This window comes from Dehalococcoides mccartyi (assembly GCF_001889305.1).
In the GTDB taxonomy this organism is placed as follows: domain Bacteria; phylum Chloroflexota; class Dehalococcoidia; order Dehalococcoidales; family Dehalococcoidaceae; genus Dehalococcoides; species Dehalococcoides mccartyi_A.
Genome location: NZ_CP013074.1, coordinates 565350 through 623020 on the forward strand (window position 1 = coordinate 565350; position 57671 = coordinate 623020).

Below are 57671 nucleotides of genomic sequence, written 5' to 3' on the forward strand. Positions count from 1 at the left end.
CTAACCCAGAGCCGTTTAGAGTGTGGACAAATTCAGGTTTGGCTTCAGAGGTGCGGCGGAAACGGACATTAGCCCGCCTGCCCTGAAAATCTGTGCAGTTGGAACAGGATGAAACCTCCAGCCATTCGTCAACGCCGGGTGAATACATTTCAATATCATAAGATTTAGCCGAACCAAAGCTGATATCAGCAGTGACCAGCTGTTTTAAGCGGTAGGGTATCTTAAGTGCGTCTGCTATTTCTTCAGCATCTGCCACCATCTTTTCCAGTTCATCAAAAGAGTCTTCCGGCTTGCAGTATTTGTACAACTCAACCTTGTCAAACTGGTGCAGCCGTTTTATTCCGCGTACGTCCTTTCCGGCAGACATTTTCTCACGGCGGAAGCAGGCAGTATAGGCTACGTAGTGAATAGGCAGCTGCTCAACAGAAAGTATTTCATCACGATGCAGATTAGTCAGGGGGGCTTCTGCGGTAGGTACCCACCAGTAATCTTCCTCTGCGTCATGGTACAGGTTATCAGCAAATTTGGGCAGATTGCCCGAAGCTACCAGGCACTCCCTTTTTATCATATAGGGAGGGTAGATTTCGGTATAATCGTGTTTACGGGTGTGTAGGTCCAGCATAAAGGCAATAAGAGCTCTTTGAAGGCGGGCACCCTCACCCTTCAGGATATAAAAGCGTGATCCGGAAAGCTTAATGCCGCGGTCAAAATCTATAATATCCAGTGCCTCACCCAGTTCCCAGTGCGGTTTGGGGGTAAAGCTGAAGCTCCGTTTTTCTCCGCGGTAATAGAGGACTACATTTTCGCTTTCATCTCTGCCTACGGGCACAGACGCATCGGGTATATTGGGCACTCTAAGCAAACGGTCAGTCAGTTTTTCATCTACTTCAGAAAGTTCAGCTTCAAGTTCAGTTATCTGCCCTCGTAAGACCCGTCCTTCTTCAATGGCAGTGTCATCTCGCTGTTTAGCCATCATTTTGCGTTTGGCACGAAGGTTATCCAGTTCCTGGGTAAGATGGCGGCGGCGGTTATCCAGTTCCAATATTTCATCTATAGGAGCATCGGTATTACGGTCTGCTACTGCCTTGCGTACCAGTTCGGCATTTTCCCTTATAAATTTCAAATCAAGCATGAAAGTTCTCCTTCTGCCAGAGTAATATCAATTATTCCTGTGTTTTTGTGTCTTCCCTATCCTTCAGGGCAGGAAATAAAATAACTTCGCGGATAGAGTCATGGTTGGTCAGCAGCATAACCAAACGGTCAATACCCACGCCCAGACCGCCGGTTGGCGGCATGCCATATGCCAGTGCGGCCAGAAAGTCTTCATCTATACTTTCGGACTCTTCGGTGCGCGACTGGTTGCGTTTTTCAAGCTGTTCCTTAAAACGTGCTCTTTGCTCTACCGGGTCATTCAGTTCGGAAAAGGCATTGGCAATTTCCATATTGGCACAAATAGCTTCAAACCGCTCTGTCAGACGGGGGTCTTCCGGCTTCTGTTTGGCAAGCGGAGACATGGCCACCGGGTGGTCAGTAAGGAAAGTGGGTTGAACAAGATGGGGTTCTACAAATTCACCTACCAGCTCATCCACCAGTTTGCCCCAGTCTTTGGCGGGGTCTACCTTCAGTTTGCGGCGGGTCATTTCCGCGGCCAAGGCTTCTTTGGTGGGGAAATCAAAAAAATCTATACCGGCATATTGCTTTACGGCATCACGCATGGTCAGACGGGGCCACGGGGGAGTAAAATCCAGTGTAATATCCCCGAACGGTGCAGTATATCCGCCGCTTATTTCTTTGACCACACTTGAGACCATTTCCTCAAGGAAATTCATTACATCTTTATAGTCGGCATAGGCCTGATAGCTTTCCATCATAGTAAATTCGGGGTTATGGCGGGTGGAGACACCCTCATTGCGGAATATCCGTCCTATTTCATATACCCGGTCAAAACCGCCAACAATCAACCTTTTAAGGTGCAATTCCAAAGCTATGCGCATGTAAAAATCACAGTCCAGTGCCTGATGATGGGTAATAAAGGGGCGGGCGAGTGCGCCGCCTGCTTCAGGTTGGAGAACCGGTGTTTCCACTTCAAGAAATTCTTTGGCACTCATAAAACAGCGTATGGCGCTTATAACACGGCTGCGGGTAAGGAATGTCTGACGGGCATCCGCATTGGAAATAAGGTCAAGATAACGCTGGCGGTAACGTTTTTCCACATCCTGCAGGCCATGCCATTTCTCCGGCAAAGGCAGCAGGGATTTTGAGAGCATGGTTATTCTGGTAACCGCCAGACTGGGCTCACCGGTACGGGTACGCATCAGGCTGCCCTCTGCGCCTATAAAATCACCCAAATCCAGGTCTTTAAGGAGTTCTATACTCGCTTCGTCCATATCATTCTGACGGCAGAAAATCTGTATTTTACCGCTGCCGTCACGTATATCCATAAAGGAAATCTTGCCCATGTCGCGCCGGGTCATAATCCTCCCTGCAATCCTCAGGGTTTCTTTAGGCGGGTTTTCCTGTGTTTCAAGCTCCGCTAGCAAAGCTACGGCTTGTGCGCTGGTATGGCTGGGATGGAAAGTGGAGGGGTAAGGGTTTATACCCCGGCTCTTTATCCGTTCCAGTTTTTCCGTTTTTTGAGCGTTCAGATATTCTTCCGGCATAGACTACTCTCTTGTATCTGGGATTTTCAAAGCTATTATATGCTATCACTGCGGCTAAGGCAAAGATAGCCTGTTTGATTTAATAAATTGGTTAAAATTGTTAGAAGGTATAAAAAAGATAAATGGTATAAAGATATGCCAGATAATATTTGAAATATGATATAAAAGTGCTATAATTGCTGGCGTTCCGGTAAATAGTTGTAAATAATACAAAATGGATAATAAAACGCATGGATGTATCAGAGTCTATTGTCCCTATTATTGTGGGTGTCGTACAGGTGGTTTTTATTGTTATATTGGTAACTTTAGGGATATATAGTTTGAGAAGTCACCGATCCGGAAAACAATTAGATGCTACTAGAGATATTCAAACTGAAGAATCCAGTGAAGGGACTTTCTTTAGCCGTGATTAAGGCTGTTTTCCTGGCAGATATCAGCTAGTCTCATACTATCCAGCCAGAACAGGGCTTTGGGCTCTTTTTCAAGTACAAAGCGGATATTAGCACGTATTGCCAGCTCCAGTTCTGATAGTATTTCCCTGTTGACCTTCAGGCGGCAAATACTGGCGAAATTGTTTTCCTGAATATACCGCAGCACTTTCACCGCATTTACTGAAACAGGTATACCGGTTTGGGTATTACGGCAACTCGGACAAATTATGCCGCCGCTTTCCGAACTGTAGTAATTGGTGGTTGCCAGCAGTTTTTTGTGGCAGTTAGCACATTCGCGAAGCTCCGGTTTGTAGCCGCTGTTTTCCAATAGATGCAGCTCAAAATATTTTATACACAATTCCGCTTGAGATTCATTGTCCAGTTCTTCCAGAGTGGAAAGTAAAAGCTGAAAGATGGACGGGTTGGCAGATTCTTCCGGTGAGAAATGATAAGCCAGTTCACAGGCGTAAAAAGCCATGGCAGATAGCTGAAGGCTGTTACGGATGTTCAGAAAACTCTGGATAGTCTGGCTGCCGGTTATAGTGTCTATAGCTTTGCCCCTGGCCAAAGAGACCTCCGAATAACATAAAAGCTCCAGATGACCAGAGAGTTTGCTTTTGGTTTTCCTGACGCTCTTGGCAAAGCCTTGTATCAGCCCCAGATCCGGGGTAAGCAAACTTAGAATACGGTCGGCTTCCCCGCATTTCGTTTTACGGACTACTATGGCTCTGGTTTTAAAATCATGGGGTTTGGTCATTTTAAGTCTGTCTTTTCGGTTTTTCTAAAGGGGTTACTATGCTCATTTGGTCTTTACCGAATGATATTATATGTTTAAGCTCAAAAGGTAAAGCGGTTTCGGGTCTTTTGAACTTATAAGCAGGGTTTTTAGCTGTGAGGCTGTTTTTCCTGTTTGATTGCCAGACGTTTTTGCACCTGGGGGCTTTTTAATTCGCGCAGGGCATCTGTAGCTATAAATCGGGCACTTCCGGTATTTTGGGCTAGTATTTCTTCACCCAGAGTTATGGCAGCTTGGTTTAGGCTGAGATTCCGTTTACCTATCTGACGGAGTGCCCAGTTGACCGCCTTTTTTACATAATTGCGTTCGTCAGATGCTTCTGTCAGCAGGCGGGGGAAGAAAGAGATAAATTTTTCGTCCAGGGCTTTTTTATCATGGACTGCCAAAGTGGTCAGTAAAACAAAGCCTGCCCGTTTGATATATTCCTCTGGGCGGTAAGTCCATTTGAGTGCCTGTTCAAAGGCAAACGAGGTTTTTGACCATAGATTGTTGCAGCACAGGTCACAGATATCCCATGAATCTATATCCTTTACCCAACTTTCCATCTCTGTTTGGCTTACCTTGCGGCTTTCGGCAATCAGGCTGGCCATTATGCGGGCCTCGTGTATACCTGAATCCCAGAGTAAGAGGGCAAGAGTGTGATTATGTCCGGCTTCTTTGGCCAGATGGCGGATATCTTTTACGCTTACTCCCAGGGTATTGGTATTGGATATGCCGAAACGGCTCATACCTGCGGCATTATCGGTATTTGCCAGAGCTTTCAGGCTGTTTATTAGCCCGGTGTATTTGTTCAGGGTTTCTATATCCGCCAATTTAAAGCCACTTCTTCCTTTTGAAAAATGAGACCAGCAGTAGAGCTACGGCTAGCATTAGTAGAAGTATGCCGGGATATCCCCAGCTTAGGCGGAGCTCCGGAATATCAAAATTCATGCCATATATGCCCACGATAAAGGTCAGGGGTATAAAGATGGAAGCGAATATAGTTAGAACCTTCATTACCTCATTCATGCGGTTGGAAAGGCTGGAAAGATAAATGTCTATCATGTTGGAGAGCATATCCCGGTAGGTTTCTCCGGTATCTATCAGCTGGATAAGGTGGTCATAAATATCACGGAAATATATATGGCTGCTTTTATCTATCAGAGGGTTTTCAGTGCGTTCAATAGAGGCAATGGTCTCCCTGACCGGCCAGATAGATTTGCGGATAAAGAGCATCTCTTTTTTAGCTTCTGAAATCTGTTTGAGAGTTTGGGAAGACGGGGAGGATAAAAGCTGCTCTTCTATTTCATCTAGATAGTCTCCGAAGCCCTCTATCAAGCCGAAATATCCGTCTACAACCATATCCAGTATGGAGTAGAGCAGATAGTCTGCCCCAAGTTTGCGAAGACGCCCATTGTCAGATTTCAAATGTTCTTGAATGGGTTTAAAAATATCGCTCTGGTTTTCCTGAAAACTTATCAGGAAGTTTTTACCCAATACCAGACTGATGTGCTCGGAGCGGGTTTTATTAAGCCCGGAGTCCCAGTGTAATGCTTTAATCACCGCAAAAAGGTAAGTGCCGTAATCTTCCAGTTTGGGGCGTTGCTCAGTGTTGACCACATCTTCAAGGGTAAGGGGATGGAGACTGAAGCACTTGCCCAATTCCTCCACCATATCTGTATCCTGAAGTCCGGTTACCTTTACCCAGATAATACCGCTGGACTGTTTAATCTGGGTGCTGCAATCAGCCAGAGTTTTTAGCGGCAGCGGCTGATAGGAATCAGGGGTATAGGCATGCAGACTGAGGCTGGCTTTTTCAGTCTTACCTTCACCTATAAATACTACCGAGCCGGGCAGCATACCTGCTTTTTGGGAGTACTTTTTTGATTGTCTGGTCATAGCCGCCTCCTTTCGGACTCAAGTCAGGAAAGGAAAACTAGAAATTTTGGCGTCCCTCCATGGCCCGGCTTAAGGTTACATCATCAGCATATTCCAGTTCTGTTCCAAAGGGTAATCCCCGTGCCAGTCTGGTCACTTTTATACCCAGCGGGGTTATCAGCCGCGAAAGGTACATGGCGGTGGCCTCACCCTCGGTAGTGGGGTTGGTTGCCAGAATAATCTCGTCTACTTGGCCGTTATCCAGCCGGCTCATAAGCTCGCTTATGCGTATATTCTGGGAGGTTATTCCCTCGGTGGGGGAAATAGCTCCATGCAGTACATGGTAATAGCCTCGGTAGACGCCCACGTGTTCCAGTGCCAAAATATCCTGCGGCTGTTCCACCACGCAAATCTTGTTTGTTTCGCGTTTGGTATTCTGGCAGATTGGGCAAAGCTCACTGTCAGCCACGTTAAAGCAGATACGGCACTGGCTTATCTGGTTCTTGATACTGCGGATAGTATCAGAAAGTGCCAGAACTTGTTCTTCAGGCGCCCGCATCAGGTAAAAAGCCAGCCGCTGGGCGCTTTTCGGGCCTATGCCCGGGAGTTTGCCCAGCGAATCTATCAGCTTGTTTACTGCACCGGCTGTAGACGGTAAAGAAATATCCTTCAAAAAAAGTCTCCTGCCGAAATATTACATCAGGCCCGGAATTTTAACATCCCCCATCAGTCCTTGCATCTGCTTTGAGCCTTCTTTTTTGGTCTCTTCGTAGGCATCATTGAAAGCTTTGATCAGGGCATTTTCTAAATCTTTGGGTTTGGACGTGTTGATTATTTCAGGTGAAATACTGAGTGACAGTACTTTCTGCTGGCCGTTCATCTTTATCTTGATAGCACCCTTGGCGCTTTCAGTCTCCACCACTACTTTAGCTAGTTCTTTCTGAGCTTTATCCAGCTTAGACTTTAGCTCCATGGCTTGCTTAATCATGTTCATGTTCACGCTTTATTTTTCCTCCACTGATATAATCTGGGCACCCAGTTTTTGGGCTTCTTTTACCAAATGGTTGGTTTCGGCTTCGGATATGCATACCAGAGTGCATGTCTTGCCGACGAAGTTTGAAATAATTTCGGCTGTAACCTTGCGGTTTTCCAGTTCTTCAATTTTGTCTTTGTGGTATTTGTATTTAAAAGACAGGGTGACCACATTTTTTTCTATAGAGACCGGGCGGACACCGGCGCTGCGGAGTATGGCTACCGCCGCTGAACGTTTGAGATTGTCCGGTGCCTGGTCAAGTATGTTTTTCCAGCTGACCTTTAGCTGTTCAATCACATCTCCGGCTCCGATAAGCACTTTTTCTTCTTCTTTGGGCTGGGCAGAAGCGGTGTACTTGGGTTTCTCGTCAATAGGTATGGCCGCTCTGGTAAGTTTGGGGGCAGATTCTTTGGCATGCGGCTTGGAAGCAGCGGCCGGTTCTGAAGCATTCTTGGTTTTATCCTGGGTTTCTGTTTGGGCTTCTTTCTGCGGCGGCTCATTAGATACCGCTGGTTTTTCAGCTTTAGAGGCTGGTAATTCGGCCTGGGGGAGTATAGTAGCAGGTGCAGTATCCGGATTAAGCGAAGCATCTACCAGTGCCAGCTCAAAACTCAGGCTGGAGGCCGTATCTGAGCTGAAATCAAGCTGGCTGAAGGCTTTTATAGCTTTGGTAATACCCTCCAGGTTGGTTATGGCTGACACTTTTTGCAGGGCTTTTTTCTCATCTGTGGTAAGTTCCAAACTGCTTTCCGCTCCGCTGTTTACCAGCATAACCTGTCGCAGGTAATCCAGCAGTTCACGGCGGAACTGTTTTAAATCAAGCCCGTCAGCTACTACGGCATTAAGGGTTTTTAGTCCGTTTTTAATGTCTTTTTTGAGGATATTTTCAGCCAAAGTCTTTATGCGTTCATCTCCGCTGATACCCAGAGCCGCCTGTACCTGGGACAGGCTTATTTCCGCACCGTAAGTGGTGGCTATCTGCTGGAGCAGGTTTTCACCGTCACGGAAACTGCCGCCTGCCGAACGGGTTATCAGTTTTAAGGCTTCCGGTTCTATATTTATATCCTCTGCCTTGCTTATTTTTTCCAGTTTGCGGGTCATATCCGAAAGGGATACCCGGTGGAAATCAAACCGCTGGCAACGGGACATAATAGTCGGTAAAACCTTGTGGATTTCTGTAGTGGCCAGTATAAATATAACCCTTGGCGGGGGTTCTTCAAGCGTTTTCAGGAGTGCGTTTGAGGCACTGTTGGAAAGCATATGGACTTCATCTATGATATAAACCTTGTAGTTCGCCAGTGCCGGGGCGTACTGAACTTTTTCTTTGAGTTCGCGGATATCGTCTACCCCGGTGTTGGAGGCAGCATCTATTTCTATTACGTCCATAGAGCTGCCCTCGGTTATGGATAAACACATGGGGCAGGTATTGCAGGGTTCGCCCTTTCCCTGGTTGGTGGTGCAGTTTACCGCTTTGGCCAAAATGCGTCCGGTACTGGTTTTGCCGGTGCCTCTGGGACCGCAAAAAAGGTATGCCTGAGCAATACGCCCGCTTGAAAGGGCATTTTTCAGGGTGTGGGCAACGTGTTCCTGGCCGACAAGGTCAGCCAGAGTCTGGGGGCGCCATTTGCGGTAAAATACCTGACAGGTCATATCTGCCATATTATACCCTAAAAATGTTATTCTCCAAAGCAATTTCAGGCAGATATTTAGCTATGAGTTATTAAAAAACCCTGCCGGTTTGTCCTGCAGGGTTTGATATATTCAAAAGGCCTAAGTCTCAGCAGGTTTGTTGGCATAAACGGGTTACTCGTTTTTGCTATCAGGAACGGGTTGGGAAATAATGATGGCTGATAATACGCTTGCCTGCACTTGCTATGGGCTTACCCTGTGGTAGTATTAGCGGGTATTCAGGTTTAGCAGGGCGGGTAGGGTGCAGACGACGGTAATTTTCTGCCTGCACCCTGGATTCTTTATTCAATTCGCAGTTATACAAGGAATATATTTCAAACATTTATTTGTGCGGGTATGCAGTGTCAGCTGTATTTATTCGGTAAATACCTTTACCTTGCTGCCTTCACTGTCCACGTCTACCTCCATCTCAGTCATAGCTTCAATAAGCGGCTCGATATCCTCTTCACGCAGGTTCTTGAAATCAAAGTTGACACCCTTTTCCTTAAGGTTGCTGTCTATTTCATTGGTAGCATCTGCCGGAAGTATGGATGCCAGCTTGATTCCGGCTCTTAGCAGAGCCATTGGAACGCGCACATTGACCTTGGCATTACTGTCTTCGTCAGTGCCGTTTATTATTACCCGCAGGTATTTGGGTACTCCTTTGGCAGTTATGGCGGCAGCCGGGGCGGGTTTTGCGTCTTCATTACCCAGCGCTTCAAGCAGTTTATTGGCCTGGTCTACGGTTATTTTGCCTTCGGAAAGCATTTGCAGTATTTTTTTAGCATTTTCAGACATTTTTAATATTCCCCCTTATATAAACTGTACTTTTATACGTGTTTTATTGTCGCGGATATCTGCATTCATACCCCTGAGGGCACACCACAAGCGGTATGAATATGGACCGACAAGTAAAAGGAAGCGGCCTTTGCCGCTTGACCATGTCAGCAAAATGGCTAGCAGCATAAACGGTGCAAATACGATCATCAGTGCCAGTACAATGGGGTAGACCAGAAATAGCGGCAGTATAAGCGGGAAACTTCTGCTATGTTTGCCGAATGGTATTCCTACCCAAAACAGCATAGGTGGCCAGTACATTATCTTTGCAACCTCCTTAGAGCTTCTTCTACCGAAATCCCGCCCTTTTCCAGTTCTGTCAGTATGTTATCATCTTCATTGGTCTTGGGCGGGGTTGGGAAGTTTTCAACAAAGCTGAAATTTGCCCCTATCCGCTGCAGGCGATTTTTAACGGTGGGGTAGCTGATACCGAAAAACTTTTCCATGTCTTTTATTGAGCCGTGGCATTTTACAAATGCCATTACAAATACCTGGTCTTCAGCGGAGAGTCTGGCCAAAGCAGGTAAATCAAAGCTCCCCTCAATGGCAATGCCTGAAGATACCAGTTTGACCCGCTCAACCGTTACGGTTGCTCCCTGGGTGAGCTTGGTCAGTTCCTGCCAGTCTTTTGCCATATTGTGTACCTCCGGGTAGTTATTTAACTTATGTCAGTATTATATGGCGAAAAATTAAAAAAGTCAATATATAAATTAAAAAAATTAATAATGCATGGGGTAAATATTTAAAAACTTATTTGGTTGCCAAGAGGTATTCTGCGGACAATAAAAAACGGCTTCGGAAATTCCGAAGCCGTTAAAGTGCCATGTGGTTTAGAGGTTATTCAAGCAGGGAAGGAATATCTCTGCTGAGTTCATCGATGTCACGCCGCCTGTCCGCCAGGTCAGCCTGACGCTGCTTGATTACCGGCATCATGCTGGTGGAACGGTTGTAGTAGTAACGTACCCTCTCAAGGTCAGATAACTCGGAGAAAATAACGGTTACAGTCATGGTGTCTTTTTCGCGGGGGTAGTCACCGTTGCGGATAATGGCGTTAGGAGCCATCTCACGCAGCCAGTCACCCTGTTCTTTTATGATATCCATATTTATTTCTTTTGCAGGGGCGGAAATAAGGAACAGCGCCCGTCCGGCATCACGGGGGTCAATTTTCAGGGAAAGCTCGCTTACGGCTTCATCCATAGCCCGGATGCCCTTGTAGTTGGAAACGCTCTTCATCCGGAAATGGTCAGTTTTATCAAAGGGCAGGGTCAGAGTGCGGACGCGGGCCTTGCCGTGTCCGATAACGGTCCAGCCTGAAATGGTCTGGATGATATCACCGGCGTCCATGGTCTTGGCTCCAATGTACTTGGAATTCTTTTCTTCACCGGCACACAGCAAATCCCAAAAGGGCTCAACAATCAGGGAGTTTATCTTGGAAAGGTTGTAGCGGAGTGAAAAATCCTTGCGGACATAACGCTGGTTTTCCACCAGTATAACCGCATCTGCAACAGAGCTGATGGATTTTAAGCAGACAGCGGTATTGTAGACGGTGCGCTCTTCGGTTTTCTCCTCATGCTCAAAGGGCAGGGCTATTAGGGCATAAACCGGTTTGTCCATGTAGCGCTCTTTGATATGCTGGGCGATAATGGAAACCGAACCCGAACCGGTACCGCCGGCCGCACCGGCAATAACCAGAAAACCGTCTGCATCATAAAAACGCTTGGTGGTGCGCAGGGCATCTATAACCTTGTCGGCATCTGCTCTGGCAATTTCAGCACCCAGTTCATTTATTTTACCTACCCCATGGCCGCCGGTTTTACGCCCGCCGATAAGTATGCGGTGTTGGTGGTCAGGTTTGATGGTAACCAGACCTGAAAGGTCAGCTTGGTCTGTGTTCACGGCAAATACTCCCGGGCAGATGCTTACGTTACGCTGGGAGCGGGCCCTTTTATCCATACGGGCAAACTCATCCGCTATGCGGCTGCCGCATTGCCCAAGACCTATTACAATTAATTTCATTTTGTCCTCCGTTAATCGGGCTAAATTCTAAACTAATAGCTTTAGCATGTCAACAACTTACGTTTAAATCTATCCCAGTTATTAGTTTAAAAATCTATTTGGAAATATAAGCTATCAAATCTCCCAGGCGGGTGGAGTAACCCCATTCATTATCATACCATGAAAGTACTTTTACCATATTGCCGTCCAGCACCATAGTACTGGGGGCATCTATGATGGAACTGGCAGGGTTGCTCTTGAAATCACTGCTGACCAGTTCTTCTTCGCAGTATTCTAGTATGCCGGCCAGCTTGCCCTGGGCGGCTTCCTTGAAAGCGGCGTTTACTTCCTCTACGGTTACATTTCTGCCCAGTTCACCTACAAAATCCACCAGTGAAACGCTGGCAGAGGGTATGCGGAATGAAATACCGTCCAGTTTGCCTTTAAGTTCGGGCAGCACCAAAGCTACCGCTTTAGCGGCACCGGTAGTGGTGGGGATAACATTGACCGCGGCGGCTCTGGCCCGGCGGATATCCTTGTGGAACATATCCTGTATCTTCTGGTCATTGGTATAGGCATGGCAGGTAGTCATGAAGCCTTTTTTAACCCCGAATTTATCATGGAGTACCTTTATAAGGGGGGCGACACAGTTGGTGGTGCAGGAGGCATTGGAGATAACACGGTGAGTATTGCAGTTATATTTTTCTTCGTTTACACCCATAACCACGGTGATATCTTCACCCTTGGCCGGGGCGGAAATGACCACAGTCTTAACACTGCCGCGAAGGTGGGCGGAGGCTTTAGCGGCATCGGTAAACAAACCGGTAGATTCAATCACCAAATCTACTCCGGCGGTCTCCCAGGGGATTTGCATGGGGTCACGTTCGCTGAAAACCTTGATGGGTTTGCCGTCTACTATTATAGAGCAGTCATCAGATTCAACTGTGCCGGGATATTTGCCGTAGGTTGAGTCCCATTTTAAAAGGTGGGCATTGGATTTATTGTCTGCCAGGTCATTTACCGCAACTACTTCAAGTTCGCCGCGGTGGTACTGGTTTATAGTCCTTAGGGTAATACGCCCGATTCGTCCGAACCCGTTAATGCCGATTCTGGTTACCATAATAATCCCCCTTCAAGTAAATTATAGATTTATCTGTTTTTTGGCCTTAAGCATATCCAAAAAGGCCTCAAGCCGGGTTTTCTGATGCTGGTTTAAATGAAAATCTGCGTTGCCTTCCAGGGTGAGTATGGGAAGCGGCAGCTTTTGCCTCAATATAATATCACCGATAGCCCGATGACAGAAAGCTTGGGTGTAATGGATTATGCCGTCTATGCGGCGCTCAGTGAGCTGGATCTGAATATCCCTTAAGCGGTATTCCATGGGGTAGGGGTAGGTATAAGCGGTGTAAGACTGGGAGATATCAGCACCGCCTTCGGGCAGGCTGAACTGCCTCTGAATTTCATTAAACACCACTCTGGCTCCGTTTTGCTCAAGGTAAGGGTAAAGCTCCTGCCCGAATACCGAAGGAACGCCCAGATATGCCAGCCTTAGTTCTGTTGAGGGGTAAGGGGTGCGGCTTTTCGCTGTATTCAGAAGTTTCTGAAGGTCAGCTTGGTACTTTACATAATCACTATTAAAATCTGAACTGGATACCAGCCAGTAGTGGTCTTCAAAACCGGATACTTTGTTTTCGGCATAACACAGGTAGTCCAGTCTGTGTGCCAGCTCTCTGGCGGGACTAAGTGTTTTCCGCCATTCTTCCGCCGCCTCAAGAGTAGTACCCAGCCTAATGGCCAGCTTTGACAGAGATGCTTTTACCTCCGCGGGGTTGGGTTCGGTGGGGAAGTCAAAGGGAATAGTGCGGATACCTTTTAGGTTCAAAACTTCCCTTAGCATCTGGGTGTTTGAGCAGTCACCGCTGGTTACACAGATAACCTCGCTTATGCCTTTATCCAGGCAGACACCATAAATGCCTTTTATCCAGGCACAGCAGTTCAAGGGAAAGCCGTCTTTTTCAGCCAAGCGGATAAGCCTGTCAGGATTTGTATCTGAAACGAAAATATTATTCAGGTCCAGCGGGCTGTAACCGGCTGAAAGCAGTATTTCTATGGGTACGGTGGTGGTAATGCCGATGTATTTGGGGTGCCCGTTATTTTTCAAAACAGCTCACATTTTATGAAAAATTTTTTATCCCATATGGCATCTGGCATATCTTTAAAGCTTTACCCTGCGGATGCAGTGTGGGAGGGTTTTCACCGGTTGCCGGCTGCATCCAGAGGGTTTCTATATCCTTTTATAATTATTTTAGGTTGAAAAAGGCCTCTTTGCCGGGGTATTTGGCCTTTCCGCCCAGTTCCTCTTCAATGCGGAGCAGGCGGTTATATTTGGCAGTGCGTTCTGCGCGGCAGGGAGCGCCGGTTTTTATCTGGCCGGCATTCATGGCCACAGCCAAATCTGCAATAGTAGTGTCTTCGGTTTCTCCGCTGCGGTGGCTGACCACTGCCGTCCAGGCGGAATTATTTGCCATTTTGATAGCGGCAATAGTTTCAGACAAAGTGCCTATCTGGTTAAGTTTAATAAGTATGGAGTTGGAGGCATTTTCTTTTATACCCCTTTCCAGCCGCTTTATATTGGTGACATAAAAATCATCACCCACCAGCTGAACCTTGCTGTCGATTTTTTTAGTAAGCATTTTCCAGCCGTCCCAGTCATCTTCAAAAAGGCCGTCTTCAATACTGATTATGGGGTATTTTTCCACCCAGCCGCACCAGTAATCCACCATTTCGGCACTGCTGAGGGTTTTATTTTCAGTTGCCAGGGTGTATTTGCCTTCCTGATAAAGTTCGCTTGAGGCCGGGTCAAGGGCTATGAATATATCTTCACCGGGGCGGTAGCCGGCTTTTTCAATGGCTTTCAGTATTACTTCCACCGCATCTTTATTGGTGGGTAGGGAAGGGGCAAAACCGCCTTCATCACCTACAGTAGTATTCTGGTTCATACCTTTCAGCACTTTTTTCAGGCTGTGGTAAACCTCGGTACCCATCCGGAGTGCCTCGGCAAAGCTTTTAGCACCTGTGGGCATCACCATAAACTCCTGAAAGTCAGTGGAGTTTGAGGCGTGTTTGCCGCCGTTTAATATATTGAACATGGGTACGGGCAGGATGTATTCGTCACAGTTGTTCAGGTAACGGTAAAGAGGCATATGGCAGGATGCGGCTGCGGCATGGGCAACTGCCAGCGAAGTGGCCAGCATAGCGTTAGCCCCCAGCTTGGCTTTATTGGGAGTGCCGTCCAGTTCTAGCAAAAGATTATCCAGCCCCTGCTGGTCTGATACTTTGAAACCGGATATGGCCTTAGCAATAGTGGTGTTTACATTAGTGACTGCCTTTTGTACGCCAAGCCCGTTATAGCGGGATTTGTCTCCGTCACGCAGTTCCACGGCTTCATGGCTGCCGGTAGAAGCACCCGAAGGTACAGCCGCCCGGCCGAAAGAGCCGTCAGATAAAACTACATCCGCTTCAACGGTGGGGTTGCCACGGGAATCCAGTATCTCTCTGGCCTTGATAGACTTGACTACTGCAGACACAATTACCTCACACTCGTATTAGTTTATTAAATCCAGAGCCATTGTAACCGCTTCCAGGGCATTTCCGGCTTCGATTACAGCGCCGTCAGCCTTGCCGTTCTGGCTCATTGACCAGCTGTTTAAAGTGATTACCGGCAGTCCGCTTTGGAGGGCATAGGCTATTTCAGACAATGTTCCGTAAGCACCGCCCACCGCAATAACTGCCTGGGCAGATTTGACCACCATGACATTCCGGGCAAAGCCTATACTGCTTATTATAGGTATTTGGACATACGGGTTAGCCTCTTCGCGGCTGTTTCCCGGCAGTATGCCTATGGTCAGCCCACCGTTTAAGGACGCGCCCCGGCAGGCGGCTTCCATTACCCCGCCCATGCCCCCGCAGACAAGTGTAACCTGTCTAAGCGCAAGTTCTTTGCCCACTTCCTCTGCCAAACGGGTTTCCTCAGGAGTGGCTTTGGAGGCACCTATAACCGCAATGAAAATACGTTTATTATCCATGAAAAGCAAGGGAATTATAACACCCCCGTGCTATTTGAGGCAAAGATTTAAGAGTTGAAACGGTTGGAGGCGGTATCCAGCCCATAGGTCAGCAGGCAGGTGAGTGCTTCGGAAGCACGGGTAATAGCCTTGTCCATAATCTCCCGTTCTTCCTCGCCGAAGTTGCCCAGTACATGGTCTACCACCTCAGTTCCGTTATTCCGGCTATCCGGCTTGCCGATACCTATTTTCAGGCGGATAAATTCCTTGGTGCCGATGTCTGTAATAATAGATGAAATGCCGTTATGCCCTCCGGCACTTCCCCCCAGCCGCAGGCGTATTTTGCCCGCAGGTAAATCCAAATCATCCTGCACTACAATAATATCAGCGGCTTTAAGGTTGTAGCGGCGAAGCAGCTGGCTGGCGGCCTTGCCGGAGAGGTTCATATAAGTCTGGGGTTTGGCCAGCACTATTTCCTCATCATTTATGCGTCCTGAACCGGTGCGGGAAAGGCAGCATTTTTTGTCAAAGCTGATATGGTTGTCTTTGGCAAAACGGCTCAGGCACTGGAAACCCACGTTATGGCGGTTGCCCGAATATTCTTTGCCGGGGTTTCCCAGCCCGATAATAAGTTTCATCAAGATTGCTCCAGCATATTTATAAATTCCTGTTCGGACAGCTCTTTTACCCCCATACTGCGGGCTTTGGCCAGCTTGGAGCCGGCATCAGCACCTACCACCAGATAGCGGGTTGCGTTGGTGACATTGTCCTTGGCCGTGCCGCCAAGTGAGCGGATTTTTTGCTGTGCTTCTTCGCGGCTTAAACTTTCCAGTTTGCCGGTAACTACAAACTCCACTCCGGAAAGCGGCAGAGGTTTATGTGAGGGCTTTTGGTCTGAAGCAAGCTTTACTCCGGCTGTTTCCAAACGGCGGATGACCGCTATGTTTTTTTCTTCGCTGAAATAGGCTTTTATGCTGCTGGCTATCTTGGCACCTATATCCGGTATGGTTTGCAGTTCATCAAGCCCTGCCCCAGCCAGTGCCCATATATCCCCGTAGCGGCTGGATAGCAAAGCGGCTGTCTCATTCCCCACGTGGCGGATACCCAGCCCGAATATTACCCTGTCCAGCGGGCGGGTTTTGCTGTCTGCAATAGCTTTTATTATATTATCCGCACTTTTTTCACCCATGCGCGGCAGTTTCAGTAAATCAGCCGCAGTCAGGTAGTAAAGGTCAGATACGTTTTTGACCAATCCCTGTTGTGCCAGTATCACGCTCAGGCTTTCGCCGATGCCGCGGATATCCATAGCCCCTCTGGAGACAAAGTGTTCCAGCTGGCGTTCAAACTGGGCGGGGCAGGAAACGTTGGCACAGTAGTGCATAGCCTCGCCTGCGGGGCGGTATATTTCCCCTCCGCACACTGGGCAGGCCGGGCGGCTAAGTTTGGGGTTAAACAGGGTTTCCTCCATGCTGAAGGGTTTTGATTCGGGGCTGCGTTTAGCCAGCACCGGGGCAACTACCTCAGGTATTACTTCGCCTGCCCGCTGGATTACTACCGTATCCCCTTCACGGATATCCTTGCGGAGGATATCATCTTCGTTATGCAAACTGGCCTGTTTTACCACTACCCCGCCTACATTTACCGGTTCAAGGATGGCATACGGGTTTAAAGTGCCGGTACGGCCTACCGATATGCCTATTTTTTTAAGGAGGGTAGTGACCTGTTCGGCCGGAAATTTATAGGCGATAGCCCAGCGGGGTTCACGTCCCGCATCCCCCAGTTTTTGCTGCAGGGATACGGAATCTACCTTGAATACTACCCCGTCTGCTTCGTAGGGCAGGGAATCCCGGTTTTCCGCCATCTCACGGTAGTATTCTTTGGCTTCTTCCAGGGTGTTTACCAGACGGTTACGCGGGTTTATCCTGAAACCCAGGCGGCTGAAGTACTCCAGTATCTGCCAGTGGCTGTCAGGCAGCAGGCTGTCTTCCGCATACCCCAGAGCATAAATAAATATATCCAGCGGTCTTTCGGCCGTTACTGACGGGTCAAGCTGGCGGAGTGAACCGGCGGCGGCATTGCGGGGGTTGGCAAAAAGGGATAGTCCTTTATCAGCCCTTTCACGGTTGAGTTTGGCGAAGCCTTCTTTTGGAAGATACACTTCCCCCCTTATTTCAAAAACAGGGGGGGCGTCCTCCTCGGTATTTAAGGGTATAGAATGGATAGTTCTCAGGTTTCGGGTAATATTTTCGCCCTGAAAGCCGTCACCCCGGGTAGCACCGGTGGTAAACTTGCTGTTTCGGTAGGTAAGTGCAACTGCCAGCCCGTCCATTTTGGGTTCGCAGTCTATCTGAAAAGCGGCATTTCCCAGCAGTTTTTTTACCCTCAGATACCATGCTTCCAGTTCCTCATCTGAAAAGGCATTTGCCAGGGAAAGCAGCGGATAGGGGTGATTGACGATGCCGAAGGCCTTTAGCGGCTCGGCACCCACTCTTTGGGTGGGTGAGTCCGCCGTAACAAGCTCAGGGTGGGCTTCTTCCAGTTCTTTCAGACGGCGGAGCAAGACGTCATATTCGGAATCAGAGATTTCAGGGTTATCCTGAACGTAATACAATTGGTTATGGCGGTTTATTTCACGCCTCAGGTTTTCTATTTCAGTTCGGGGGGAAAACATATCTTCCATACAGATTATTAGTATATCACAGCCCCTGTTTAGAGCAAGTACAAAAGTATAGCCGCTTACGTTTGACAGGGGCTTGCGTCAGACGCCGTTCTAAGTTAAACTAAAACCAGAATTTTGTGAGAGGAAGCTAGAAAAATGGCTGAAGTTCGGGCTTTTCATGGATTACGTTACAACCCTATGTTTGTGGACGATATGGCAGATGTTATCTGTCCGCCTTATGACATTATCAGCCCTGAACAGGAAAAAGCCCTTAAAGAACGCAGCCCATACAACTATATACGTTTGGAATATAGCCAGCCTACCCCTCAAGATAATGTTGTAGACAACCGCTATACCCGTGCCGCCGCCATACTGGAAAAATGGATAGGTGAACGGGTAATAACTGCTGAAAAGAAGGCAGCTATATATATACATGACCATTACTTCAGTGTGTTCGGCAAACAGTATAAAAGACGGGGAATTATTGCCAGAGTGCGGCTTGAGGAATGGGACAGGATGGTTATCCGCCCCCACGAGGGCACACTTTCCGAACCTAAAAGGGATAGGATTAACCTCATTTCAGCCGTCCGCGCCAATACCAGCCCGGTGTACGGGCTGTATCAGGATATTGAAAAAGATATAAACCGGGTATTGGAAATCCAAACAGGCGGCAAGCCGGCTGTCAGCATGAATATTGAAGGCGAACGCCACGAACTTTGGGTAGTCACCGATGATTCTGCTATAGCCAAGGTGACAGCTTTGTTTGACAAGAAACCCATCTATATAGCTGACGGGCATCACCGCTATGAAAGTGCCTTGACTTATAGGCGTGAACGTCTGGCCGGCAACCCTCAGCTGCCCTCTGATGACCCGGTTAATTTTGTAATGATGACCTTGGTAGATTTTGCCGATCCCGGTCTGGTAGTTTTGCCGGCACACCGCCTGCTGGGTGGTATGGATGCAAATACCTTGTCAAACCTTAAGACTAAACTGGCTTCCTTCTTTGATGTAACTACTATACCTGCCAAACTGCCTGGTGCTTGGGATACTCTGGATAAGGCTCTTAGAGAAGAGGGTAAAATCCGCTTGGCTATGTATGGTTTGGGCGGCACAGAGAATTTTACCTTGCTGACCCTGCGTGAGGTTGAGACCGCCAGTAATCTTATGCCGTATTTCCATTCTGATATATATAAGAAACTGGATGTTAGTGTACTTGACCATATTATCCTTGAGGAGCTGATGGGGCTGAAGACGGTGGAGGACCCACGCATATCTTTCAATTTTGACCGTAATGATGTGGTTTCAAGGGTGAAATCTGGTGAATTCCAGATGGCTTTTATTCTGAATCCTATGAAGGCGGAAATTATCAAGGCTATTTCAGATGTATCTGACCGCATGCCCCGCAAATCCACTTACTTCTTCCCCAAGCTGCCTTCGGGCTTGGTAGTTTACCGTTTTGACTCTGAGGCAAGTACTAAAAAGTAAACCACATAGGTTTATAAAACAAAGAAGGGGAGGTGAAAACCTCCCCTTTATGATTTTACCTAAATATTTTAATCAGGGCTTATAATCTTTGGCCATCTGGATAAAGTACCGGTGAAAGCGGTTATCCGCAGAGAGTTCGGGGTGGAACGATGTTGCCAGAAGGTTATTCTCCCTTACTGCCACTATAATCCCGTCAGGTAGCTTGGCCAGTATGTCAACACCTTTGCCGGTTTTTTCCACTAGAGGGGCGCGGATAAATACTGCAGGGAAATCCCCGCCTTCCAGCCCTTTTATCTTCAGCATTGCCTCAAAGCTGTCCACCTGCCTGCCGAAGGCATTCCGACGGACAGTTATATCCATAAGTTCAAGCGTTTTTACCCCGGAGATATCTCCGCTTAGCTCTTTGGCAAGGCAAATCATACCGGCACAGGTACCCCAAACGGGCATGCCGTTACGGGCTAAATCTTTTACAGGCTTGGCCAGGCCGAATGTGTAAAGGAGCTTGGTTATGGTGGTGCTTTCACCGCCGGGAATAATAAGCCCAGAAAGTTCAGACAGTTCTTCAGCCTTGCGTACTTCCACCGCTTCCGCTCCCAGCGTGCGCAGCATATGTATATGTTCCCGGAATGCCCCTTGCAGGGCCAGTACACCGATTTTCATTTATTCCTCAAATAGGCAAGGCTACCAGCAATTTAAGCGGTAGCCTTGCCATATATTACCACAAACTCTAAAAGACTAGATTTTTACAACTTGGACAGTTTGAACGTCCTGCAGAGACAGCAGCTGCTGGCGCTGTTTTTCCGGCAGGGGTTCATCCAGAGCCAGTATCATCAGGGCCTGCCCTCTGGCTTTCTGGCGGCTGAGGTGCATATAGCTTATGTTGATATCTGCATCCCCGGTAATCTTGCCGGCCGCACCTATCAGTCCGGGGCGGTCTATATGGTCTGCAAACAGGAAATAACCGCCGGTAGGTACAATATCTATCCAGTAATCATTCAATTTCACAATGTGTACATCACCGCGTACCAGACTGCCGGCAACCGTATTGGATTTACCGTTATCGGTATCTATGGTGACTGTAATCAGGCTGGAAAAATTCTGGCAGGCTGCTTCTTTTTGTTCGGTTACACCCAGCCCGCGCTGCGCGGCTACGATATCAGCATTGACCACGTTTACCCGTTCTTCGCTGATATGTTCAAGTATACCGCCCAGCACCAGGGCCTTCAGGGCGGTGGTGTCATAAGCGGCCAGTTCGCCGCAGTATTTAATGGTCACATTTTTCATGTGCCCGTCAGTCAGCTGGCTTACCAGGCTGCCCACTGTGCGGGCAACCGGCATGAAAGGACCAACTACCGGCAGGCTTTCGGCCGAGATATAGGGTGCATTTACGGCGTAGCGGGCAGGGCGGCCTTCAAATACATCTATTACCTGTTTGACTACGTCAGAGGTAGCCAGCTCCTGAGCTTCGGCAGTGGAAGCACCCAGGTGGGGGGTAACAATAATATTGTCACACTCAAAAAGGCAGCTTTCGGTGCAGGGTTCTTTGGAGAAAACGTCAATAGCGGCACCGCCGATACGTTTTTCCTTGATGGCTGCTGCCAGTGCTTCTTCGTCTATGATGCCGCCGCGGGAGGTATTGATAAGGCGGACGGTGGGTTTCATCATCTCCAGTTCCTTGGGGCCGATAAGTCCCTTGGTCTGGCCGGTCATGGGAACATGCAGGGTGATAAAGTCAGCCTGTTTCAGCAGGTCTTCAAAGGGTACCAGTTCTACCTGCAGTTTTTTGGCACGTTCCATAGATATAAAGGGGTCATAACCTATAACCCGCATTTCCAAAGCTAAAGCCCTTTTGGCTATCTCAGAGCCGATATTGCCCAAACCTACAATGCCCAGTGTTTTGCCCTTAAGTTCAGAGCCCACAAATTCATTGCGTTTCCACTGGCCGGATTTCAGGCTGGCGTTGGCTCTGGGAATATGGCGAGCCATAGACAGCATAAGGGCCAGGGTATGTTCGGTAGCGGAGATAGTGTTGCCGGTGGGGGCATTTACCACGATAATACCGTTACCGGTGGCAGCTTTTAAGTCAATATTATCTACGCCCACTCCGGCCCGGCCGATAACCTGCAATTTTTTACCGGCATTGATAATATCAGCGGTGACCTGGGTCTGGCTGCGTACCAGCAGAGCGTCATATTCACCGATAATATTTACCAATTCCTCCGGTTTAAGGCCGGTCTTTACATCTACCTGTGCAATCTCCTTAAGGGGTGATAATCCGGTTGCGGAGAGTGCATCGCTTACCAGTACTTTTTTCATTTTAACTCCTGAAACCTGCCTTGGGCAGGGCTGATTTAAGATTATCCAGTGTAACTTTGATATCGTTTTCGGTTACCCAACCCAGATGACCTATACGGAAAATCTTGCCTTCCAGAGGGCCTTGTCCGCCGGCCAGCACGGTGTTGTATTCTTCGCGCATTACCTTTAAGAGCTTCTTGGGGTCAAGCCCCTCGGTAGCCAAAACCGCAGTAACGGTGTTGGATGCATATTTTTCTTCGGCAAGCAGGGTCAAACCCAGCTCTTTGACACCCTTGCGGGTAAAGTCAGCAATTTTCTGGTGGCGTTTGAAGATATTCTGCATACCTTCTTTTTCCATCATAATCAAAGCTTTGTGCAAAGCTACAATAACTGAAACGCAGGGTGTCCAAGGTGTCTGCCCTTTCTCAATACTGGCTTTGTGTTTAGCCAAGTCCCAGTAGAAACGGGGCATCTTGGATTCGGCATTGGCTTTCCATGCATCAGGGCTGACAGAAATAAAAGCCAGACCGGGGGGAACCATCCAGCCTTTTTGTGAGCCGGATACAACTACGTCACAACCCCATTCGTCAACCGGCAGGTCAATGGAACTGAGGCTGGAAATGGCATCTACCAGCAGCAGTTTGCCGGCGCCTTTTACTACAGCCGCCAAAGACTTAAGGTCATTGGTGATGCCGGTGGAGGTTTCATTGTGGGTGACCAGCACCGCTTTTATTTCGGGGTGTTCCATCAGAGCCTTTTTGACCAGAGCGGGATCAGCCGCTTTGCCGTGCTCAAAATTAAGGGCAATTATCTTAGCCCCGAAAATGGAGGCAATCTTGGCAAAGCGTTCGCCGAATACACCTATGGAAACGCTTAGTACGGTTTCACCGGGAGATAAAAAGTTGACAGCCGCGGCCTCAAGGCCGCCAGTACCTGAGCCAGTGAGCACCAAGACATCATTCTTTGTCTGGAAGAAATACTTCAGTTTTTCAGCTACCTCTTTCATGATAGCTGCCATTTCGGGTCCGCGGTGGTTTATCATCTGCTGGCCCATGGCGGTTAAGACTTCTTCAGGACAGGGGGTAGGTCCGGGGATTCTCAGGTTTTGCATACTGGCTCCTTTTCAAATATTACCTTTAGTATATAAAAAATATTGCTTTTAGCAAAATTCTAAACAGCTTTGGAGTAGCGTCTCTTGCCGGCTTTTATTATATCACCGCATTTTACAGTTGTACCGGGGTCTGATATTTTAGCGGAATTTATTTCCACCCCGCCCTGTTCCAGCAGGCGGCGGGCTTCGCTTTTGCTCTTGGCAAGGTCCGCCTTGATAATAAAATCTATCACGCAGATGCCCTCACCGTTTTCCAGGCGGCATTCCGGCATATCTTCCGGTATTTCACCCCGCTGCACCACCCGGGTAAACTGGGCATCCGCCTCTTCGGCGGCAGCTGTGCTGTAAAGCTGAGTTATCAGCTCGCGGGCCAGGCGTTTTTTAAGTACCATGGGGTTTATCAGACCGTTTGCCATCTGGTTTTTAAAATCAGCTATTTCGGTTGCGGGTATGTCGGTCACCAGTTCAAAATACTGGAGTATCAGCTCATCCGGGATAGACATACACTTGCCGAATATTTCAGTGGGCTCTTCGGCTACACCGATATAGTTGCCCAGACTCTTGCTCATTTTGTGGACGCCGTCAGTGCCTACCAGTATAGGTACCATTAGCACCTGCTGGGGTTTCTGCCCCAGCATTTCCTGCAGTTCACGCCCTACCAGCAAATTAAACTTCTGGTCTGTCCCCCCGAACTCCACGTCAGATTTCACCATGACAGAGTCATAGGCCTGAAGCATGGGGTAGAGCAGTTCGGTTACGCTGATGGGTTTGCCGACGGCATATCTTTTGGCAAAATCGTCTCTGGCCAGCATCTGGGCTACGGTAAATTTGGAAGAAAGGCGGACTACGTCTTCCAGTTTAAAGTTACCGTACCATTCGCTTTGCCAGCGGACTTCGGTTTTATCTTTATCTACAATCTTGAAAAACTGCTCCAGATAGGTTTTGGCATTTGCCTTTACCTGTTCGGCTGAAAGCATGGGGCGGGTGACAGAAGCGCCGGAAGGGTCACCAATCTGGGCGGTCCAGTCTCCCACTATCAAAACTACCTGATGCCCCAAGTCTTGAAGCTGGCGGAGTTTCCTAAGGGCTACCATGTGTCCCAGATGGATATCTGGCGAACTGGGGTCAAAGCCTTCTTTCAGGCGGAGCTTTTTACCCGAAAGAAGCAGCTTTTTAAAGTCTTCTTCTACAATTACTTCGGCTACGCCCCGTTTCAAAATCTGGTCTATCCGGTTTTCCGCTTGGTTCATCTGGTATTACCTCAGTATATCTCTGGCTTTTGATATATCAGCTGAAATCTGGGTTTTCAGGGCTTCGGCATCTGCGAAGCAGATTTCAGGCCGTAAAAATTCTACAAATTCCACCTTAAGTACTTGACCCCTTATATCACCTGCAAAATCCAGCAGGTGTACCTCAAGGCGGTGTTCCTCCTGCCCGAAGGTGGGGCATGAGCCTATATTTGCTACCGCGTTATACTTTTTTTCGCCTAAAAATGCTTTGGCGGCATAAACACCGTCTGCCGGCAAGGCCAGGTAACCGGGCAGGGTAAGGTTGGCGGTCGGGAAGCCCAGCTTCGTACCCCGGTTTGCCCCGTTTTGAACAGTCCCGCGGAGGTGATAGTTTCTTCCCAGCATCAGACGGGCTTTGCTGACATTGCCGGAAAGCAGTGCCTGGCGGATGGCAGTAGAGCTGACTATCTGGTTTTCTATAACTACCGGTGATACTACCGAAACGCTGAAGTCCATAATATGGCTAAGCCGCCTAAGAGCAGTGGCATCTCCAGCCCGGTTTCTGCCCAAAGCAAAATCCGAACCTACCACAATGCCTTTCATATGCAGGTGGTCCAGCAGATAGCCTACAAAGTCGGTGGCGGAGACAGTGGAGATTTCAGGGGTGAAAGAGAGCATTATTATCTGGTCAAGCCCCATTTGCGAAAGCGCCAGATTGCGTTCTTCCAAACTTAGTATCAGTTTAATATCATCCTGCCCAAGCACTTTGCTGGGGTGGTCTTTAAAGGTGATAAGGCAGCTTTGCAGGTTACGTTCTTTGGCCTGTTTTTTAAGCTCGTTTATAAGGTGCTGATGCCCCAGATGAACACCGTCAAAAACTCCTATGGTAACAAGGGTATTTTGGTCTGAGGAATGGCGGATAATTTCTTCTTCAAGGAGTGTCATAAAAGTTGCCAACCTCTTGCTAAATATTTCGTTTAAATATCTGACAAAGAAAAAGGGGCTTTCTGAAATATAAAACCCCTGCCGGAACATTACTTTTAAACCTGTTTTATACTAACACAAGGCTATAGGTACGTCAATTTCATTATATATAAGGAAAAGGGGGGCAGATAAAATATTTTCGGGAAAGAGTACTTTTTCCTTTAAAACAGGCTATTTATATTACATAAAAACTGGTATAATGCTTGACAAACTGTGCTTACAGGAGTACCATTATTATTTGCAAATTATGCCTCCAAAAAAAATGTCAAACCAAAAACAGCGATTTTTTCTTCTAGCCGCATTATTGTGCGCTTTCGTTTTTTAGCGCAACGACGTCCCTTGAGATTATAATAAGGAGCAGACATGGTATCTATGTTACCTAAGGCCGACGCCGCCACTGGTGTAATCCGCAAATCTTATGCCCAATTACCCGAGGTTGTCAATGTACCTAACCTGATAGAGATGCAGCTGCAGTCTTTTGTCTGGTTTCAGGAGGAGGGTCTCCGTGAACTGATTGAGGAGATTTCTCCAATCAAAGACTTTGTGGGAAACAGGCTGGAACTGGAATTCATCGGCTATGAATTCAGAGAGCCCCGTTTATCCGAGTACGAATGCACCCAGCGTGACCAGACCTACTCTGTGCCCCTATATGTAAAAGCCAGGCTGATAGTAAAAACTACCGGTGAAATCAAAGAACCCTTTGATTTGTTCTTCGGGGATATCCCACTTATGACCGCTTTGGGTACATTTATTACCAGCGGTACGGAGCGGGTAGTTGTCAGCCAGCTATTGCGTTCACCGGGTGTTTACTTTACCATTTCAGATGACCCGGCCACCGGCCGCCCTCTCTGCCATACTAACCTTATTCCCAGCAGGGGTGCCTGGCTGGAGTTTGAAACCTCCAACCGGGATGTTATTTCAGTAAAAATTGACGGGCGCCGCAAGATTCCCGTCAGTACCCTTCTGAGGGCCATAGGTTATTCTGACGATTTGGATATTTTAAACCTGTTTGAGGTTATTGATAATGACCCCGAACGCCATTATATCCAGTCCAGCATTGACCGTGATCCGCTTATAAAGGATGAAATAAGTGCCCTTATTGATATTTACAGCCGTTTGCGCCCCGGTGATCCGCCCAATGCGGACAACGCCCGCAAACTTATTAACGAAATGTTCTTTGACCCCCAGCACTATGATCTGGGTAAGGTAGGCCGTTACAAGGTTAACCGCCGTCTGGAATTGCCGGCCCGTGAGGTTGGTGAAAACCGTGCCCTTACCCGTGAGGACATAGTAGCCATTATCCAGCGGATTATCATGGTCAATAACGGACAGGATACTCCGGATGATATTGACCATTTGGGCAACCGCAGAATCCGCACTGTGGGTGAACTTGTTCAGAACCAGTTCCGCATAGGTCTGGTACGTTTGGAGAGAGTTGCCCGTGAGAGAATGAGCATTGTCAATCTGGAAATGGTTACTCCCAGTGCCTTGGTTAATATCCGCCCGGTGGTTTCAGCTGTTAAAGAGTTTTTTGGTGGTTCACAGCTTTCCCAGTTTATGGACCAGACTAACCCTCTGGCTGAAATAACCAACAAACGCCGTCTGTCCGCCATGGGGCCCGGCGGTCTTTCCCGCGAAAGAGCCGGCTTTGACGTTCGTGACGTTCATTACTCTCATTACGGGCGTATCTGCCCCATTGAGACGCCTGAAGGCCCGAATATTGGTCTTATCGGTTCTCTGGCTACTTATAGCCGGATTAACCGCTACGGCTTTGTGGAAACTCCCTACCGCAAGGTTTATTCCAAACTGAAAAATAGTGATAAAAAACTGGTTGGTCTTAAACTGAAGACCGAAGTCAGTGAAAAAGGCAAGGTTCTTGCGGCTGCCGGTACTATCATTACCGAAGACAGCTTTAAGCTCATTTCAAAGCTGCCTGAGTGTGATATTCAGGTTATGCCGTTTGTATCTGCCGAAGTCAAATATATGCCTGCAGACGAAGAAGACCGCTATATTATCGCCCAGGCTAATACCCGTTTGGATGATAAAGGTTATTTCCTTGATGAAAGGATTGAAGCCCGTCTGGCTGAACGCTATGTAATAGAGCCCCCCGAAAAGATTGATTACATGGATGTTTCACCCAAACAGATTTTCAGCGTAGCGGCTTCGCTTATTCCGTTCCTTGAGCATGACGATGCCAACCGCGCCCTTATGGGTGCCAACATGCAACGCCAGGCTGTGCCTCTGCTTCGGGCAGAAGCCCCCATGGTAGCAACCGGTATGGAACGCGAAGCAGCCAGATACTCCGGTCAGGTTATTTTTGCCAAGCGCGCCGGTGTAGCTACTTCGGTTACCAGCGAGAAAATAATAATCCGCACCGCTGACGGCGGACATGATGAATATCTGCTCAAGAAATTTGTCCGCACCAATCAGGGTACATGTATAAATCAGCATGCCGTTATAAATAAAGGACAGAAGATAGAGGCCGGGCAGGTACTGGCTGATAGCTCTGCTACCGAAAACGGCGAACTGGCTCTGGGTCAAAATTGTGTTGTGGCCTTTATGAGCTGGCAGGGTTTTAACTATGAAGATGCTATTATCCTCAGCGAACGTCTGGTAAGGGAAGACGCCTTTACCTCTATTCATATTACCAAGCATGAGCTTGAGGCCCGTGATACCAAACTGGGTGTTGAAGAAATCACCCGTGATATTCCCAACGTAGGTGAAGAAAGCCTGCGCGAACTGGATGAAGACGGTATTATCCGCATAGGGGCTGAAGTTGGCCCGGATGATATTCTGGTGGGTAAGATCACCCCCAAGGGTGAAACCGAGCTTTCAGCAGAAGAAAAACTCCTTCGGGCCATTTTCGGCGAGAAAGCCCGCGAAGTTAAGGACACTTCACTCCGTATGCCTCATGGTGAATGGGGTAAGGTTATAAATGTAAGGGTCTTCTCCCGTGACAGCGGTGACGACCTGCCTGCCAGAGTGAACAAATGGGTGCAGGTTTGGGTTGCCCAGAAACGCAAGGTTTCAGTGGGTGACAAACTGGCTGGCCGCCATGGCAACAAGGGTGTTATCTCTATAATTGCCCCGGTAGAGGATATGCCTTATCTGCCTGATGGCACCCCGGTAGATGTGGTTTTGAATCCCATCGGCGTACCTTCACGCATGAATCTGGGACAGATTCTGGAAACCCATCTGGGTTGGGCAGGACATCTGCTGGGCTTCAGAGTGGCTACCCCCGTATTTGACGGGGCGGATGATACCGCTATTGAAGACGCTTTAGCCCGCTCCTGGCTTTCAACCAAGGCTGGTGCAATAGACATGAGCCCTGAAAACAAACGCCCCAGCGCAGATAATGCCAAGGCTATAGAGTGGATAAAACAGCAGGGCTTTGACGGCAAGAAGATATTTGATGAAAAACACCCTGGTCTGGCCAAGGAGGTCAGCCTTAAGCTTTGGCTTAAGGATATGGGGGTAGATGCTTCTGCTTTAAGCGGGGCTGAACTGGAAAAGAGAGCTTACGAAGTAAGCAGCCAAAACCGCCTGCCTTCGCCTATTGTGGGTAAATCAGTACTGCGTGACGGCCGCACCGGCGAAACCTTCGACCAGCCGGTAACCGTAGGCAATATGTACATCCTTAAACTTATCCACTTAGTGGAAGACAAGGTACATGCCCGTGCAACCGGTCCGTATTCACTTATCAGCCAGCAGCCTCTTGGCGGTAAAGCCCAGTTCGGCGGCCAGCGCTTTGGTGAAATGGAAGTTTGGGCCATGTACGCGTATGGTACAGCTCATAACCTTCAGGAGATGCTGACTATCAAGTCAGACGATATTGCCGGGCGAGCCAAGGCTTATGAATCTATTGTAAAGGGGGAGGATGTACTCCAGCCCGGTGTACCCGAATCCTTCAAGGTGCTTGTAAAGGAACTGCAGAGTCTGGGTTTGGCAGTTGAAGTGATAAATGAAGAAGTTAAAATTGCTCCATCCGAGAAAGTAGCCTCTCTGAATGAAGGAAACCAGCCGGGGAGTGATGATATTTCTGCTGAAATACTTCCTGAAACCCTGTATGCAGGCACAGAGGATATAGAAGACTCCATGATGTCGGTAATTGATGCTGACGATCAAGATTTGGCAATGTCATCAAATGATGAAGAGGTATCCGAAAACGATGAACGAAGTTAATGATTTTGATGCTATACGGATTTCGCTGGCTTCCCCTGACCAGATACGAAGCTGGTCTTATGGTGAGGTTACCAAACCTGAAACCATAAACTATCGTACGTTAAAGCCGGAGCGGGACGGTCTTTTCTGTGAGCGCATTTTTGGCCCTATTAAGGACTTTGAGTGTGCTTGCGGCAAATACAAACGTATCCGCTACAAGGGCATTATATGTGATAAGTGCGGCGTGGAAATTGCCCGTGCCAAGGTACGGCGTGAACGGATGGGGCATATTGAACTGGCCTGTCCGGTAGGCCATATCTGGTTCACCCGCGGGATTCCCAGCCGGGTAGGCCTGCTGCTTAATCTTTCTACCCGTAGCCTTGAAAGGATTATTTATTATTCCCATTTCATTATCACTGCGGTAAATGATGAAGCCCGTGAAAAAGCTATTAAAGACCTTGAGGTTATTTCATCCCAGCGGGTGGCTGATAAGGGCAGCGAGGTAGATACCAAGGTTGCCCAGATGGAAGCTGAAGATGCCACTGTTGAAGCTATTAATCAGGTTCGCCGTGATTTTTCAGCTGAACGTGAGCAAATGGAAGAAGATATCCAGCTGCTTATAGACCAACTGAAAGACCTGCAAATAGGTAATCTGTTGACCGAAAACCAGTATTACGAATTGAAACAGCGTTTCAGCAATGTTTTTGAAGCATCTATGGGTGCTGAGGCCTTGTTAAAACTGCTTTCTTACATTGATATGGACAAGGAGCGGAGCAAACTTATTCAGGAAACCCGCTCTACTTCCGGCCAGCGCCGCAAAAAGGCTGGCAAACAGCTTCAGCTGGTAGAGGCTTTCCGCCGTTCCAGCAACAAGCCGGAGTGGATGATTATGACGGTTCTGCCGGTACTGCCGCCGGACCTGCGTCCTATGGTTCAGCTTGACGGCGGCCGTTTTGCCACCAGTGACTTAAATGACCTTTACCGCAGGGTTATTAACCGCAATAACCGTCTCCAGCACCTGATGGAAATCGGGGCTCCGGAGATTATTATCCGCAACGAAAAACGTATGCTCCAGGAAGCGGTGGATTCACTGATTGATAACGGACGCCGCGGCAAGAGCGTAGCTGTAAATGGTGACCACAAAGCCAAGTCGCTTTCTGATTTGCTTCGCGGTAAACAGGGACGCTTCCGCCAGAATCTGCTGGGTAAACGTGTTGACTACTCAGGCCGTTCGGTTATTGTGGTAGGCCCTTCACTCAAACTTTCACAGTGCGGTCTGCCCCGCCGTATGGCACTTGAGCTCTTTAAACCCTTTGTCATGCACCGTTTGGTACGAGACGGGTTAGCCCCTAATATCAAGAGTGCCCGCCGTTTGGTAGAGCGTGCCCGCCCTGAGGTTTACGATATTTTGGAAGAGGTGGTCAAGGAGAGGCCGGTTATGCTTAACCGTGCTCCTACTCTGCATCGCCTTAGTATCCAGGCCTTTGAGCCGGTACTCATTGACGGCAGTGCCCTCAGGCTTCACCCGCTGGTTTGTTCAGCATTTAACGCTGACTTTGATGGTGACCAGATGGCTGTCCACGTGCCTCTTTCCAAGGCGGCCGTGAAAGAAGCCCGTGAAACCATGCTGTCCATTCATAATATGATGCTTCCCTCCAGCGGTGAGCCGGTGGTCTCCCCCAGTCTTGATATGGTCTTTGGTTGTTATTACCTGACAACCACCCGTCCGGGCGCAAAAGGTGAGGGTAAAGTCTTCAGTGACTTTGAAGAAGCCAAACATTATTACGAAATGGGTATTATTGACCTCCGTGCCATTATCAAGGTACGTGACGGCAAAGGGAATATGCTGGAAACCACTACCGGGCGGATTATATTCAATGATGTCCTGCCCAAGGCTGTAGAGTTTCAGAATATGGACATACCCAAATCCGCCATTAAAAAGATAATCGGACGTTGTTACAAGATACTTTCCAGCCAGGATATGGCTATCATGCTGGACAAGATTAAACAGCTTGGTTTCAAATACGCCACCAGTTCAGGCATTTCTATTGCCATGAGTGATATTTCAGTACCGCGTGAAAAAGCTAAACTGGTAGCCGCTGCTGATGAGCGGACTGCAATTTCCGAAGGGCAGTTTGCCCGCGGTCTTATCACCGAGGATGAACGTTACAATAGTATTATTGAAACGTGGATGGAAACGACTGACCGCATTACGGACGCCATTCAGGCTGGCTTTGACAAACAGGGTTCTGTTTACATGATGGCTAACTCTGGTGCTAAAGGTAACATTTCCCAGATACGCCAGATGGCTGGTCTGCGCGGCCTTATGACTAACCCTTCCGGCCGTATTATCGACTTCCCCATCAAGTCTTCCCTGCGTGAGGGTTTGACTGCCCTTGAGTACTTTATATCTACCCATGGTGCCCGCAAAGGTCTGGCTGATACCGCTTTGCGTACGTCCGGTTCAGGTTATCTGACCCGCCGTCTTATAGACGTAACACAGGATGTTATCATTCTTCAGGAAGACTGCGGCACTTCAAATGGTACCTGGATAGTAGAGCCCAAAGAAAAGGGTATGCTGCCACCGCTGGTTGACCGTGTACTTGGCCGCTGGGCTGCTCATAATGTGGTTCACCCCCAAACCGGCGAAATTATTGTGGAAAACAATGAAGAGATTGACGAAGCTAAGGCCAAGGCTATCGGCGAGGCTGGTATTACCGAGGTCTTTGTGCGTTCTCCTCTTACCTGCGAAGCTACTCACGGCATGTGCCGCCGCTGTTACGGGCGTGACCTTGGCCGTGTCCGTCTGGTAGACATGAATACCGCCGTAGGCATTATTGCCGCCCAGAGTATCGGTGAACCCGGTACCCAGCTGACACTCCGCACCTTCCACACCGGCGGTGTGGTAGGCGTAGATATTACTACCGGTCTTCCCAGAGTTGAAGAACTCTTTGAAGCCCGCCCGCCCAAGGTTCAGTCTATAATCTCTGAGATAGACGGTGCGGTAGAAGTTATTGAAAATGAAAATGGCCGCCATATCCGCATAGCCTCAGATGAGGTCTATCAGGATGAATACGAATTACCTTCCGGCTGGAAGACTCAGGTTCAAAGCGGTCAGTGGGTGGATTCCGGTATGGTACTGGCTTCGCCTGAAATGGAAGGCAAGTCCAAAGCTGTTGTTCAGAGCGACCAGAATGTAGTTGCCAGAGTGGCTGGTGAAGTTTCAGTGGATGGCAATCTGATTACCATCAAGTACAGCGAAAGTGAAGAACGCGAATACGCTATACCTGCCGCCATGCAGATAAAGGTTAAAACCGGGGATAGTGTCCGTGCCGGTCAGCAGCTGACTGACGGCTCTATAAACCCGCAGGATATTCTATCCATTTTGGGCAGGGATGCTGTTCAGAAGTATCTGGTTGAAGAAGTCCAGAAGGTCTACTACTCTCAGGGTGTACATATCAATGATAAGCACATAGAGGTTATTGCCCGCCAGATGCTTATCAAGGTACGTATTGATTCTTCCGGTGATACAGACCTTGTTCCGGGTGAACTGGTGGACAAGTTCCGTTATGAGGATATCAATGCCAAGGTTTTGGCCGAAGGCGGCGAACCGGCAACTGCCCATACCGTGCTTATGGGTATCACCCGTGCCTCACTCAGCACCGAAAGCTGGCTAGCGGCGGCCTCCTTCCAGGAGACCACCCGCGTCCTTACTGATGCCGCCATTTACGGCAAGGTGGACAAGCTGTCCGGCCTTAAGGAAAATGTTATCATAGGCAAGCTTATACCTGCCCAGTGTAAGTCCTGCAAGGAAGCTACAGTTGAAAGAGCGGAACGTATTGCCGCTGCAGCTTCTGCACCCGCTGTGAGCAGTCTGCCGGAAAATTGCCTTTAGGTTCTCTAGTGTTTTTACTATCGTGGCAGAGGGGCTTTTAGCCCCTCTGCTTTTTGTGAGGGATAGTTAGGAGCATACGGTTCTAGCTTATCTCTGTATACTTCACTTTAATGTCACTCCTCCTGCCGTAAATGACTGAGAGAAATTCTTTTGACACCAGACTTTAGAGAGTGTTTTGGAATATTTGTGCTATAATACTTCAAATGTCAGAGGAAAAAGAGCGTCTTATATCCGGGAAACTGGCCGCCGATGATGCCAAGCTGGATACCAGCCTTCGCCCCCGTTGCCTGTCTGATTTTATAGGTCAAAAGCGCCTCAAGGATAATCTTGGGGTAGCCATACAGGCGGCCAAGCAAAGGGGAGAGGCGCTGGACCATGTTTTGCTTTACGGGCCGCCGGGATTAGGGAAAACCACTCTTTCGCATATCATAGCTTTGGAGATGGGGGTGAATATCCGTATTACCTCCGGTCCGGCCATTGAAAGGCAGGGTGATTTGGCAGCTATTCTGACCAATCTGAAGCCCTTTGATATCCTGTTTATAGATGAAATACACCGCCTTAGCCGGAATGTAGAGGAAGTCCTTTATCCGGCTATGGAAGACTACGCACTTGACATAATGGTAGGAAAAGGGCCGGGCGCCAGAAGCCTCAGGCTTAAACTGCCACATTTCACCCTGATAGGGGCGACCACCCGCTATGCCATGCTTTCAGCACCTTTGCGTGATCGTTTCGGTTCTATATTCCGTCTGGATTTTTATGATGAAGAAGCCATATATGATATTGTCCGCCGCTCCGCCCGTATACTAGGGGTGGAAGCAGATGAAAATGGTCTTCATCAGATAGCCTGCCGTTCCCGCGGCACTCCTAGAGTGGCAAACCGTTTGCTTCGGCGGGTGAGGGACTATGCCCAGGTAAAGGGAAACGGGCTGATTACCGGGGATATTGCAGCGGAATCTCTGGCCTGTTTGGAAGTGGATAAATTGGGGCTGGATGAGATTGATCACAAGGTTTTAAAAACCATTATCCATAAATTCGGGGGAGGACCGGTGGGTCTTGAAACTATTGCCGCGGCTATTTCCGAAGAAGCGGATACGATTATGGACGTTTATGAACCTTATCTGCTCCAACTGGGTTTTTTGGAAAGAACACCTAGAGGACGTCAGGCAACCCGTTTGGCTTACCAGCACTTGAGTATACCTTATCCGGCTGATAAAAATACCCAGCAGGGACTTTGGGCGGAGAATGGCACCTAAACTTCTTCTCCATGGTTGCTGTGCCCATTGTACCGCTTACTCTTTCAAATACTGGCAGGAACAGGGTTTTCTGGTCAGTGTTTACTGGTACAACCCCAACATTCACCCCTTTACTGAGCATCAAAGCAGACTTGAGGCTATGGAGAAACTTTCAGATGAAATGGGTTTTGAGCTTATAACAGAGCCTTCATATCAAATGGCCGAATATTTTAAAAATGTAGCCGCAAATGTGGATGGGCGTTGTCGAATCTGTTTTGATATGCGTCTGGGGCAGACTGCCGCTTATGCCGCACAGCATGGGTACGAATATTTTTCCTCAAGCCTTTTTATCAGCCCTCACCAGAAACATGCTGATGCAGTTTGTGCGGCTGAAATATTGGCTAAGGAAACGGGGATCAAATTTGCCTATGCAGACCTTCGAAAACGTTATTCGGACAGCCGCCATATTACCAAACCCTTAGACCTTTATCGCCAGCAGTACTGCGGGTGTATATATAGTGAGTATGAAAGATTCGGCAAGGCGGATTCGCCTGCCTAATAGGCTATTTTGTACTCTTTTATCCGGGCAGGTATGTTAAAATATATGTACACTATTTGCCAGAGGTTTATTTAAATGGCCTATTTAATCCGCCCTATAAAAGACGAAGATATACCTGAACTAAATCAACTTGATAAAGAAGCCTTTCCCACAATGTGGCCGGCGACCAATTTCAAGCGTGAGATGGAAAACATCATGGCCCATTATATGGTGCTGGTTGATGAGGACATCTCCACTGCTGCAAAGCCTGTTTTAAGTATTTGGAAACGACTTAGGAATTGTATCCGACATGATACTGGCACTATTCAGCAGGTGGTAGACTGCCCAAAGGTAATTGGTTACGGTGCTATATGGGTAATGGCCGGCTCTGCCCATTTGGTCAGCGTGGCAGTGCGGGAGGCCTACCGCCGCAAAGGATTTGGCGAGTTGCTTCTGATAAGCTCTTTGAAAGAAGCTATCAAACACAAATGCTTTGAAATGACTCTTGAGGTCAGGGTTTCAAATATTGTGGCTCAAAATCTGTATTTGAAATATGGGTTTGCCATAAAGGGTATACGGAAAAAATACTATCTGGATAATCACGAAGATGCCCTTATTATGACTTTAGATAGCATTGATAGCCCTGATTTTACGTCTAAACTGGAAGAATATAAAAACAGCCACACCCGGAAGTGGAAAACCACACCGGGCATGGCCGAACTGGCTTCTTAAATTTATTAAAAGGGAAAGTTACTCTTCGTCTCCGCCCCGGGATTTGCGTTTTAAATCCCCCAGGGATTTCAATCGTTCAAATTCTGCTTCATCTATGGGTTCGCAGAGCTTGACCGTACCCCGTTCAATGCGTATTTTGAAAAGCTTGCGGCATTTCCAGCATTTATAAGGTCCTTCATATACTTCGTCAGCTAATGAAAAACTGCCAATTACGCCACAATCAGGGCAGGGGATTTTTACCATCATCTCTCAGGTACTTCCTTTCACCAACTTGCGTTTACAGTGTAATAGTTTATTCCTAAGGGAAAAACTATTCAAGCAGGTTTACTTTTGAAAAGAGGGCATTGGCCAGCATCCCGGCGGCTATTGGCATCAGGGCGGTTACGGCCAGCCGTATCAGGGCGAATTTCCAGCCCAGCATGCCAATCTCAAGAGGAAGACGGTTCACCGCCAGCAGTGACCAGCCCGTCATGAATGCTACCATAGTACCGGCTCCGGCACCGCCGCCCAGCAACCCGGCGGCAATGGGCATACAACTGTAAGGTCCGCCCGGCATTAGCCCGCCCACAGCTGTACCGATAAGTACACCTTTGAAACCTGATTCCTGTCCCAGCCACTGGCTGACGGTCTCTTCGGGTATGATAACCCTGAGCATACCGGCAATCACAAAGGCCAGTACCATCATGGGCAATACCTGAATAAATATATCCCAGGCGGCTTTAAACCCCTCTACGTGAGCACCGTTTTTGTTGTAAGCAATAACACTGACCACCACTGCTGCAACCGCCAGAATTATGGTGGGGATTATCATGGAAGGTCTTTGGCCTCTCTCACAGCTGTTATTTACCATATTACTTATACAAATATATCCTAAAGCCCTATTTTTTTAAAGTTTGTTTCTCAAGTATCAGGCAGATGTTACGGGCAAAATATTTTGGTCCGCGGTGGCTCTTTTCACCGGATGAGCTGACTACCCTGAAACCGGCTTTTTTAACCAGTGCCTCTATCTCCCAGCAGGTATACAGGTGGTAATAGCGCATGAGTATCTGGTCCTGGCTTTTCCATGGCACCAGAGTTTCCCGCCCCTTGAACCAAAAACGGGGCTGTAGACGGTTCCAGACCGTCAGGAATATTTGTCCGTTATCTTTCAGTACCCGTCCGAATTCGTTTAGGGCTTTTAGTTGAGAATCCTGTCCTTTCAGGTGGTGGAAACTGGCCACAGCAATCAGCCAGTCAAATTCGGCATCCTTGAAAGGCAGGTTTTGCATATCTGCCACTGCCAGATTAGGTTTGAAGCCGTGTTTACGGGCATATTTACCGGCTTGGTCTATCATCTCGGCTGAAAAATCTATGCCATACAGCTCAAAATTGTTTTTAAAAGGTATAAAATCTGCTCCGCAGCCGCAGCCGGCATTAAGGAGTTTGCCTGTTTGCCATTTTTCGGCCAGTGCTGAAAGCTCCGGGCTGAAAATGGAACGATGGCGAAAGCTGTACCAGCCAGCGGCTATACGGTCAAATACCTGTGACTGGGAAGTAAAATTTTGTTCGTTCATAGCTTTAGGTTATAATTAACTATCCTTAATAGATAAGAGTATATATGAAGAAGCTTTCCCGAACAATATCAGGCGTTACCCCGGTGGCGGTTATGACCAAACCTCTGCCGTGTCCCGGCAAGTGCATATATTGTCCTACTTTTGCTGCCACTCCCCAGAGCTATACACCTGAATCTCCGGCTGTTTTGCGGGCTAAAAGCTGTGAATACCAGGCTTACAAACAGGTTGCCCTTCGCCTGCGGATAATACAGGATATGGGTCACCCTACAGATAAGGTTGAGCTTATAGTTATGGGTGGTACTTTCCTTTCAGCAGATACCGCCTACCAGTATGGTTTCATTAAAGACTGCTATGATGCGTTGAATGGGATAGTGGCTGGCAGTCTGGAGGAAGCTAAGACTATAAATGAAACTGCTCAGCACCGCTGCGTAGGCTTATGCATTGAGACCCGCCCGGATATCTGCGGTGAGACCGAAATACAACGGATGATAGATTTCGGAACTACCAGAGTGGAACTTGGCGTCCAGATGCTGGATGATGATATTTATAAACTGGTTGAACGGGGACATACAGTTGCGGATGTGGCTGAGGCCACCCGCCTTTTGCGTGAATACGGCCTAAAAGTGCATTACCACTGGATGCCCGGACTTCCCGGTTCAGCCCCTGAAAAAGATCTGGCACTTTCCCGCATGGTGTTTGAAGATCCCCGGTTTTGCCCTGACGGGCTTAAGCTTTATCCCACTATGGTAGTGGAGGGGACTGTACTTGAGGAGTGGTGGAAAGAAGGCAGATATACACCGTACCCAAGTGACATCATGACCGGGCTTATTGCGGATATTAAAGCTCTGGTGCCGCCTTATGTGCGTATCTCACGGGTTCTTCGGGATATACCGGCGGTATTTATCAGCGCGGGACTCAAAGACTCCCTGAGAGATGGTGTTCGGCAGATACTGGAAAGCCGCCACCAGAAGTGCAGGTGTATACGCTGTCGTGAATACGGCCACCGCCAGCGGAAAGGACAAACCAGTGGTGAACCCACCTTAAGGCGACTTGATTATCCTGCTTCAGAGGGCAACGAGATATTCCTTAGCTTTGAGGATTCTTCCGATACCCTTTATGGTTTGCTCAGGTTGCGTATACCCTGTTTATCCCTGCCTGTTCCGGATAAAAAATACGGCGGTAAAATAGGACTGGTACGTGAACTGCATGTATATGGCATAGAACTCTCACTGGGTGAACAGGGAGACCAGTCTGCCCAGCACCGGGGTCTTGGCAGAAAGCTGGTGGCCGAGGCAGAACGGCTTGCCCATGACGAATACGGCCTTAGCTCACTGGCAATACTAAGCGGTGTGGGCGCCAGAGAGTATTACCGTTCACTCGGGTATGAACTTTCGGCAGGGTATATGTGTAAGCGTCTGGCTTGATATTAAAGCGGATTTGGCTGATTTTGCCCTGTATGGTGACAAATGTTAAACTACAGGTGTAAACTCTGCTGATGTGTCAGTAAATGCAACTTGAACTGAATGGTAAAAACGTTTTTTAGGTGCTAGAATATAAACAGTTATTTTATACAGTAACTTGTGTGTATTACCAGTATATATGGTGACGGGAAAACAAAAGACATGGCTAGGAGGATAAAATGGTCCGTGTTGCTGAAGAATGGTTTGCAGTATGCGGAGGGTGTGAACTCTCTATACTGGATATAGGTGAGCCGCTGCTGGATGTTTTACCCAACTTGGAAATAGTTCATATGCCTGTTCTTATGGATCATAAACTTCTCGGACAGAAGGGTGATGGTATTAAATACGAAATCCCAGAAGCTGATCTTGGTATAATTACAGGCGGTATCCGAAATGAGGAAAACAGGGAACTTGCTCTGGAAATGCGCAAGAAATGCAAGCTAATCGTAGCCCTTGGCACTTGTGCCTGTTTCGGCGGTATTCCGGCTCTGGCAAACCTTTCTACTACCGAAGATATGTTGAAACAGGTTTTCAGTAAGGAGAAAGGTACTGATCCTGCTTCTCCTCCCGGTGACAAATCCCTCCCCAAAATGCTTGACCGTGTTTATGCCGTAGATGAAATAATAACAGTAGATATTCACCTGCCCGGTTGTCCTCCTACACCAGCCCATATAGTTGAACTGCTCACAGCAGTACTTGCGGGTAAAACTTTTGCGCTTCCCGAAAGAAGTGTTTGCGATACCTGCCCCACCATACGTGAAAAACAATCTACCGGCGGGTCTATCAAACGCCCTCTGCAAAATGCCCAGTTTACCCCCGGCCGCTATGATAATATGCGCTGCCTGAATGAACAGGGCTTGTTCTGTCTGGGGCCGGTTACCAAAGCTGGGTGCAACCGTATTTTGGGTGCTGATCCTTCGGAAGAAATTCCCCGCTGTATAAAGGCTTATATGCCGTGCCGCGGCTGTTTCGGACCTGTCCGCAAAGGTTCTAATCCTACTGCTGATATAATGGGCTCGTTAAGCTATATCGGGCGTGATCCAAAGGAGATTGTTGACCGGGTGGCCACCATAAACCGCTTTATCGGTTCGGGTAGACTCCGCCCGCAGGATAAATAATAACCCCTTTTAGTTAATTCGGAGGATATATGAAACAGATTACAATACAGCCGGTTACCAGAATTGAAGGTGCTGCTAAGGTTGTTATAAACCTTGATAATAGCGGCAATGTATCTGATGCCCGCATGCATATTATAGAGCTGCGCGGTTTTGAAAAATTTTGTATAGGGCGGCCTGTAGAAGAAATGCCCCGTATTACCCCGCGTATCTGCGGCGTTTGTCCGCTTTCCCATCATCTGTGTTCCGCTAAGGCTTGTGACAACGTCTTCGGTGTTACCCCGCCGTCTGCTGGCCGCAAACTGCGTGAACTGGCTAATGCCGCTGCTTATCTGGAAGAGCACATCCTCCATTTCTTCTTTTTAGCTGGAGCTGACCTTGTGATGGGTCCGGGTGAAAACTACTCTATGCGCAATGTTTTTGGTATAGCCCAGAAGATGCCTGAACTGGGCCAGAAGGTTATACGCTCACGTCATCTGGCATCAAAGATGCTGGATTATCTTTTGGGAAAAGATATCCACCCTGTAGCGGCTGTAGCCGGAGGGTTCTCAAAACCGCTTACGGAAACTGAACGTGAAAAAATGATGGAAATGGCTAAAGAACTGTTGGAGTTCTCCAAGTTTTCCATAGCATATGCCAAAGAAAATCTTTTCAGTAAATATGAAAGCCTTATTAAAGAAATTGGCGTTATCAAGACCGGCTTTTTAGGCACTGTAGATAAAAACGGTGCTTTAAACCAATATGACGGCAATCTTCGTCTTATGCGTCCTGACGGCAAGTTTACCGAATTTTCCCCCAAGGATTACCTTGACCATATTACTGAGCGGGTAGAAGACTGGAGTTATGCCAAATTCCCGTATGCCAAGGAACTCGGTGAGTTTAATATGGATTTAGACAATCCCTCCGGTATTTTGAGGGTAAACACTCTGGCCCGTATAAATGTCTGTGACCGTATTGCTACGCCCTTGGCTCAAAAGGAACTGGAAGAATTCCGCGCTAAATTCGGCCGTCCTGCCCAGCAGTCACTTCTTTTCAATTGGGCACGCTTGATAGAGCTTTTATACAATGCTGAAAGGGTTATTGAGCTTCTTTCTGACCCCGAAATTACCAGCACCAACACTCGTGTACCGGTAACTCCCAAAGCTGGCCGGGGAGTGGGTTGCATAGAAGCCCCCCGCGGCACCCTTATTCATGACTATACTACAGATGATAATGGTTTAGTTACTGATGCCAATCTGGTGGTTGCCACCGTCTTTAATAATGCTGCTATAAATATGTCCGTAAAACAAGCTGCCCAAACTCTTATAAAGGGTGGTAAGTATGATGAAACCATTTTGGACGAAATAGAAATGGTTATACGGGCTTATGACCCCTGCTTGTCCTGCTCTACACACGAGCTTAATGGCAAAGTAGCGGTCAGGCTGGATATAGTTGACGCAAGCGGACAGCTGGTCCAGACTTACTCTAACTAAATATGGACTGTTTACCGGAATATTGCTCCCGGCTGGTGGTTGTATTCGGCTGCGGAAACATACTTTATGGTGATGACGGTTTTGGCCCTGCTGTAGCAGATTACTTAAATGCCCATAGCCGGGTTCCTTCTTTTGCCTGCGTTATGGACGTGGGTACAGCTATCCGAGAGTTATTATTTAACATAATGATAAGTGATGTGAAACCCAAGGTTATAGTACTGGTAGATGCCATGGAAACTGGGCTGGAGGCGGGTGAGATTGGGCATCTTACGGTTGAACAGGTATCTCCGGAAAAGATAAATGACTTCTCACTGCACCTTATGCCCACCCTGAATATGCTTAAAGAGCTTCATGCTGACGGGGGAGTAAAAATAGATGTGCTGGCAGTTAAACCTGAACGGATACCCGAGGAGATGGAACAGGGTTTAACTGAAAAAGTCCAAAAAGCGGTAGTTGAAACCGCCCGTTATATTATGGATATCTATTTTGCCCAGCCGCCTTTTTAGTGGCTTTCCTGACTCCAGTTCTGCATCATTTCCTTTATCTTTTGCCCCAGTTTTGGGTTATTCCGCAGGCGTTCAATGAAAATAGGGCAGGCCTCCAGCATGGAGTTTTGGGCGGCGGAAGCCATGGATAACATCTGCTGCATGGCAGCTTCATCTTGAGGCGCATTCATACCCGGACCTCCGCTTTGTACCTGGCGGCGGATATCTTCAGAAGTATATCGCATAGGTGTTGTACAAGCACGGTACCACGGACACTCTTTGCATTGGGCTATATTTGATGCTTCGTTCAATATATCAGTCATTGTTACTCCTTAGGTTTTAGTATATCTTGTCCAGTTGGTTGTCAAAATCTGTCTGGCTGGAAAATGCCCCGAACTTTATGGCCTTTATTATCCCTTCGGCATTTATAAAATAGGTAATGGGAATATAGTTTGCATTGTAGATTTGCCCGATAGCACCAGTGGTATCCAGCAGTACCGGAAAGGTATAGTGATTATCCTCCATAAACTGCTCTATAAGTGACTGGCTCTCTGTTATATTTATCATAAGGACTTTAATGCTGTCTGGGAGAGTCTTGTTTTTTAGATAAGCGGCTTCAAAAAAAGGCATCTCCTGTTTGCAATAACTGCAGCTTATCTTCCAGAAGTTTATAATTACCCCCGAGCCTCTGAAATCACTCAGGTTTATTTCCTGCCCAGCCAGATTTTTCAGGGAGAAATCCGGTGCAAAATTGTTTATCTTTATACCTGTTACGGGTTGGTTGGCGTTGTCAGATGGAGATGGCGTGGATTGGCTGCAGGCGGACAGACAAAGACTGCCAAGGAGCAGAAAACAGAGGGCTAACAATTTACTTTTCATTTCAAATCTGCAGGGTACTGAAAAACCCTATTCTATTACCAAGTATCAGTATACCAATAAATATCAGTATCACGCCACTTGCACCGTATATGGCAGCTGAATAGTGGCTAATTTTACCTATCAAAGGCAGAGTTTTTTGAAGGAGCAACCCTAATGCAATAAATGGTATACCCATGCCCAGTGAAAAAACAGCCAGCAGTGCCGAGCCGTAAAGCGGGTTTTCTCCTCCGAATGTAATAGTTAGTATACTGCCCAGCACCGGGCTGATGCAGGGTGTCCAGGCAAGGGTGAAAACCGCCCCGCTTAGGAAAGACCTGGCATAACCGCTCATTTTAAGGTTTTGTGGGCTGGCCAGATGCTTTTCAAAATTGATTGACGGGAAACGAAGGCATAGCAGCATGTACCCACCAAAGATGATAAGCATTCCCCCTGAGAGTATCCTTACCCAGAGGTCACTGGGGTTTATAATAACCCCGCCCAGCCCGGCTAAAGCCCCAAGACTGGTAAAGATAAGGCTGAAACCGGCTACAAAGGCCACTGAATGCCGCAGGGTTTTATAAGAAATGGCGGAGTTTGGTTTAGCATCAAGTATCTCGGCTCCCGTCAGGCTGGCTAAATAAATAGGCATCATAGGCAGTACGCATGGGGAGAAAAAGGCGGACAGTCCGCCGGCAAGGGCTAAAAGGTAAGAGATATCTTCCAAACCCGTTCTGCACCTTCCCATAACCCTGAAAACAAGGCTATAATGTACTTTAATATTATATCAGTTTTACAGGCGGAGTATTTATGCGTCCCCTTTCCTACAGTCAGATAGACCAGTACCTGAGTTGTCCTTTAAAATACCGTTTTCTTTATATTGACGGCCTAAAGCCGTTGGAAAAGGGGTATTTCAGCTTTGGTACTACCCTGCATGACTGTGCGGAGCATTTTTTCAGAATAAAAGTACCTCCTCCACCCAGTTTGGAAAAGATGCTGGAATATTATCGCTTGCACTGGCGGTCTGAAGGGTATGAGTCTGTTGAGGCAGAAGAAAACTACCGCCAGTTAGGTAAAGAGATACTTGCGGAGTTCTGCCGTATCCACAGTGCTGATTTTCATATGCCACTTGCAGTGGAATACCAGTACACTGTAAATCTGGACGGAGTTAAGCTGACCGGTAAAATTGACAGGGTAGATAAACTCTTATCCGGTGAACTATGTATTGTGGACTACAAAAGCAACAAAGACCTGTTTTCGGCTGAATATGTTCAAAATAACCTTCAGCTGAGTCTTTACCAGCTGGCAGTAGAGCAGATTTGGTTTTTGCCGGTTGGGGAACTTTGCCTTTATCACCTTCGTTCAAACACCGCCATGCGTTGTTCTGCCCGTAGTAAAGAGGTTATTGCTGATGCCAGGCAACTGGTGCTGGAGGTAGCCGAAAAAATAGAAAAAGCTATTTTCCCTGCCTGTGAAAACGGTTTTTGCCCGTGTGATTTTGCCCATCTCTGTCCGCTGTATCGCCACAAATACGCACCCCCGCCCCAGTTACCCGAAGCATCAGCAGTAGATATACCCCGTGCGGTTGAGGAATATGCGGAACTCCAGTCCCGTAAAAGTGAAATAGAAGCCAGAATAGATACTCTGAAAGAGTCTATTATTGAATACTGCCGTGCCAATTCGCTTGGACGGGTATACGGCAATGAACATTCACTCAGCTACAAAGAGGTTTCGCGTAGCGGGTATAACAATCAGGCGGTGCGGGATTTGCTTGTGCCGCTAGGGCTGTGGGACAAGGTTTCCGAATTGGATAAAAGCCTGCTGGAGAAATATCTGGAAACAGATGCCTGCGGACAGACACTGAAAGAAGAATTGCTGGCTTTAAAGGAAGTTGTATCTACCTCTCCGCGGCTGTATATCAAACAATTTTCAGCCGATAACGATAGCTGAAAGTGCAGGTTTGCAGATAGATGTTTTTTCAAATGATTGGTGTGTTTTTACTGGCGCTGGTGGAAATCTGGCTGGCCATACCGGCTGGTTTGATTTGGGGTTTGCACCCAGCTCTGGTTATTCTGCTGGTATGCGGCGGTACTTTAAGCGGCGTAGGTATTATTATTATTCTTTCAGAAAGAATACGGGCAGGCTCAAACCGCTGGCTGGATAAAAACCGTACGGGTGATGCCTCTGCAAGCCTGTCAGCACTCTTTGCCCAGATTATTGCGGCTTTGCAGGAAAGGCTTCATTCGGGCCGGCTGTACAAAATATGGTTAAAATACGGAATTATAGGGTTGGGTCTTTTGTCACCCGTGTTAACCAGTGCCCCCTTAGCTGCCTTTTTAGGGGTGATGCTAAACGCAGACAAGCTGAAGCTGTTTATCTGGATATCAGCAGGGGTAGCGGTTTGGACAACTGGGCTCACGTTGGCTATGTATTTTGGTTTGATACTGCTGGGAATCTAAGAATATATCCGAAATGCTTAGTAAAAAATCAAAAAACCTGATGCTAAAAGTAAAAACATGTGGTACAATAAATTCTAGCAAACAAAGAGGCAGATTGCTAAAATTTATTATTGTTCGGGTATTTTAACAGTGTTATACTTATAAGAGCGAGCCTTCCCATAGGCTTGCTAATCATGTTTGGGGGATTGAATGAAGGTTTATCATCTGGCATATGAGCCAAGTTACCATTCAATGGATTTTCATTTTTGGACTGAATGTAATTTAAAATGCCGCGGTTGTTATACCAATTACGAGGTTTACGATTTTGGTCTGCTGGATGATCCTGTAGCTGAGATAATTACCCGTGAAAGGCAAGCCCCTCCCACTAAATTTCTAACGTTTGACCAGGTTATGGAAAAGATAGATGGCTATACTATAAAATATGCGGTTTTTCTGGGTACGGAGGCGGTGCTTGACCCTGAGCTGCCTAAACTGGCTAAGGCTGTCCATGAAAAATACGGCTCTTACAATATTCTGCTAACCAACGGTATCAGGATGCCTGACCTTACAGATATTGACCAGGTTATTTTCAGCCTGAAGGCGTATTCCGAAGATATATATCGTGATTATACCAGCCGCTCAAATAAATCCGCGCTGGAAAATCTGAAGAAGATACATGCTTCATTAGGTGAGCGCAAACTCCATGTAGAAGTGGTGTACATACCTGATTATATAGCCAAAGACGAAATAGAAAAGGTAGCCCAGTTTTTAGCCAGCATAGATAAAGATATGTCTTTCCGCATTGACGCTTATTTCCCTATTCCGGGTTGTCCTTGGCGGGCGGCCAACAAGGAAGAAGTGGAAGAAGCAGCCGAAGTTGCCCGCAAGTACCTGAACAATGTAGTGGTACTTACGTTGGATATGAAACGAATCGGTGATAAGGCAGTTAAGGTTTTTTAAATGACAGTAGAATCCGGCAGACAATCAGTTGTGATAGCAGCACGTTTATCCACTACCGCCAAAAGGGTATTGGAAAAGCGGTATCTCAAAAAAGATGCTGACGGACGGGTGATTGAAACGCCTGAGGATATGTTCCACAGGGTAGCCAGAGTAGTAGCTTCTGCCGAATATAAATATGCACCGGGTGCGGATATAAGCCGTATTGAAGAGGAATTTTATCAGGCTATGTTCCGCCTGGAGTTCCTGCCCAATTCACCCACCTTATTGAATGCCGGGCGGCAAGTAGGGCAGCTTTCAGCCTGTTTTGTTTTGCCGGTAGAAGACTCCATTGAATCTATTTTTGATGCCGTAAAACAGACAGCTCTTATTCATAAAAGCGGGGGCGGCACAGGGTTTTCATTCTCCGACCTGCGTCCTGCCGGAGATAGGGTTGGGGAACTCACCGAAGTGGCCGGCGGCCCGGTCTCTGTAATTAATATATTTGCTGCAGCAGCAGATTATGTGCGGCAGGGTGGGGTTCGCCGCGGGTGTAACGCCGCTATTTTAGATGTAACTCATCCCGATATCCTTAATTTTATCTCCTGCAAGGGTGACCCGAATGCCCTGACCAATTTTTATATTTCAGTTGTGGTAACCCGAGACTTCATGACCAAAGTACGAAATGGTGAAGATTACGATATTATCAACCCGCACACCGGTGAGGTAGTTCAGCGGCTAAACGCCGCCTGTGTGTTTGATCGTATTGTGGACCAGGCTTGGAAAACGGGTGATCCGGGTTTGGTATTTATAGACCGTATAAATGATGATAATCCCACCCCGTTATTAGGGCGCATCAAGCATGTAAGCGGTTGCGGAGAGCAAACCCTTCTGCCATATGAATCTTGCAATCTTGGTTCAATCTCTTTGCCTCGTATGCTCAAGCGTGATGGCGAACGGGTAGTGGTAGACTATGAAAAGCTGGGGCGGACAGTTAAAATGGCTATCCGCTTTCTGGATAATGTAATAGATGTAAACAAGTTTCCTACTCCTGAAATTGAAAAAGCCACGCTGCGTAATCGCAAAGTAGGCTTGGGGGTTATGGGTTTTGCCGATATGCTGGTTTTGATGGGTATACCATACAATTCCGAAGAGGCTATATTTCAGGCTGACCAGATAATGGAATTTATTAAAGAAACTTCCCACCGTGCTTCGTCAAAACTAGCCGAAGTCAGAGGGTCTTTCCCTGCTTATGAAGGCAGTATTTATGACGTACCGGGCGGACGCCCCATGCGGAATGCCACTTGTACCAGCATAGCTCCCACCGGCACGCTTTCCATTATAGCCGGGGTATCTTCGGGCATAGAGCCTTCTTTCGCTATGGTATTTGTCAGGAATATACTTGATGGTGAAAACCTGCTGGAGATAAACCCGTATTTTGAAGAAATGGCCAGACGCGGAGGTTTCCATTCAAAAGAGCTGTTTGAGAAACTGGTTTCCTCAAACCATCTGCATGATATAGAGTGTATACCGGACTGGCTTAAACGTCTGCTGGTTACTGCTCACCGCATTCGCCCCGAATGGCATATCCGTATTCAGGCGGCTTTCCAAAAGTATACTGATAATGCTGTTTCCAAGACGGTAAATTTCTCCCATGAGGCTACCCGTGAGGATATGGCGAATGTGTTTAATATGGCCTATGACAAGGGGCTTAAAGGGATAACAGTATACCGTGACGGAAGCCGGGCAGCTCAGCCTTTATGCACCTGCGAATCAGGTGTAAAGCTGGTAGACCAGTATCTGGATAACTGCTCCTGTCGTTAGGTATGTTTATTCATGCGGGCAAAAACAGCTAAAATCTCCGGGTCAAACTGTATACCTGAACAGCGTTTCAGCTCTTCCCAGGCTTCTTTATCTGTCATAGCCTTGCGGTATGGTCTTAAAGAGGTCATGGCATCATAGGCGTCAGCCAGTGCCATTATTCTAGCTCCCAGCGGTATTTCATCTCCTTTTAGCCCATCAGGATAACCCCGTCCGTTAAAATGCTCATGGTGGTGGCGGACTATTTTCAATATTTCACGGTCTTCGGTGATGGGGGAAAGTATGCGTTCGCCTATGCCGGGATGGGTTTTTATATGATTGTATTCTTCTTCGGTCAGGTTGCCGGCTTTATTCAGACAAACACTTCTGATACCTATTTTGCCGATGTCATGAACCAACCCTGCTAAACGTATCTGCTCAATGGCAGCAGCAGGCAGTTCCATAGCGCTGGCAATAGAAACCGAGGTTTCAGCTACCCGCTGTGAATGACCTATAGTGTAACTGTCTTTAGCCTCAAGTGCATAGGCCAGAGAAGTTATGGCATTAAAAAAGGAACTGCGTATTTTTTCCGCCTGGTCTTTTATCTTTAACTCCAGATGCTGCTGGTAATCACGATTGTCCAGTATTAGACGGCGTTTTTCCAGTGCCCGCTCTATACTCATCATCACCGCATCCAGTTTAAAAGGTTTGGTCACATAATCATAAGCGCCCAGCTTCATGCAGTTTATAGCGGTATCTGTATCGCTGATGGCAGTAGCCATTATAACGGCGGTATCAGGTGAACCAATGCGGATTTCGGGTAAGATATCCATGCCGGAAATCCCAGGCATTTTTATATCCAGTATTGCCAGTGCGATATTATTGTTTTTTACAATTTCCATAGCCTCGGCGGCATTTGGGGCGGTCAGGCATTTATAGCCTTCTCCGGTTATTTTCTGGCAAAGCAAACGGCGGATTGTATCTTCATCATCTACCGTTAAAATAGTTTCATTTTTTGTAGTCATGCGTACCCCTTAGAATATCCGCCGGTTTTTAATCTGGCTGGTTGATTGGAAGCTCTATAAAAAAGGTAGCACCCTTACCTTCGGAACTTTCTGCGTACAGTTTACCACCATGCTGGGTGATTATACCATGCCCGATAGACAGTCCTAATCCAGTACCTTTGCCTACTTCTTTCGTGGTAAAGAAAGGGTCAAATATATGTTTTAGGACGTTTTCAGACATACCCGGACCATCATCCTCAATAGATATCCGGATACTGTTATCTAGCCTGCAGCTTGTGATGACTATCGTACCTTCCCCATGCGCTTGGGTTATAAAATATTCGGCGTTTATGACTATATTCAATAGTACTTGTTGCATCTGGAAATAATCTGCCTTAATCTCTGGCAGATTCGGATCCAGATTGGTAACCATCTGGATATTATTAACTTTTTGCCCGTAGTTGCAGATAGCAAGTACTTTTTTGATTACCTGATTCATATCCACCCAGTCTCTGGCTTGCTCATGGCGGCGGGCAAAGGTAAGCAGGTTCCGGATAATATCAGCTGCCCGCTGAGCTTCCTGACTGATTATCTGAACATCATGCATTAAATCTTCCGGCAGGTCTTTTTCCTGAATCAGCTCTGAAAATCCTAAAACACTGGTCAGTGGGTTATTAAGTTCATGAGCCAGGCCGGCAGCCATTTCACCCACTGAAGCCAGCCGGTCAGTTATCATCAGCTGGGCGGCTATTTTATGATGCTCGGTGAGATCTTTTATAGTGTGTATGGTTCCCAGAGACTGCCCGTCTGTGTTCAGAATAGGGTCAATTGTTTCCTGAAAATGCTTCTCAATGTTTTCCTCAAAATAATTAATGTGTTGGGTTTTTTTTGTATTGGAAACTATCAGCTTGGGGCAGCTTTCTTTGGGGCAGTCTTTATGGTGAAGCACTTGGTAGCATTTCTTGTTCAGGATATCTTGCGGCTGGCAGTTAAGGGTATTTGTAAAAGCCCGATTTGCCCGCAGGATATTAAAATCATTGTCCAAAAGAAATACTATATCGGATATATTATCAAAAGTTATTCGCCATTCTTCTGCCGCATGTAACAACTTGGCATCCACTTTTTTCCGTTCCGTTATGTCCCTTAATACCGCGCAGCAATAATCAACTCCCTCAAACTCCAGAAAGTTACACATTACTTCAATGGGTATCTGCTGGCCGCTTTTAGTAAATTGGACGGATTCTACCGAGAATTTGATATCATTTTTTAATCTGCCCCAGAGGGTTGCCCATTTTTCTGAAATACATACGGGATTTATATCTTTCACTGTTAAATTACGGATTTCTGTATGGGTATAACCCAGTGACTGGCAGGCGGCCTTGTTTGCGGCTATTATATGTCCTTTTTGGTTGACCCACAGAATGGAATCTGCCGAATGTTCGACCGAAAAGGAGGTGAATTTCAGGTGTTTTTCAGCCTCTTTGCGCAGTCTGATATCTCTAACTACGGCTATATTGTATTCCACTCCGTCATATTGCATATAGTTAGCGTTGATTTCCACCGGTATTTCTTCACCGCGTTTGTTTCGGTGTGTGGATTCAAAGTTTAGACGGGTACTATTTTTAAGTTTCTCCCAGTGCCTTATCCAATCAGTCCGGTTGGTTATAAAAGTGTCTATATCTGTTACGTTTAATTTTAGCAAGTCTTCACGTTTATAGCCGAGAGAGTCACAGGCTGATTGGTTTACATCTGCAAAATTACCCTCGGAATCGGTCCAGAATATGGCATCTGTGGTTCGTTCCACTGCAAATCTGGTCAGGAGCAATATTTTTTCAGATCTTTTGCAGATTGTGATATCTCTGGCTGATAGCTGCAGATATGGCGAGCTGGTATTCCGGTTAATTATCCGGCTGTAAACGGAAAGCCAGCAAGTTTGGCCATTCTTAAGTGTCAGCCTAATCTCAACAGGTTGGGTGCTGTCTGTTTTGGTGTCTTGAAGCATTTGGTTAATAAGGTCAGCTGCTTCACTGCTGAATAAGCCGCAGGATTTCCAGTTATCACCGGCAATTTCGTTTAAAAAATAACCGGTTATTTCCTCAAATATCTGGTTAGCAAATATCAGTTTACCGTCAGGCTGGAAACCCATTACCAGAGGAAGGGCAGGCAGGGTTTTATCCGGAAAAACCGGATAATCCGGATTATGCTGAACCTGAGATTGACACTGTATAACACAAATCAGTTTATCTGAGAAAAGTTTACATAATAATTCTGCCGAAAGGGGGAAGCCATTTTTGCAGGGGATATAGCAGGGTATAGGTCTTGAAGATGTTTTAAATTGAGGGAGCTTTTGGGTATCGGTATTCAAACCGGCGGCTTTAAATATATCTTTCATCAGAGCAGGGTTAGAGAGGTATTCGGCAGGGGAATAACCACTGATAGCGGATGAGTTTGAACTGACATAAGTCAAGCGTGGCTTGGGTGAGGTTTCGAATATAAAAAACAGATTTCGGGTACTTTCTATCAAGGAAAGTATCTCGGTCAGGTTTACACTTTCGGGCAAAACACTTTGCTCTGCAGTTGTGCGGCAGGATTTATACTGATCTTCCATATCCTTACGCTTTTTAACCTATATTTTGTTACAGGAGCAGGGCAGAGGCCTCAGGTATATTCAGGTATGACCAATTTCAGTATAGCAGGAGGAATGTCCATTTGTCATGTGTTTTGACAAAAAAAGAGCCTTACTTCGGATAAATAATGACAAAAGGCATTAAAACATCAGGCCTTCGCGGCATTCGCGGTGCTTGAAACTGGGCTGATAGTCACGGCAGGCTTGCGGCTTGAAATCATGGATGGTACACAGGGATAAGTTGTCTATCCCGCGTCCTAAAAAAATACAACCATTCTCATTATGGCGTATAAGCATGGTTCGGTGTCCCGGCCAGCGTTTATCGGCGTATATTTCCTTGAAATCTTCAAGGCTAAGACTCAGATGCTTGGCAATGCTTTGGGCTTCGTCCATTTCCAAGTGGGGCTGAAAGTGAAGGCAACAGTTGCCGCAGCGCCTGCATTCGAAAACATCGGTATTTGCTATATCGTTCATGTACTTCATTATAAATGCCGGTTTGTGCTATTATCAAGGTGATGTTGATTACTCACGTGTAAGTGATATAATCAGTAAAGCATGAAAATGAAAAAAGACTACATAATTAGACTTTTAGCTACTCTGGTTATAAGTGTAGCAATGTTTTTTGCTACTCCCTCTGTAAACAGGGCTGCTCTGGAAGGGCAGCTGTTTTTTTCTGATACTATTATCAAAGTAGGCACAGAGCTTACGGTTTATGGTCAAAATTTCTTGCGCCAGAGTGATGTAAAGCTGTTTTTTGATGATGAGGAAGTTGCCATTGGGGCGACTAATCAACTGGGTGAGTTTACTCTCAGCTTTATTGTTCCGCCATCAGGACGTGGATTGCATGTTGTAAAGGCTTTGGATGCGGATTACAACATGGGCAGCGGGTTGGTTTTGGTTGAAAGCTGGATTGACCTGTCTAAATCTGAGGCGGCCATTGGCGAGACTGTTAACATAAATGGCACAGGATTTACCCCTTTAACTGCAGTCAGTTTTTATTACAATGATACCCCGCTGACTGTAGTACCCGGTGTTGTTAAGGCTGATATTACAGGAAGTTTTTCGGTAAGTTTTACAGTTCCTGAACGCTTTGCAGGTATTTACCTGGTGGAAGTGCGTCAGGGGGAATACATAAATAGTCAGAGTTTAAAAACTAACGTCTGGCTGGATATTAACCCCGAAATAGGTTTGGGCAAGCTGCTGGACGTGGGTACGGAACTGAACATTTCCGGCAAAGGCTTTAAACCTAATGGGCAGGTAGATTTGCAGTATGACGGGATTTCTTTGCTGAAGGCATTTACAGATAGCAGCGGTACTTTTTCAGTTCAAATCACTATCCCATCCAGTGTAGCTGCTTCGCATACCCTGATATTAGATGATGGGCAAAACCGTATTGTGAGTGAAATCTGGTTGGAAAATACACCTCCGGCCGCACCAGTTATCACACTGCCTGCTTCAGGTGAGGCGCTGAGTTATCCGTTTATCTTTGGCTGGGAAGGGGTAAGCGATGCAAGCGGTGTGGAGTATGTTTTGCAGATAGCTTCTGACAGCGGGTTTAGCGGTATATTGCTGGAGATAAAAGGTATAAAAACCAGCCAGTACATATTAACCGATAACGAAGATATAAACAGTTCTGAGGCTGCAAATTTCTACTGGCGTGTTAAAGCGGTTGACGGTGCCGGTAACGCAGGGGACTGGTCTGAAGCAAGTGTTTTTGGCAGGGTTTCACTGGTTCAGAATTTGGGTTTGGTTGTTGGGGTGGGAGCGGGGCTTATCGCTATCGTAGTGTTTATGTGGTGGACTATTCGGAACCGCCGCTAGCTCTAAAAAATATTTTTTGCCACCTCTTGCCTTACGTTTGGGCTTCCTTGACAGTAGCTATGTTTCGTGTAGAATAATACTCATAGTGACGTGTACCTGTGGTAACCGCCATAAATTGTTAAGGAGGCTTCAAGCCTAACGTGACCACTACTGAAAAAAACGAAAACAAACAATCGGATGACCCTCTTGGCTCAGGTGCAGTTGAAACTTGTGGTAAGGTAGATGATGAGCCTCCCAGTAGGCTTAACCAAACTAAGAAATTTAGACTTAAATATTTCCCCAAGGTAAGTGACCAGGATTGGAATGACTGGCACTGGCAATTCAAGAACCGTGTTACTTCTGTAGCAGAAATAGCAAGGTTTTTTCATTTGTCTGCAGAAGAATACCGGGATATGGATTCGGTTTCTGCAGTATTCCCCTTGTCTGCTACTCCGTATTATCTCAGTCTGATAGATTTTGATAATGTTAATGATCCTGTAAAACTTCAGCTTATGCCTGACACAGCGGAACTTTGTTTTGATGCCCATTGTTGTTCTGATCCCTTGGGAGAAGAGCATAGTTCGGTAGTGCCGGGGCTGGTACACCGCTATCCTGACCGAGTGGTTATGGTACTGACTGATATTTGTCCGGTGCTTTGCCGCCACTGTACCCGTAAAAGAGAGTGGAAAAATGGTGGTTGGGTGCACACTCAGGCTGAGATAGATGCCATGCTGGCTTATATACGCCAAAATCCTGTTATCAGAGATGTAATTATATCCGGCGGTGACCCTTTGACTCTATCCACATCTCGTTTAGAGAGTGTCCTTTCGGTTTTGCGTTCTATACCCCATGTGGAAATAATCCGCATAGGCACGCGCTATCCTGTCGTTTTGCCCCAGCGGATAGATGATGAACTTTGTAATATGCTTTCCAAGTACGGGCCTATCTGGCTTAATACCCATTACAATCACCCTAATGAAATTACAGAAGAATCCCGCCGTGCCTGTGACCGTTTGGTCAGAGCAGGTGTGCCTGTTAATAACCAGTCTGTGCTTTTAAAAGGCATAAATGACAGTGTGGCTATTCAAAAATCTCTGTGCCATAAACTCCTGATGAGCAAGGTCCGTCCGTATTATCTGTTCCAGTGTGATAACGTACAAGGGACAGAACATTTCCATACCACTATTGAAACAGGGGTGGGTATTATTGAGGGTTTGCGTGGTTATACCTCCGGTTTGGCTGTACCGAATTATGTCATAGATTTGCCCGGGGGTGGCGGCAAGATTACTGTCCAGCCGGACTATGTGCTGGATAAACAGGCTGACGAATATATAATCCGTAATTATAAAGGGGATATAATCCGTTTTAAAAATCCAGTTGGTCACAAGGTTTTAGGCAATAAAGTGAATACCGTCAATGTGAAAACTGCCGCCAAAATAAATGGAGAAGCAAATGCAAATAGGGCTGTCATACGATCTTAAACAGGCATTAAAACCGGTTGCCGGCGGCCCTGATGATGCGTTGGAAGAATATGACTCACCGGAAACGGTAGAGGCTATAACAACCGCCTTGAAGGCAGCGGGTCATACCGTTTACCGCTTGGGCGGGGGCAAAGAATTTTTACGCAGGGTGCAGGAACAGAAACTTGACCTTGTTTTCAATATTTCCGAAGGGTTGGGTAATTACCGCAGCCGCGAAGCTCAAATCCCCAGTATTTTAGAGATGTTAGATATACCTTACACAGGTTCAGATCCGCAGACACTTGCAATCTGTCTGGACAAACCTCTCACCAAGAAACTGGTAGCCAGTGCAGGTATAAAGACTGCCAGATGGCAATTGGTAAACAACTGTGAAGAGCTTTCTGCTATAGACTGGTCGGGATTTCCATTGCCGGCTTTTTTGAAGCCCGCCTGTGAGGGGTCAAGCAAGGGTGTAAGGTTTGCTTCACGTGCCGAAAGTATTGACGAGATAATGAGTATGGCTGCGGATCTGCTGACTACCTATGAGCAGCCTGTTTTAATAGAAGAATTTATAAACGGTGAAGAGATTACAGTAGGGGTTATAGGCAACACCTCCCCCGAGGTTTTGGGTATAATGCGGGTTGTGCCTAAAACTAAGACTGATTATTTTGTTTACTCTATAGAGGTTAAGCGCAACTGGCGGCAGATGGTGGAATATGAAGTTCCGGCGGCTTTACCCGGGGAAACTCTGGCGCGGATTGAAAAAGCCACCTTGGATGCGTATAAAGTATTGGAATGTCGTGACCTGTGCCGTATGGATTTCAGAATAAGCCCTGACGGCGTGCCGTATTTTCTGGAGGTAAACCCGTTGCCCGGTCTTAACCCTGTCAGCGGGGATTTGCCGATTATGGTATCTAAATTGGGTATCAGCCATGCAGAGTTGGTGTTAAAAATACTTAACACGGCAATGGTTCGCCACAATCTGTTAGCGGAGAACTGCCTGCTCTAAGTTTGCTATAGCGGTTATGTCCAAGCCTCCTTCGGGAGGCTTTTTAATTGGGGACCATTATGTTGGCATGTCTTGATATTTCAAAAAGCCGAAGCTATAATTGAGAAAAGGTATCATTTAGAAGGATTTACGTGTCAACTATTCAAAGCCGCATACGCCAAAATAAATATAAGATAACTCCCCAGAGGCAGGCCGTTTTGAAGGTGCTTTCCAGCGCAAACCAGCCGCTAAGTCCAGCCGAAGTGCATAAATTGGTACAGTCAGATAAACCGTCAACCGGTATGGCTACTGTGTACCGTTCATTGCAGCTTCTTGCTGAGCTGGGCCTTATTTGTGAGCTCCATACCGCCGGAAATTGTCATCGTTACCTGCTTAAACGTATAGATTCCCACCATCATCATCTGATATGTTCCGGTTGCGGCCAAGTTGTTCATGTAGAGGGTTGCGGGCTTCAAGAAATTACAGAAAATTTATCCCGGCAGACAGGATTTGCCATTGATACCCATTTGCTGGAGTTTATAGGGCGGTGCCGGAATTGTCAGAAGGAGACTGGTAAGGTATGAAATACAGGACATTATTTTTGGGTGTGGCTTTGGGGGTTACACTTTTGAGCAGTTTCCTTTTGGCTGGCTGTCAGGAAGAATCATCTTCTGCAGATAAATTGAAAATTGCAGTCAGCATAGTACCGCTTAAAGAGTTTACCCAGCAAATTGCCGGGGATAAGGCAGAAGTAGTGCTCATGGTTCCTCCCGGAGCCGAGCCCCATACATATCAGCCGCTTCCTTCGCAGATGGTAGATATCAGTCAGTCAGATATGTACGTGAAATTGGGTTCTGATTTTGGTTTTGAACAAAACTGGCTTTCAAAGATATTGTCGTTAAATAACTCTATGCTGGTTGTAGACAGCTCGGTAAATATTACCCTGGAGCGTAGTTCCGAAGACGGTGGGGCGGACCCGCATATCTGGCTTTCACCCCGTAACGCTATCCAGATGGTTAAAAATATCACTTTGGGATTGATGAGTCTGGATCCTGAAAATCAGAGTTATTACGCAGCCAACCGAGATGCTTATCTGGCAAAGCTTGGGCAGCTGGATAACGAAATAACCCTGGCCCTCAGTCACCTTTACAACCGCACTTTTTTGGTCTTTCATCCAGCTTGGGTTTATTTTGCCAGAGATTATAATTTGAAAGAACTTTCCATTGAGATAGAGGGAAAAGAACCCACCCCCCAGCAGATGATAGAAATAATAGATTTGGCTATACAAAACAATATCAGTATTGTTTTCGCTTCGCCCCAGTTTTCCAGCCGAAGTGCAGAGGCTATTGCTGCTGAAATAGACGGCAGGGTAGTGATGATTGACCCTTTGGCAGAAGATTACATAACTAATATGGAGTTTATTTACAAGCAAATGCAAGAGGTTATGAGCTGAGTATGCCTGCTGTACCTGCCTTGGTGCTCAATGGAGTGAGTGCCGGTTTTGATGGTCTCACTGTACTGGAAGATATTAATTTTTCCCAGCCCGCAGGACGGATGCTGGGGATTATAGGCCCGAATGGCGGCGGGAAAACTACTCTTTTGAAGCTGATTTTGGGGCTCATCCAGCCTGATTGCGGCACTATACAGGTGCTTGGCAAGAGCCCTGAAGATGCAAGGCCGGAAATAGGTTATGTTTCCCAATACCATCTTTTTGACCGTGATTTTCCCATAAGTGTTTTGGAAGTGGTACTCATGGGCAGGTATTCCAAATGCGGGTTGTTTCACCGTTACCGTAAGGAAGATGTGGCCTTGGCTAAGGAGTATCTGGATAAAGTAGGTATGCTGCCGTTTGCTAACAGACAGATTGGCCAGCTTTCAGGCGGTCAGCAAAAGAGGGTATTTATTGCGCGGGCGTTGGTTAATCAGCCGAAACTGCTTATCCTGGATGAACCGACTGCCGGGGTAGATGCCGCCATGCAAACCGGGCTGTATGAACTTTTGGAATCATTGAAAAAAG

Annotated in this window: 53 protein-coding genes (2 of these 53 cut by a window edge); 21 read left to right on the forward strand and 32 right to left on the reverse strand. The window is 47.2% G+C overall.

Annotated features, from left to right (window positions below; translation table 11 throughout):
* The 18 genes from serS to ligA form a co-directional block, all read right to left on the reverse strand.
* Positions 1–1132, reverse strand: the 5' portion of a protein-coding gene (gene serS / locus ASJ33_RS03060; protein WP_041330747.1) for a serine--tRNA ligase. Its footprint begins 110 nt before the window's first position; 1132 of the gene's 1242 nt are visible here — the first part of the coding sequence; it begins with the start codon at positions 1130–1132; the stop codon falls past the left edge of the window.
* 31 nt (positions 1133–1163) lie between these two features.
* Positions 1164–2660, reverse strand: a complete 1497-nt coding sequence (gene lysS, locus ASJ33_RS03065; protein ID WP_072555574.1) for a lysine--tRNA ligase — start codon at positions 2658–2660, stop codon at positions 1164–1166.
* A gap of 399 nt (positions 2661–3059) precedes the next feature.
* Complete coding sequence (gene recO / locus ASJ33_RS03075) at positions 3060–3848, reverse strand: DNA repair protein RecO (RefSeq protein WP_041330751.1); 789 nt, start codon at positions 3846–3848, stop codon at positions 3060–3062.
* A 128-nt stretch (positions 3849–3976) separates the two neighbouring features.
* Positions 3977–4699, reverse strand: a complete 723-nt coding sequence (locus ASJ33_RS03080) for a DNA alkylation repair protein (RefSeq protein WP_023652091.1) — start codon at positions 4697–4699, stop codon at positions 3977–3979.
* A 1-nt stretch (position 4700) separates the two neighbouring features.
* The gene (gene corA / locus ASJ33_RS03085) at positions 4701–5765 is read right to left on the reverse strand and encodes a magnesium/cobalt transporter CorA (RefSeq protein WP_023652092.1); all 1065 of its coding nucleotides are present in this window, start codon (positions 5763–5765) and stop codon (positions 4701–4703) included.
* A gap of 37 nt (positions 5766–5802) precedes the next feature.
* Complete coding sequence (recR, locus tag ASJ33_RS03090; protein ID WP_023652093.1) at positions 5803–6417, reverse strand: recombination mediator RecR; 615 nt, start codon at positions 6415–6417, stop codon at positions 5803–5805.
* 21 nt (positions 6418–6438) lie between these two features.
* Complete coding sequence (locus tag ASJ33_RS03095; protein WP_023652094.1) at positions 6439–6738, reverse strand: YbaB/EbfC family nucleoid-associated protein; 300 nt, start codon at positions 6736–6738, stop codon at positions 6439–6441.
* 9 nt (positions 6739–6747) lie between these two features.
* Positions 6748–8436, reverse strand: coding sequence for a DNA polymerase III subunit gamma/tau (dnaX, locus tag ASJ33_RS03100; protein ID WP_041330753.1), 1689 nt, complete (start codon positions 8434–8436; stop codon positions 6748–6750).
* A 384-nt stretch (positions 8437–8820) separates the two neighbouring features.
* Complete coding sequence (locus ASJ33_RS03110; RefSeq protein ID WP_012881844.1) at positions 8821–9243, reverse strand: SHOCT-like domain-containing protein; 423 nt, start codon at positions 9241–9243, stop codon at positions 8821–8823.
* 15 nt (positions 9244–9258) lie between these two features.
* On the reverse strand, positions 9259–9543 hold the full coding sequence (locus ASJ33_RS03115; RefSeq protein WP_012881845.1) for a hypothetical protein: 285 nt from the start codon (positions 9541–9543) through the stop codon (positions 9259–9261).
* Entirely contained in the window at positions 9543–9917 is a 375-nt protein-coding gene (locus ASJ33_RS03120) for a DUF2089 domain-containing protein (protein ID WP_041330754.1), read from the reverse strand. Before ASJ33_RS03120 ends, ASJ33_RS03115 begins: the two co-directional genes overlap by 1 nt.
* 202 nt (positions 9918–10119) lie before the next feature.
* A complete protein-coding gene (locus ASJ33_RS03125) occupies positions 10120–11298 on the reverse strand; it encodes a tubulin/FtsZ family protein (protein WP_010936364.1) in 1179 nt (392 codons plus the stop codon).
* 94 nt (positions 11299–11392) lie between these two features.
* Positions 11393–12397, reverse strand: coding sequence for a type I glyceraldehyde-3-phosphate dehydrogenase (gap, locus tag ASJ33_RS03130; RefSeq protein ID WP_041330756.1), 1005 nt, complete (start codon positions 12395–12397; stop codon positions 11393–11395).
* A 21-nt stretch (positions 12398–12418) separates the two neighbouring features.
* Positions 12419–13438 carry a 2-hydroxyacyl-CoA dehydratase family protein gene (locus ASJ33_RS03135; RefSeq protein ID WP_023652099.1) on the reverse strand — a complete coding sequence of 340 codons (1020 nt, stop codon included), beginning with the start codon at positions 13436–13438 and terminating at the stop codon, positions 12419–12421.
* Positions 13439–13577: 139 nt separating this feature from the next.
* Positions 13578–14864 (reverse strand): phosphopyruvate hydratase, encoded by a 1287-nt coding sequence (gene eno, locus ASJ33_RS03140; RefSeq protein ID WP_041330758.1) that lies wholly within the window; start codon positions 14862–14864, stop codon positions 13578–13580.
* An 18-nt stretch (positions 14865–14882) separates the two neighbouring features.
* The gene (locus tag ASJ33_RS03145) at positions 14883–15362 is read right to left on the reverse strand and encodes a TIGR00725 family protein (protein WP_041330759.1); all 480 of its coding nucleotides are present in this window, start codon (positions 15360–15362) and stop codon (positions 14883–14885) included.
* Positions 15363–15409: 47 nt separating this feature from the next.
* Positions 15410–15979: an aminoacyl-tRNA hydrolase gene (pth, locus tag ASJ33_RS03150; protein ID WP_023652103.1), complete on the reverse strand. Its 570-nt coding sequence runs from the start codon at positions 15977–15979 to the stop codon at positions 15410–15412.
* Positions 15979–18012: an NAD-dependent DNA ligase LigA gene (gene ligA / locus ASJ33_RS03155; RefSeq protein ID WP_041331702.1), complete on the reverse strand. Its 2034-nt coding sequence runs from the start codon at positions 18010–18012 to the stop codon at positions 15979–15981. The genes pth and ligA overlap by 1 nt, the downstream gene beginning before the upstream one ends.
* 144 nt (positions 18013–18156) lie before the next feature.
* On the opposite strand from ligA, the gene ASJ33_RS03160 reads away from it, so the two are divergent.
* Positions 18157–19485, forward strand: a complete 1329-nt coding sequence (locus ASJ33_RS03160; RefSeq protein ID WP_023652105.1) for a DUF1015 domain-containing protein — start codon at positions 18157–18159, stop codon at positions 19483–19485.
* Between the two features lie 72 nt (positions 19486–19557).
* Here ASJ33_RS03160 and pdxT read toward each other — a convergent pair whose 3' ends face one another.
* The 5 genes from pdxT to ASJ33_RS03185 all read right to left on the reverse strand — a co-directional run bounded on the left by pdxT (position 19558) and on the right by ASJ33_RS03185 (position 25065).
* Positions 19558–20145 carry a pyridoxal 5'-phosphate synthase glutaminase subunit PdxT gene (gene pdxT / locus ASJ33_RS03165; protein WP_023652106.1) on the reverse strand — a complete coding sequence of 196 codons (588 nt, stop codon included), beginning with the start codon at positions 20143–20145 and terminating at the stop codon, positions 19558–19560.
* A gap of 75 nt (positions 20146–20220) precedes the next feature.
* Positions 20221–21801, reverse strand: a complete 1581-nt coding sequence (gene serA, locus ASJ33_RS03170) for a phosphoglycerate dehydrogenase (protein WP_023652107.1) — start codon at positions 21799–21801, stop codon at positions 20221–20223.
* Position 21802: 1 nt separating this feature from the next.
* Positions 21803–22891 (reverse strand): pyridoxal-phosphate-dependent aminotransferase family protein, encoded by a 1089-nt coding sequence (locus ASJ33_RS03175; RefSeq protein ID WP_041330761.1) that lies wholly within the window; start codon positions 22889–22891, stop codon positions 21803–21805.
* A 59-nt stretch (positions 22892–22950) separates the two neighbouring features.
* Positions 22951–24141, reverse strand: coding sequence for a tyrosine--tRNA ligase (gene tyrS, locus ASJ33_RS03180; RefSeq protein ID WP_041330762.1), 1191 nt, complete (start codon positions 24139–24141; stop codon positions 22951–22953).
* A 6-nt stretch (positions 24142–24147) separates the two neighbouring features.
* Entirely contained in the window at positions 24148–25065 is a 918-nt protein-coding gene (locus tag ASJ33_RS03185; protein ID WP_041331705.1) for a bifunctional riboflavin kinase/FAD synthetase, read from the reverse strand.
* A 402-nt stretch (positions 25066–25467) separates the two neighbouring features.
* Here ASJ33_RS03185 and ASJ33_RS03190 point away from each other — a divergent pair, with 402 nt between their 5' ends.
* From ASJ33_RS03190 to rimI, 5 genes are all read left to right on the forward strand, one after another.
* A complete protein-coding gene (locus tag ASJ33_RS03190; protein ID WP_023652111.1) occupies positions 25468–29286 on the forward strand; it encodes a DNA-directed RNA polymerase subunit beta in 3819 nt (1272 codons plus the stop codon).
* Positions 29273–33160, forward strand: a complete 3888-nt coding sequence (gene rpoC, locus ASJ33_RS03195; protein WP_012881860.1) for a DNA-directed RNA polymerase subunit beta' — start codon at positions 29273–29275, stop codon at positions 33158–33160. The genes ASJ33_RS03190 and rpoC overlap by 14 nt, the downstream gene beginning before the upstream one ends.
* A gap of 203 nt (positions 33161–33363) precedes the next feature.
* Entirely contained in the window at positions 33364–34413 is a 1050-nt protein-coding gene (gene ruvB, locus ASJ33_RS03200) for a Holliday junction branch migration DNA helicase RuvB (protein WP_023652112.1), read from the forward strand.
* The gene (locus ASJ33_RS03205; protein WP_023652113.1) at positions 34403–34951 is read left to right on the forward strand and encodes an epoxyqueuosine reductase QueH; all 549 of its coding nucleotides are present in this window, start codon (positions 34403–34405) and stop codon (positions 34949–34951) included. The genes ruvB and ASJ33_RS03205 overlap by 11 nt, the downstream gene beginning before the upstream one ends.
* A gap of 75 nt (positions 34952–35026) precedes the next feature.
* Positions 35027–35662: a ribosomal protein S18-alanine N-acetyltransferase gene (gene rimI / locus ASJ33_RS03210; RefSeq protein ID WP_023652114.1), complete on the forward strand. Its 636-nt coding sequence runs from the start codon at positions 35027–35029 to the stop codon at positions 35660–35662.
* Between the two features lie 18 nt (positions 35663–35680).
* Here the strand turns inward: rimI and ASJ33_RS03215 are convergent, their stop codons facing one another.
* The 3 genes from ASJ33_RS03215 to ASJ33_RS03225 form a co-directional block, all read right to left on the reverse strand.
* The gene (locus ASJ33_RS03215; protein WP_012881864.1) at positions 35681–35908 is read right to left on the reverse strand and encodes a hypothetical protein; all 228 of its coding nucleotides are present in this window, start codon (positions 35906–35908) and stop codon (positions 35681–35683) included.
* A gap of 64 nt (positions 35909–35972) precedes the next feature.
* Positions 35973–36473, reverse strand: coding sequence for a permease (locus ASJ33_RS03220; RefSeq protein ID WP_231854730.1), 501 nt, complete (start codon positions 36471–36473; stop codon positions 35973–35975).
* A gap of 67 nt (positions 36474–36540) precedes the next feature.
* Positions 36541–37215 carry a class I SAM-dependent methyltransferase gene (locus ASJ33_RS03225; RefSeq protein WP_041330764.1) on the reverse strand — a complete coding sequence of 225 codons (675 nt, stop codon included), beginning with the start codon at positions 37213–37215 and terminating at the stop codon, positions 36541–36543.
* Between the two features lie 44 nt (positions 37216–37259).
* On the opposite strand from ASJ33_RS03225, the gene ASJ33_RS03230 reads away from it, so the two are divergent.
* From ASJ33_RS03230 to ASJ33_RS03245, 4 genes are all read left to right on the forward strand, one after another.
* Positions 37260–38639: an elongator complex protein 3 gene (locus ASJ33_RS03230; RefSeq protein ID WP_041330766.1), complete on the forward strand. Its 1380-nt coding sequence runs from the start codon at positions 37260–37262 to the stop codon at positions 38637–38639.
* Positions 38640–38854: 215 nt separating this feature from the next.
* Positions 38855–39793, forward strand: a complete 939-nt coding sequence (locus ASJ33_RS03235; protein ID WP_023652118.1) for a F420-non-reducing hydrogenase subunit G — start codon at positions 38855–38857, stop codon at positions 39791–39793.
* Positions 39794–39822: 29 nt separating this feature from the next.
* The gene (locus ASJ33_RS03240) at positions 39823–41262 is read left to right on the forward strand and encodes a Ni/Fe hydrogenase subunit alpha (RefSeq protein WP_041330767.1); all 1440 of its coding nucleotides are present in this window, start codon (positions 39823–39825) and stop codon (positions 41260–41262) included.
* A gap of 2 nt (positions 41263–41264) precedes the next feature.
* On the forward strand, positions 41265–41768 hold the full coding sequence (locus ASJ33_RS03245) for a hydrogenase maturation protease (RefSeq protein WP_023652120.1): 504 nt from the start codon (positions 41265–41267) through the stop codon (positions 41766–41768).
* Here the strand turns inward: ASJ33_RS03245 and ASJ33_RS03250 are convergent.
* Positions 41765–42070 carry a hypothetical protein gene (locus tag ASJ33_RS03250; protein ID WP_023652121.1) on the reverse strand — a complete coding sequence of 102 codons (306 nt, stop codon included), beginning with the start codon at positions 42068–42070 and terminating at the stop codon, positions 41765–41767. The genes ASJ33_RS03245 and ASJ33_RS03250 overlap by 4 nt on opposite strands.
* A gap of 16 nt (positions 42071–42086) precedes the next feature.
* On the reverse strand, positions 42087–42512 hold the full coding sequence (locus ASJ33_RS03255; RefSeq protein ID WP_395843478.1) for a peroxiredoxin family protein: 426 nt from the start codon (positions 42510–42512) through the stop codon (positions 42087–42089).
* A gap of 12 nt (positions 42513–42524) precedes the next feature.
* Here ASJ33_RS03255 and ASJ33_RS08660 point away from each other — a divergent pair, with 12 nt between their 5' ends.
* Positions 42525–42611 (forward strand): hypothetical protein, encoded by an 87-nt coding sequence (locus ASJ33_RS08660; RefSeq protein WP_395843482.1) that lies wholly within the window; start codon positions 42525–42527, stop codon positions 42609–42611.
* A 16-nt stretch (positions 42612–42627) separates the two neighbouring features.
* Here ASJ33_RS08660 and ASJ33_RS03260 read toward each other — a convergent pair whose 3' ends face one another.
* A complete protein-coding gene (locus ASJ33_RS03260; RefSeq protein ID WP_236886631.1) occupies positions 42628–43329 on the reverse strand; it encodes a cytochrome c biogenesis CcdA family protein in 702 nt (233 codons plus the stop codon).
* An 83-nt stretch (positions 43330–43412) separates the two neighbouring features.
* Here ASJ33_RS03260 and ASJ33_RS03265 point away from each other — a divergent pair, with 83 nt between their 5' ends.
* The 4 genes from ASJ33_RS03265 (at position 43413) to ASJ33_RS03280 (ending at position 47800) form a co-directional block, all read left to right on the forward strand.
* Positions 43413–44552 (forward strand): RecB family exonuclease, encoded by a 1140-nt coding sequence (locus ASJ33_RS03265; protein ID WP_041330770.1) that lies wholly within the window; start codon positions 43413–43415, stop codon positions 44550–44552.
* 20 nt (positions 44553–44572) lie between these two features.
* Positions 44573–45061, forward strand: a complete 489-nt coding sequence (locus ASJ33_RS03270) for a small multi-drug export protein (RefSeq protein WP_041330772.1) — start codon at positions 44573–44575, stop codon at positions 45059–45061.
* A gap of 189 nt (positions 45062–45250) precedes the next feature.
* Entirely contained in the window at positions 45251–46000 is a 750-nt protein-coding gene (locus tag ASJ33_RS03275) for a radical SAM protein (RefSeq protein ID WP_015407648.1), read from the forward strand.
* Positions 46001–47800, forward strand: coding sequence for an adenosylcobalamin-dependent ribonucleoside-diphosphate reductase (locus ASJ33_RS03280; protein WP_023652125.1), 1800 nt, complete (start codon positions 46001–46003; stop codon positions 47798–47800).
* Here the strand turns inward: ASJ33_RS03280 and ASJ33_RS03285 are convergent.
* From ASJ33_RS03285 to ASJ33_RS03295, 3 genes are all read right to left on the reverse strand, one after another.
* The gene (locus ASJ33_RS03285; protein ID WP_023652126.1) at positions 47797–48801 is read right to left on the reverse strand and encodes an HD domain-containing phosphohydrolase; all 1005 of its coding nucleotides are present in this window, start codon (positions 48799–48801) and stop codon (positions 47797–47799) included. The two genes, ASJ33_RS03280 and ASJ33_RS03285, sit on opposite strands and share 4 nt — an antisense overlap.
* Positions 48802–48829: 28 nt before the next feature.
* On the reverse strand, positions 48830–51388 hold the full coding sequence (locus tag ASJ33_RS03290) for a PAS domain-containing sensor histidine kinase (RefSeq protein WP_023652127.1): 2559 nt from the start codon (positions 51386–51388) through the stop codon (positions 48830–48832).
* 159 nt (positions 51389–51547) lie between these two features.
* Positions 51548–51880, reverse strand: a complete 333-nt coding sequence (locus ASJ33_RS03295; protein WP_041331708.1) for a YkgJ family cysteine cluster protein — start codon at positions 51878–51880, stop codon at positions 51548–51550.
* 81 nt (positions 51881–51961) lie between these two features.
* On the opposite strand from ASJ33_RS03295, the gene ASJ33_RS03300 reads away from it, so the two are divergent.
* The 6 genes from ASJ33_RS03300 to ASJ33_RS03325 all read left to right on the forward strand — a co-directional run.
* Positions 51962–53227, forward strand: coding sequence for a hypothetical protein (locus ASJ33_RS03300; RefSeq protein WP_041330775.1), 1266 nt, complete (start codon positions 51962–51964; stop codon positions 53225–53227).
* Positions 53228–53367: 140 nt separating this feature from the next.
* Positions 53368–54687, forward strand: a complete 1320-nt coding sequence (locus tag ASJ33_RS03305; RefSeq protein WP_041330776.1) for a KamA family radical SAM protein — start codon at positions 53368–53370, stop codon at positions 54685–54687.
* Positions 54659–55675, forward strand: coding sequence for a D-alanine--D-alanine ligase family protein (locus tag ASJ33_RS03310; RefSeq protein ID WP_041330778.1), 1017 nt, complete (start codon positions 54659–54661; stop codon positions 55673–55675). Before ASJ33_RS03305 ends, ASJ33_RS03310 begins: the two co-directional genes overlap by 29 nt.
* 131 nt (positions 55676–55806) lie before the next feature.
* Complete coding sequence (locus ASJ33_RS03315; RefSeq protein ID WP_023652131.1) at positions 55807–56238, forward strand: Fur family transcriptional regulator; 432 nt, start codon at positions 55807–55809, stop codon at positions 56236–56238.
* Entirely contained in the window at positions 56235–57107 is an 873-nt protein-coding gene (locus ASJ33_RS03320) for a metal ABC transporter solute-binding protein, Zn/Mn family (RefSeq protein WP_023652132.1), read from the forward strand. The genes ASJ33_RS03315 and ASJ33_RS03320 overlap by 4 nt, the downstream gene beginning before the upstream one ends.
* A 2-nt stretch (positions 57108–57109) precedes the next feature.
* Positions 57110–57671, forward strand: the 5' portion of a protein-coding gene (locus tag ASJ33_RS03325; RefSeq protein WP_023652133.1) for a metal ABC transporter ATP-binding protein. It continues 203 nt past the right edge of the window; the window shows 562 of its 765 coding nt (coding positions 1–562); it begins with the start codon at positions 57110–57112; the stop codon falls past the right edge of the window.

Coding starts and splice junctions, on each gene's coding strand:
- ASJ33_RS03175 (WP_041330761.1), bottom strand. CDS start 22,891: ATGCAAAACCTGAGAATCCCCGGACCTACCCCCTGTCCTGAAGAAGTC.
- ASJ33_RS03185 (WP_041331705.1), bottom strand. CDS start 25,065: ATGACACTCCTTGAAGAAGAAATTATCCGCCATTCCTCAGACCAAAAT.
- rpoC (WP_012881860.1), top strand. CDS start 29,273: ATGAACGAAGTTAATGATTTTGATGCTATACGGATTTCGCTGGCTTCC.
- ASJ33_RS03145 (WP_041330759.1), bottom strand. CDS start 15,362: ATGGATAATAAACGTATTTTCATTGCGGTTATAGGTGCCTCCAAAGCC.
- ASJ33_RS03320 (WP_023652132.1), top strand. CDS start 56,235: ATGAAATACAGGACATTATTTTTGGGTGTGGCTTTGGGGGTTACACTT.
- ASJ33_RS03115 (WP_012881845.1), bottom strand. CDS start 9,543: ATGTACTGGCCACCTATGCTGTTTTGGGTAGGAATACCATTCGGCAAA.
- ASJ33_RS03280 (WP_023652125.1), top strand. CDS start 46,001: ATGACAGTAGAATCCGGCAGACAATCAGTTGTGATAGCAGCACGTTTA.
- ASJ33_RS03220 (WP_231854730.1), bottom strand. CDS start 36,473: ATGATAATCCCCACCATAATTCTGGCGGTTGCAGCAGTGGTGGTCAGT.
- ASJ33_RS03270 (WP_041330772.1), top strand. CDS start 44,573: ATGTTTTTTCAAATGATTGGTGTGTTTTTACTGGCGCTGGTGGAAATC.
- tyrS (WP_041330762.1), bottom strand. CDS start 24,141: ATGAACCAAGCGGAAAACCGGATAGACCAGATTTTGAAACGGGGCGTA.
- lysS (WP_072555574.1), bottom strand. CDS start 2,660: ATGCCGGAAGAATATCTGAACGCTCAAAAAACGGAAAAACTGGAACGG.
- ASJ33_RS03095 (WP_023652094.1), bottom strand. CDS start 6,738: ATGAACATGATTAAGCAAGCCATGGAGCTAAAGTCTAAGCTGGATAAA.
- ASJ33_RS03205 (WP_023652113.1), top strand. CDS start 34,403: ATGGCACCTAAACTTCTTCTCCATGGTTGCTGTGCCCATTGTACCGCT.
- ligA (WP_041331702.1), bottom strand. CDS start 18,012: ATGTTTTCCCCCCGAACTGAAATAGAAAACCTGAGGCGTGAAATAAAC.
- recO (WP_041330751.1), bottom strand. CDS start 3,848: ATGACCAAACCCCATGATTTTAAAACCAGAGCCATAGTAGTCCGTAAA.
- ASJ33_RS03230 (WP_041330766.1), top strand. CDS start 37,260: ATGAAGAAGCTTTCCCGAACAATATCAGGCGTTACCCCGGTGGCGGTT.
- ASJ33_RS03190 (WP_023652111.1), top strand. CDS start 25,468: ATGGTATCTATGTTACCTAAGGCCGACGCCGCCACTGGTGTAATCCGC.
- pth (WP_023652103.1), bottom strand. CDS start 15,979: ATGAAACTTATTATCGGGCTGGGAAACCCCGGCAAAGAATATTCGGGC.
- ASJ33_RS03225 (WP_041330764.1), bottom strand. CDS start 37,215: ATGAACGAACAAAATTTTACTTCCCAGTCACAGGTATTTGACCGTATA.
- ruvB (WP_023652112.1), top strand. CDS start 33,364: ATGTCAGAGGAAAAAGAGCGTCTTATATCCGGGAAACTGGCCGCCGAT.
- ASJ33_RS03310 (WP_041330778.1), top strand. CDS start 54,659: ATGCAAATAGGGCTGTCATACGATCTTAAACAGGCATTAAAACCGGTT.
- ASJ33_RS03240 (WP_041330767.1), top strand. CDS start 39,823: ATGAAACAGATTACAATACAGCCGGTTACCAGAATTGAAGGTGCTGCT.
- serA (WP_023652107.1), bottom strand. CDS start 21,801: ATGAAAAAAGTACTGGTAAGCGATGCACTCTCCGCAACCGGATTATCA.
- ASJ33_RS03125 (WP_010936364.1), bottom strand. CDS start 11,298: ATGAAATTAATTGTAATAGGTCTTGGGCAATGCGGCAGCCGCATAGCG.
- ASJ33_RS03245 (WP_023652120.1), top strand. CDS start 41,265: ATGGACTGTTTACCGGAATATTGCTCCCGGCTGGTGGTTGTATTCGGC.
- dnaX (WP_041330753.1), bottom strand. CDS start 8,436: ATGGCAGATATGACCTGTCAGGTATTTTACCGCAAATGGCGCCCCCAG.
- ASJ33_RS03250 (WP_023652121.1), bottom strand. CDS start 42,070: ATGACTGATATATTGAACGAAGCATCAAATATAGCCCAATGCAAAGAG.
- ASJ33_RS03265 (WP_041330770.1), top strand. CDS start 43,413: ATGCGTCCCCTTTCCTACAGTCAGATAGACCAGTACCTGAGTTGTCCT.
- ASJ33_RS03235 (WP_023652118.1), top strand. CDS start 38,855: ATGGTCCGTGTTGCTGAAGAATGGTTTGCAGTATGCGGAGGGTGTGAA.
- pdxT (WP_023652106.1), bottom strand. CDS start 20,145: ATGAAAATCGGTGTACTGGCCCTGCAAGGGGCATTCCGGGAACATATA.
- ASJ33_RS03110 (WP_012881844.1), bottom strand. CDS start 9,243: ATGTCTGAAAATGCTAAAAAAATACTGCAAATGCTTTCCGAAGGCAAA.
- ASJ33_RS03285 (WP_023652126.1), bottom strand. CDS start 48,801: ATGACTACAAAAAATGAAACTATTTTAACGGTAGATGATGAAGATACA.
- rimI (WP_023652114.1), top strand. CDS start 35,027: ATGGCCTATTTAATCCGCCCTATAAAAGACGAAGATATACCTGAACTA.
- gap (WP_041330756.1), bottom strand. CDS start 12,397: ATGGTAACCAGAATCGGCATTAACGGGTTCGGACGAATCGGGCGTATT.
- ASJ33_RS03120 (WP_041330754.1), bottom strand. CDS start 9,917: ATGGCAAAAGACTGGCAGGAACTGACCAAGCTCACCCAGGGAGCAACC.
- ASJ33_RS03215 (WP_012881864.1), bottom strand. CDS start 35,908: ATGATGGTAAAAATCCCCTGCCCTGATTGTGGCGTAATTGGCAGTTTT.
- corA (WP_023652092.1), bottom strand. CDS start 5,765: ATGACCAGACAATCAAAAAAGTACTCCCAAAAAGCAGGTATGCTGCCC.
- ASJ33_RS03300 (WP_041330775.1), top strand. CDS start 51,962: ATGAAAATGAAAAAAGACTACATAATTAGACTTTTAGCTACTCTGGTT.
- ASJ33_RS03275 (WP_015407648.1), top strand. CDS start 45,251: ATGAAGGTTTATCATCTGGCATATGAGCCAAGTTACCATTCAATGGAT.
- ASJ33_RS03295 (WP_041331708.1), bottom strand. CDS start 51,880: ATGAACGATATAGCAAATACCGATGTTTTCGAATGCAGGCGCTGCGGC.
- ASJ33_RS03290 (WP_023652127.1), bottom strand. CDS start 51,388: ATGGAAGATCAGTATAAATCCTGCCGCACAACTGCAGAGCAAAGTGTT.
- ASJ33_RS03160 (WP_023652105.1), top strand. CDS start 18,157: ATGGCTGAAGTTCGGGCTTTTCATGGATTACGTTACAACCCTATGTTT.